We start from the raw sequence: 56,553 nt of genomic DNA, 5'->3' as shown, positions 1-56,553 counted from the left end.
ATCATGTCCGAAGGGGCGACCACGTCGGCGCCGGCCTCGGCGTGGGAGAGCGCCTGTTTGAGCAGCGTCTCCACGGTGCGGTCGTTGAGCACGTAGCCGCTGTCGTCGATGATGCCGTCCTGGCCATGACTGGTATACGGGTCCAGTGCCACGTCGGTGATCACGCCGAGTTCCGGAATGGCGTCCTTCAGAGCGCGCACGCTGCGTTGCACGAGGCCGCCGGCATGGTAGGCCTCCTCGGCCAGCTCGCTCTTGAGTGCCGGATCCACTACTGGGAACAGGGCCAGAGCGGGAATGCCGAGCTGATAGGCCTCGCGCGCTTCCTCGATCAACAGGTCCAGCGACAGCCGCTCGACGCCGGGCATGGAGGGGACCGCCTCGCGGCGGTTCTCGCCTTCCAGCACGAACACCGGCCAGATCAGGTCGGCGGCAGTCAGGGTGGATTCGCGCATCAGACGACGGGAAAAATCATCGCGACGCATGCGCCGCATGCGCGTGGCGGGAAACTGGCGCGGTATCTGGAAACTCAAGGTGCTTCTCCGGCTGGTGTCTCGAAACGCCACCCGGGCAGTCTAGACGTGCCGGATGACGTTTCGATGACAAGTGGGTCGTGACAACGAGTATATCAGTGTCGCAGGGTGCCGGAAGTCGCGCCTTGTCGCACCCGGCGCGACTCACTACAGTGTTGGCTTTCAGGCTACGGTTGCGGGCTTCCCTCGGGCGGGCCGCTCAGAGGAGGATAAGAGCATGAGCAAACAGGTGGCGGTCATCCTGTCGGGCTGCGGCGTTCAGGACGGTTCGGAGATCTACGAAACGACGCTGACGCTGCTGCGGCTGGACCAGCTGGGCATCGGCTATCGCTGTTTCGCCCCGAATATTTCGCAGCAGGACGTCGTCGACCATTGCCGTGGCGAGGCAGTCGACGGGGAAGAGCGCAACGTGCTGGTCGAGGCGGCGCGACTGGCGCGTGGCGACATCGCACCTCTCGAGGCGCTCGATGCCGACGACTTTGACGCGGTCATCCTGCCCGGTGGGTTCGGTGCCGCCAAGAACCTGTCGAACTTCGCCGCCGCCGGCAGCGATATGGAAGTGCTCGAGGCGCTCACGGCGGTGATGGAGGACTTTCATGCCGAACGCAAGCCCATCGGGCTGATGTGCATCGCACCAGTGTTGTCACCCAAGCTGCTGGGACCCGGCGTGGCCGTCACCGTGGGCCATGACCCCGGCGTAGCCGGCGCGATAAGCACCATGGGCGGATTGCACCGTAGCTGCGGCGTGGAAGACATCGTGGTGGATTTCGAGAACCGCGTAGTGTCGACGCCAGCCTACATGCTCGCCACTCGCATCAGCGAGGCAGCCACCGGCATCTTCAAGCTGGTCGACCGCATCGACGAAATGATGGATCTGTGACCCGGCTGCGCCGGGAGCTGTAAGCTATAAGCCGTCAGTTAAACCTCCAGAGCATCGAGCCTTGGGGGTTTTCTTATGGCTTACAGCTTAAAGCTTATCGCTCAAAAGTCGTCTTCCGCTTCGCGTTTCTTGCGGCGTGCGAAGCGGCCGAACAGCAGACCGATCTCGTAGAGCAGGTACATGGGAATGGCCAGCAGACTCTGCGAGATCACGTCCGGCGGGGTGAGCAGCATGCCCACCACGAAACAGCCCAGCACGATGTAGGGCCTCTTCTTGGAGAGGCTTTCCACCGTGGTGGCGCCGGAGACGATCAACAGAAAAGTAGCGATGGGAATCTCGAAGGCCACGCCGAAGGCGAAGAACAGCTTGAGGACGAAGTTCAGGTACTGGTTGATGTCGGTCATCACCGCCACGTTCTCCGGCCCGGTCTGGGTGAAGAACTCGAACAGCAGCGGAAAGACCGCAAAATAGGCGAAGGCGGCGCCGGCATAGAAGAGCGCTATGCTGGAGGCCAGTATCGGCAGGGCCAGCGCCTTCTCGTTGTCGTAGAGGCCGGGCGCCACGAAAGACCATGCCTGGTGGAGGACGTAGGGGATGGCGGCGAACACCGCCACCACCAGGGTCAGCTTGAAGGGGGCCAGGAAGGGCGAGGCCACCTCAGTGGCGATCATCTGCGAGCCCTCGGGAAGCAGCGCCATGAGCGGCTGCGCCACGAAGGTGTAGATGTCGTTGGCGAAAGAGTAGAGCGCCAGGAAGATCACCAGGATCGCCACCACCGCTCGGAGCAGACGCGAACGGAGTTCCACCAGATGCTCGATCAGCGGAGCCTGGGCCAGGTCCGGTTTTTCGTTGGGGTCGCTCATCGGGGCGAGACATCCCTCTTGTCATCAGCGGAGGTGGTGTCGTCCTTGACATCGGTCAGGGCGTCGTCGAGACGTTCGGCGGCCGGTTTGGTCGTCTTTTCGTCGGACGCCGGAACTCCGCGCCGCTGGGGAGGAGGCTCCTCGGCGAGGCTTTCCACGTCGCGCTTGGCCTTGCCGAGACTTTCGTCGAGTTTGCTCTGCTGTTCCTTGAGCTTCTGACGCAACTCCTCGGCTTCGAGTTGGGCATTGATTTCCTTCTGCATGCCCGACACGGTGCGCTTGACCTTGCCGACCCACAGACCGAGGGTGCGCGCTGCCTTGGGCAGCCGCTCGGGGCCCAGCACCAGCAGCCCGACGATGCCGAGCAGCAACAGTTCGAGAAAGCCGATATCGAACATGGCGGCTTACTTGCGCTCTTCCCGGTCCTCGACCTTGTCCTCGGTCTTCTCTTCGGCCCGCACGTCATAGGTGTTGGGCGTCTCCTCATGAGTGACCTTGGCCTGGGATTTGTCCTTGTCTTCCTTGTCCTCTTCGTTGACGGCCTGCTTGAAGCCCTTGACGGCGCCGCCCAGGTCGCTGCCCACGTTGCGCAGCTTCTTGGTGCCGAAGATCAGGATGATGATGCCGAGTACGATCAGCAGCTGCCAGATACTGATACCACCTAACATGAAGGTTACCCCTCTGGTTCGCGTGTCCGGTCATACCGGACGTCGAGTTCACTTTGACCTTGCGGCCTTCTCTTCGTGCCCGGAAATGCCGAAGCGCTGGCCCAGCTCGTCGAGTACGTCGCGGTGATCGAGCCCTAGATGCGACAGCATCACCAGACTATGAAACCACAGGTCGGCCGTTTCGGCGATCAACGCTTGACGTTCGGCATTGCCGCCACCCTCGGCATCCTTGGCTGCCAACAGGGTTTCCGTGGCTTCCTCGCCCACTTTCTCGAGTATCTTGTTCAACCCGCGGTGATGCAAGCTGGCCACGTAGGAGTCGGCAGGATCGGCGCTGCGGCGGCTTGCCAGCACGTCGAAGAGTTCGTCGAGAATATCACGCATGACAGGTGCTCCGATTGCGGTGGATCAAGGTCACTGCCAGAGCAGCAGGCCCAGCCCGATGATGCCGGCGCCCAGCACCGTCAGGGGCTGGTCGGCGGTCCACTCCAGCAACGGCTGCCAGGCCAGTGCGAAGGCGATCAGCAGCAGCCCCAGGCGCAGGCGGCGCCGGCTGCGACGCCCCTGGCGGAGTTCGGCGCCGATGCGTGTGACGGCCGTGGCCTGGCGATGGCGCTGGCGCCGCTCGTGTTCGACCTGGGTGAGCGCCTGGTGGGCGAGCACCGGGAGCTCAGGCAGCTGGCGCGACAGTTCCGGAGCCTGGCGCTTGAGCGAATCCCACAGGCCTCCGACACCGGCGCGCTCCTTCATCCAGCGCTCCAGGTAGGGTTTGGCGGTGGTCCACAGGTCGAGATCAGGATAGAGCTGGCGTCCCAGCCCCTCGATGTTGAGCAGGGTCTTCTGCAGCAGCACCAGCTGTGGCTGCACCTCCATGTTGAAGCGGCGCGCGGTCTGGAAGAGTCCCAGCAGCACTTGACCGAAGGAAATGTCCTTGAGCGGCTTCTCGAGGATCGGTTCGCACACCGTGCGGATGGCGGCGGCGAACTCGTTGGCGCGGGTATCCTCGCTCACCCAGCCGGACTCGATGTGCAAGGCCGCTACTTCGTAGTAGTCCTGATGGAAGAACGCCAGCAGGTTGCGGGCCAGGTAGTCCTGGTCCTCGCGAGTGAGGCTGCCGACGATGCCGCAGTCGATGGCGATGTACTGGGGGTCTGCGGGGTGCTCGCGGGAGACGAAGATGTTGCCGGGGTGCATGTCGGCATGGAAGAAGTTGTCGCGGAACACCTGGGTGAAGAAGATTTCCACACCGCGTTCGGCGAGTTTCCTGAGGTCGGTGCCCTGGGCCTTCAGCGCGGCCGTGTCGGCCACCGGGATGCCGTAGATGCGTTCCTGAACCATCACCCGCCGGCGCGTGTGGGGCCAGTGGATGCCAGGCACGAACAGCAGCGGCGAATTCTTGAAGTTGCGTTTGAGCTGGGAGGTATTCGCGGCTTCCTTGTAGAGATCCAGCTCGTCGAACAGGGTGGCCTCGTAGTCGCGCACCACCTCCACCGGTCGCAGACGGCGCGCCTCGGGAATGCGTGCCAGCACGGCGGCGAAGCGATACATCAACGCCATGTCCTGGCGCATCACCCGCTCGATGCCGGGGCGGATGATCTTGACGACCACCTCTTCGCCGCTGTGCAACCGGGCGGCGTGCACCTGGGCAATGGACGCCGAGGCCAGGGGGTCGGGTTCGAAGTGGGCGAAGGCGAGATTCAGCGGCAGCTCCAGTTCTTCCTCGACCAGCGCTCGGGCCTCGGCGCCGGGGAAGGGAGGGACCTGGTCCTGCAGGCGCCTGAGTTCGTCGGCGATGTCTTCCGGCAGTAGGTCGCGGCGCGTGGAGAGCAGCTGTCCGAACTTGACGAAGATGGGGCCCAGCGATTCGAGGGCCAGGCGCAGGCGCTCGCCGCGGGAGTGGTGGCCGAGCGGTATCAGCCGCAGCGGGGAGAGGGCGAACAGCAGACGTAGCGGCCAGGGCAGGCGTTCCAGCGGCAACAGCGTATCGAGGCGATAGCGCGTGATCACCCAGAAGATGCGGAAGAGTCGCAGGGCCATCATGAGCCATCCCCTTCGTCGAGACGGCGGCGGAGTCGGTCGAGGCGCGCCGCCACGCGGTCGGTGGCCACTTCCAGCTCGGTGAGGTGATCGCGCAGGTTGTCGAGCTGATGGCGGCCGGGCAGCAGGCGGGCCTCTTCGAAGACGTATTCGGCGATGTCGGCGGAGAGCTCGCGCCGGGTGCGCGCTCCCCAGTGGGCCAGCCCGCGCAGGCCTTCGGCCAGGCCGTGAGCCGGCATGTCGCCGAGCCAGTGAGCGAGTTCGGCTTCCCAGTCCAGGTCGAGATCGAGCACCAGCTCGCGAACGGCCTCGAGCTGGTGAACCTGGCCGCGCACGGCGAGTCGGCCCTGGAACATCAGACGCTCCATGGAGGCACCGCCCAGCAACTCGCCGAGGGTCTCGGCATCGAGCTCCACCACGGCGTCGGCGGTCGTGTCGTCGCCACCTTCCAGACGTATCAGGTCCACGCCCTGGGCATGGAAGGCCATCAGCAGCTCGAATCGGGGCTGCTCGAAGCGCAGCACGATGCGATTGCCGGCCAGGCGAGCCAGGCGTGCAGGAGCCGCGGGGTCGCGGGCGAGCAGGGCGTTGAGCGTGCGCTCGATGCCGGCCAGCAGCAACATCACAGCTTGATGCCGCGGTGCAGGGCGACGATGCCGCCGGTGAGGTTGGTGTATTCCACCCGTTCCAGACCGGCGGCCTCCATCATGCCCTTGAGGGTCTCCTGGTCGGGATGCACGCGGATCGACTCGGCCAGATAGCGGTAGCTGTCGGCGTCGCCCGCCACCAGCTGGCCCATGCGCGGCAGCAGGCGGAAGGAGTACTCGTCGTAGGCCTTGGAGAGCAACGGATTGACCGGCTGGGAGAACTCCAGCACCAGCAGGCGTCCTCCGGGCTTTAGCACGCGGGTCATGGAGCGCAGCGCGGCGTCCTTGTCGGTGACGTTGCGCAGCCCGAAGGCGATGGTGATGCAATCGAAGGTGTTGTCGGGAAACGGCAGGGCCTCGGCGTTGGCCTGGACGTACTCGACGTTGCCGCCCACGCCGTTGTCGAGCAGTTTGTCGCGCCCCACGCGCAGCATCGACTCGTTGATGTCGGCCAGCACCACGCGCCCGCGCGGGCCCACCAGACGAGAGAACTTGAGCGTCAGATCGCCGGTTCCGCCGGCGATGTCGAGTACGCTGTGGCCGGGGCGCACGCCGGCGCGTTCGATGGTGAGGCGCTTCCACAGGCGATGGATGCCCAGCGACATCAGGTCGTTCATGACGTCGTAGCGGGCCGCCACGGAGTGGAAGACATGGGCCACTCGCGAGGCCTTTTCCTCGACCGGGACTTCCTGGTAGCCGAAGTGGGTGGTGCGCTTGTCGCTGGGGCTCATGCCGTGGGGCTCCCGAATCGCTGCGGTGATCGACAGGCCTGCCGGCCTCGAATGCGCGATATTGTAGCCTTCCCCGGCGGCGATTGTCTTGACGGGAGTGGGGCATCACCACACGGGCCTGTGCCGGCGATAGCTCTGCGGGGAGGCGCTGCGAACCCCTCCATGGGCGCTACATTCGCCCTGCTGCGCTCTCGCATCCCTGCTTCGCTTGCAGGACCTGGGTTGGCCATCCATGGCCAACCCGTTCGGAGCTGCGCTCCTCACCCCTGTCGAATGTAGCGCCCCTTCGAGCTATCCCCGGCGTCCCGCGTAGTGCTCTACAGCTGCTTGATCTCGATGCCCAGCGGCTCGCGGCTGGCGCCGGCTTCCTCCAGGCGCTGCAGGTAGTCGGCCCAGTTGGCCTCGCGATTCTCGATCAGCCACCACAGGTAATCCCAGCTGTAGAGGCCGCTGTCGTGGCCGTCGTCGAAGTGCAGCTTGAGCGCATAGCGCCCGGTGGGCGTGACGTTCTTGAGCCCCACGAACTTCTTGCCGACCTGCAGCGTCTCCTGGCCGCGGCCGTGGCCGCGTACCTCGGCGGAGGGCGAGAAGACGCGCAGGTACTCCACCGACAGCCGGTAGTGCTCGCCATTCGGATAGCTCAGCTCCAGTTCGCGGGCCTGCTTGTGGTAGTGAACGTTGCTGGGAATGGGGGCGGACATGGCTGACTCCTGGCTTCGAGCTTCGAGCTTCGAGCTTCGAGCGGCTCGTGGCCCGAAGCCCGTGGCTTACAGAATATACCGCGACAGATCTTCGTCCATGGCCAGTTCGCCGAGCTGCGAGTCCACGTAGGCGGCGTCGATGGTCAGGGGGCTGCCGATGCCCGAGCCCTGGAACGAGGCCTCCTCGAGCAGGCGTTCCATGACCGTGTGCAGCCGCCGTGCGCCGATGTTCTCGGTACCTTCGTTGACCTTCCAGGCGATCTCGGCGATGCGTTCGATGCCGTCGCCGGTGAATTCGACCTCGAGCCCTTCAGTGGCGAGCAGCGCCTGGTATTGCTTGGTCAGCGAGGCGGATGGCTCGGTGAGGATGCGCTTGAAGTCGTCGGGGGAGAGCGCATCGAGTTCGACGCGGATCGGCAGCCGACCCTGCAGCTCGGGGATCAGGTCCGAGGGACGCGACAGATGGAAGGCGCCCGAGGCGATGAACAGGATGTGGTCGGTACGCACCATGCCGTGCTTAGTGGAAACCGTGGAGCCCTCGATCAGCGGCAGCAGGTCGCGCTGCACGCCTTCGCGGGAGACCTCGCCGCCGCTCGACTGGCCGCTGCCCTTGGCGACCTTGTCGATCTCGTCGAGGAAGACGATGCCGTGCTGCTCCACCGCCTCGATGGCACGGTGCTTGATCTCCTCCTCGTTGACCAGCTTGGCGGCCTCCTCGTCGCGCAGCAGAGCGAAGGCGTCCTTCACCGCTACGCGGCGGGTCTCGGTCTTCTGCTTGCCCATGCCGGCGAACAGGTTCTGCAGCTGGCTGGTCATCTCCTCCATGCCCGGCGGCGTCATGATGTCGATGCCCGGGCCCTGGGGAGTGATCTCGATGTCGATCTCCTTGTCGTCGAGCTGCCCCTCGCGAAGCTTCTTGCGGAAGGTCTGGCGGGTGCCGCTGTCCTGGCGCGGCTGGTCCTCCTGGCCGCGGGGCGGCGGCAGCAGGGCATCGAGGATGCGATCCTCCGCGGCGTCCTCGGCGCGGTGACGCACCTCTTCCTTGGCTTGTTCGCGCACCAGCTTGAAGGCCGCTTCGGTGAGGTCGCGCACGATCGACTCGACGTCGCGGCCCACATAGCCCACCTCGGTGAACTTGGTCGCCTCGACCTTGATGAAGGGCGCCCGGGCCAGCTTGGCCAGGCGGCGGGCGATCTCGGTCTTGCCCACCCCGGTGGGGCCGATCATCAGGATGTTCTTGGGCGTCACCTCGGTGCGCAGGTCGTCATCGAGCTGCATGCGCCGCCAGCGGTTGCGCAGGGCGATGGCCACGGCACGCTTGGCCTCCTGCTGCCCGATGATGTACTGGTCCAGGGCGTGGACGATCTCGCGAGGGGTCATCTGGGTCATGATCAGAGCTCTTCGAGGGTGACGTGGTGATTGGTGAACACGCAGATGTCGCCGGCGATATCGAGCGACTTCTCGGTGATCTCGCGGGCCGTGAGGTCGGTGTTCTCGAGCAGGGCGCGGGCGGCTGCCAGGGCGTAGTTGCCGCCCGAGCCGATGGCGATGATGCCACGTTCGGGCTCCACCACGTCACCGTTGCCGGTGATGATCAGCGAGGCGTCCTTGTTGGCCACGGCGAGCAGTGCCTCGAGGCGACGCAGCGCGCGGTCGGTACGCCAGTCCTTGGCCAGCTCCACGGCGGCCTTGACCAGGTTGCCCTGGTGTTTCTCGAGCTGCGCTTCGAAACGTTCGAACAGAGTGAAGGCGTCGGCGGTGCCGCCGGCGAAGCCGGCCAGCACCTCGCCGCGATAGAGCCGTCGCACCTTGCTGGCGTTGCCCTTCATCACGGTGTTGCCCAGCGATACCTGGCCGTCGCCCGCCAGGGCGACCTGATCGCCGCGACGCACGGAAACGATGGTGGTCATTCAGAGAACTCCGAAACGGGGAGCTCGATCCCAGCTCCCGATGACTTTCGGCGCCTGCGGGCGCCGCGGGTGAACTTCACAGGAGGTGCGGGCGCCACGGCCCGAATTCAAGGATGGAGTCGGCAGCGATAATCCAGGAGTTTGTCCTCAGTTCTGCAGGCGGATCAGCAGGGGCTCGATCCCTTGCGTCACCATCAGGTCCTGGGCGCGATTGAGCTCGCGGGTGTCGTCGTAGGGTCCCACCTGGACGCGATGCCAGGTTTCGCCGCCGCTGGTCTGAACCTGGCTGACCTGGGCCACCAGGCTGAGGTCGCGCAGGCGGTCGCTCAACTGCTCGGCGTCGCCGGACTCGCGGAAGGAGGCAGCTTGCAGCATGTAGCGAGTGCCCGCAGTGTCAGTGCCGGCATCGCCTTCGGGGGCGTCATCGCCGTCCTCGGCGTCTTCGGGAATCTGGTTGGCAGCGATGATCTGGGCGATGGGGTCGCCCTCTCCCGCGGGTTCGCTGGTGGACTCCCGGTCGGGCGAAGCCGGGGGCGCCGGGGCGCCGACCTCGCCGCGCGGAGCGATCACCTCCGATTCCGGCAGGAGGGTATAGAACTCGAAGGTGGGCATGCGTGGCTCGCTGGCTTCCTGAGCGGGCGCTGCAGGCTCGGACGTCTCCGGCTCCGGCGGTGCCGATCGCGGCAACAGGGTGGCCAGCGGCGAGTCGTGGCCTTCCTGCCAAGGCGCCGTGCCGTGCTGGTGCTGGGCGAGCAGGAAGCCCGCCACCAATCCGCCGAGGCCCCACGCCCAGCCGGGCAGGCGCCAGCCCTCGCGGCGCCGTGAGGTGCGCCGGCGGGTGCTGGCGCCGCGTTTCTTGGGGGCAGGACGGCGAGCCATGGGTTACATCTCCTCGGGTGCGCTGACGCCCATCAGGTCGAGGCCGTTGCGCAGCACCTGTCGGGTCGCGAGCCCCAGGGCCAGACGGGCGTTGCGCAGTTCGTCATCCTCGACCATCACCTTGACCGCGTTGTAGCAGGTGTGGAAATCGGCGGCCAGGTCCAGCAGGTACTGGGCGACCTGCTGCGGTTCCCGTGCGGTGGCGGCATGGGTCACCACCTCGGGGAAACGTGCCAGGCGATTCATCAGCGCCTTCTCCTGATCGGCGTCGAGACGGGCCAGGCTGACCATCGCCAGGTCATGGTCGAAGGGTGTGCCATCGCTCTCGGCCTTGCGCAGCATGCTGCACACCCGCGCATGGGCGTACTGCACGTAGTAGACGGGATTGTCGTTGGACTGCGAGCGCGCCAGGTCGATGTCGAAGGTGAGCTGCGAGTCGGCCCGGCGGGCGGCCAGGAAGAAGCGCGTGGCGTCGCGGCCCACCTCGTCGATCAGGTCGCGCAGCGTGACGTAGCTACCGGCACGCTTGGAGAGCTTCACCTCCACACCGGAGCGGGTGACCATCACCATCTGGTGCAGCACGTAGTCGGGCCAGCCCTGCGGGATGCCGACTTCGAGCGCTTGCAGACCGGCGCGTACCCGGGTCACGGTGGAGTGGTGATCGGCGCCCTGCTCGTTGATCACGGTGGTGAAACCGCGCTGCCACTTGTCCAGGTGGTAGGCCACGTCGGGAAGGAAGTAGGTGTAGCTGCCATCGGACTTGCGCATGACGCGATCCTTGTCGTCACCGAAGTCGGTGGTGCGCAGCCACAGTGCGCCGTCCTGCTCGTAGGTGTGCCCCCCCGCGATCAGGCGCTCCACCGCAGCCTCGACCTTGCCTTCTTCGTAGAGCGAGGATTCCAGGAAGTAGACGTCGAATTCGACGCCGAAGGCCTTGAGGTCGAGATCCTGCTCGCGGCGCAGCCAGGCCACGGCGAACTCTCGGATGGCATCGAGGTCGTCCGGGTCGCCCTTGGCGGTCACGTGACGGTCGTCGGCGTGCACGGTCTGGCCGGCCAGGTAGTCCTTGGCCACCTCGACGATGTAGTCGCCACGGTAGCCGTCGGCGGGCCAGGCGGGACTATCGGGTTGGACGTCCTTGGCACGCGCCTGCACCGAGAGTGCCAGGTTGGCGATCTGGGCGCCTGCGTCGTTGTAGTAGAACTCGCGCGTGACCTCGAAGCCGGTCGCCTCGAGCAGGCGGGCGAGGCAGTCGCCGATGGCGGCGCCGCGACCGTGGCCCACGTGCAGCGGGCCGGTGGGGTTGGCGGAGACGAACTCCACCTGGACCTTCTGGCCCTGGCCGACGAGGCTGCGACCGAAGGCATCGCCGGCGTCGAGCACTTGGCGCACTACCTGGGCGGCGGCATCGGTGGCGGCGAAGAAGTTGACGAAGCCGGGCCCGGCGATCTCGATCTTGGCCACGGCATCGCTGGCGGGAACCGCGGCAACCAGCGCCTCGGCCAGTTCGCGGGGCTTCCGGCCGGCGGGTTTGGCCAGCATCAGTGCCAGGTTGGTGGCATAGTCGCCGTGGGACTTGTCCTTGGTCGGATCGACCTTGATCGTCGGGTCGATGTCGACGGGCAGCGTGTCTTGCTGCTTGAGCGTCTCGAGGGCCTCCTCGAGCAGTGCGACGATGGTCTCTTTCATGAAGCGTCGGTTGTCCTGTGGCGCCGGCCTGCGAATGGCCGATGAACCGGCGGTGACGAGGCACTCGCGGCGGGGCGCGGGCATGATGGAAACGGAGCCTTGAGCGGGCACGGCCGCCCATTATCGGCAATTGTGGTGCGGCTTTAAACCCTGCCAGCCTAGCTTCGGGCTTCGGGCTTCGGGCTTCGGGCAGCAGCCTAGCTCGTGGCTCGTGGCTCGTGGCTCGTGGCTAGGCAAGCGTCTGCGGGTCGATATCCAGCGACCAGCGCACCCGGCGAGCCGCGGGGTTGGACTCGAGCCAGCCAACGAGCCAGGCGCCTGCCTCGTGGAGCCGGCTGCGCTTGTCGGCGCCGAGCATCAGTTGAAGGTGATAGCGTCCCTGGCGCCATTCCATGGGGGCAGGCACCGGCCCCAGACAATCGACGTTCAGCTCGCGGTCGGTGAGCCAGGCGCGCAGCGCCTCTCCGGCGTGCCGGCCGAGGTCGGTGACGGCCGCCTCCTGTGGGCTCTCCAGGCGCAGCAGAGCGAGGAAGCGAAACGGTGGCAGCCGGGCGGCGCGGCGCTCTTCGAGCAGCTGATCGGCCAGGGCGTCGTAGCCGTATTCGGCCAGCATGCGCAGGTGGGGGTCGTCGCCGTGGAGGGTCTGTACCAGCACCCGGCCCGGGTGGCTGGCGCGACCGGCGCGGCCGGCCACCTGCTCGAGCAACTGAGTGCTGTGCTCCAGGGCGCGAAAGTCGCTGGCGTAGAGGCCGGCGTCGGCGTTGACCACCACCACCAGCGCCACATGGGGCAGGTGATGGCCCTTGGCGAGCATCTGGGTGCCCACCAGCAGGCAGGGTTCGCCGCGGCGCACTTCGGCCAGCATCCGCTCCAGGGCATCGCGGCGCCGCGTGCTGTCGCGATCGATACGGTGCACCGGCACCTCCGGAAAGTGAGCGGCGAGGGTTTCCTCGGTACGCTCGGTGCCGCTGCCCAGCGGGCGCAGATCGGCGCTGCCGCAGGCGGGGCAGGCGTCGGGCAGCGCTCGGCGGCTGTCGCAGTGGTGGCAGGCCAGCAGGGGCGGCTGGCGGTGCAGCGTCAGTCGTGCATCGCAATGGTCGCATTCGGCGAGCCAGCCGCAGGCGTGGCAGGCCAGCGTCGGAGCGAAGCCGCGGCGGTTGATGAACACCAGCACCTGATGACCGGCGGCCAGCGTCTCGCCAATCGCCGTGAGTACGGGGGGGACGAGCCCGCCCTGGCGTGGGCGGCCGCGCATGTCGACGAGCTCCAGGCGTGCCGGGGCGTGGCGGGTGGCGCGGCGCGTCAGGCGCAGGTGCCGGTAGTCGCCGCGGCTGGCGTGATGGAGACTCTCCAGCGAAGGAGTGGCACTGCCCAGCAGCAACGGAACGGCATGCCGCTGGGCACGTGCCACGGCCAGGTCGCGGGCGTGGTAGCGCAGCCCTTCCTGCTGCTTGAAGGAGCCGTCGTGCTCCTCGTCGACGATGATCGCTCCAGGGCGGGCCAGGGGCGTGAAGATCGCCGAGCGGGTGCCGATGACGATGGGGGCGCGGCCGCTGGCGGCGGCCTCCCAGGCGTCGAGCCGCTCATGGTCGGTGAGCCCGGAGTGCAGGGCGACGATGGGTACCTGGAACCGATGTCGGAAGCGCGCCAGGGTCTGTGGAGTGAGGCCGATCTCCGGTACCAGCACCAGTGCCTGCCTGCCGCGTGCCACCACCGCTTCGATCAGCTGCAGGTACACCTCGGTCTTGCCGCTGCCGGTGACGCCGTGCAACAGGCAGGGATGGAAGGTCTCCAGACCGGCGTGGAGTGTCGATAGCGCTGCGGCCTGCTCGCCGTTGAGCGGCAGGGCCGGCTCGCCCAGCAGGTGAGCGGCGGCAGGGTCGGCGGCCGCCGTGCGCGGGGTTTCGCGCCGCGTCACCAGCCCCTTGGCGTCGAGTGCCTTGAGCTGTTCTCGGGTGAACCCCTGGGCCAGCACCGCCTGGGTGGCGAGTCCGTGGGGGTGCTGGGCGAGCATCGCCAGCAGTTCGGCCTGACGGGGGGCGCGCTTGAGCCGCTGGGTGTCGGCGGCACGGCCGCTGTCGGTGAGCAGCCATTGTTCGCGCACGCGACCGGCCAGCGGCCGCCCCTGGCGCAGCAGCACCGGCAATGCCTGGTGCAGGGTGTCGCCGAGCGGATGCTGGTAGTAGCGAGCGGTGAAGTGGCACAGCCACAGCCAGTCCGCCGGGAGTGGCGTTTCGTCGAGGCATTCCGCCACCGGCTTCAGCTCGCCGAAGGGGCGCTCTCCCTGCTCGCGGCACGCCACCACCACGCCGACGACCTGGCGGCGGCCGAAGGGCACGCGCACGCGCAGGCCCGGCTGCCAGCCTGCCGCCGGGGGCGCGGTGGCGCGGTAGTCGAACAGCCGGCGCAGTGGCGTGGGAACGGCCACGCGCAGCACGCGGATGGCGCCTGGGGTAGGGGAGTCGTGCAATTGGCCTCCGGCCCGGGGTCTGCTAGAATGCTCCGCCGCCGTGGCGCTGGGGCGTTGCGGCGGCTATCGGTTAGCTAGTGACGGTTACCACGACTGATTAACCCGTATGCGGTGCCTGGCAACGATCAGGTGGCGGCATACCGCTCAAGAGGCTCAAGATGAAACAAGGTATCCACCCGGATTACAAGACGGTCACCGCAACCTGTTCGTGCGGTGCGACCTTCGAGGTCGGCTCCACGGCCGGCCACGACCTGGCGCTGGACGTCTGCTCCCAGTGTCACCCCTTCTACACCGGCAAGCAGAAGCAGGCGACCACCGGCGGTCGTGTCGAGCGCTTCAACAAGCGCTTCGGTGCCGCCCTCAAGCGCGGCTGATCCGACGTCTCGGCCGGGAGATCCGGTGCGCATCGCAGAAACCCGCCGCCTGGCGGGTTTTTGCGTATCGGGAGAGGCAATCGCAAAACGGCGCTGATCGGTTCGCAACGGCGCCGAAACGGCGCTCGAGCGGCACGCGTTGAGGAGTGGAAAGTTTTTCTATACTCTAGTTTTCCCCCTCGTTCCACGCTTTACATGGATACCGGACCACAGCATGACAGACGCCAAGAAGCAGGCTGCGCTGGACTATCACGCCAAGCCCATTCCCGGAAAGCTCTCGGTGGAGCTGACCAAGCCCACGGCCACTGCGCGCGACCTTTCCCTGGCCTACAGCCCGGGCGTGGCGGAACCGGTGCGCGAGATCGCCCGCGATCCGGAGAATGCCTATCGGTATACCGGCAAGGGCAATCTGGTGGCGGTGATCTCCGATGGCAGCGCCATCCTGGGACTGGGTAACTTGGGGCCGCTGGCCAGCAAGCCGGTCATGGAGGGCAAGGGCGTGCTGTTCAAGCGCTTCGCCGGCATCAATTCGGTGGACGTGGAGGTCAATGCCGAGAGCCCCCAGGCATTCATCGATACCGTAGCGCGCATCGCCGACAGCTGGGGCGGCATCAATCTCGAGGACATCAAGGCCCCGGAGTGCTTCGAGATCGAGCAGACGCTCATCGAGCAGTGCAGCATCCCGGTCTTCCATGACGACCAGCACGGTACTGCCATCGTCACCGCGGCGGGCATGCTCAACGCTCTGGCGATTGCCGGAAAGCGCCTGGAAGAAGCGAAGATCGTGTGCCTCGGCGCCGGGGCCGCGGCCATCGCCTGCATGAAGCTGCTGGTTTCCTGCGGGGCGCGGGCAGAGAATCTGGTGATGCTCGATCGGCGCGGGGTGATCCACGCCGGGCGCGAGGGGCTCAATCCCTACAAGGCGATGTTCGCCATCGATACCGACAAGCGTACGCTGGACGACGCCATCGAGGGAGCCGACGTCTTCATCGGACTTTCCGGGCCCAATCTGATGAGCGCCGAGCACCTGCGCAAGATGGCCGATGACCCGGTGGTCTTCGCCTGCACCAACCCCGATCCCGAGATCGACCCCGAGGTTGCCCGCGATGCGCGTCCGGACGTGATCATGGCGACCGGCCGTTCCGATTACCCCAATCAGGTCAATAACGTGCTGGGCTTTCCGTTCATCTTCCGCGGGGCGCTCGACGTGCGCGCCACGCGCATCAACGAGGAGATGAAGGTGGCTGCCGTGCATGCGCTCAAGGACCTGGCCCGCGAGCCGGTGCCTCGGGCGGTGCTGGACGCCTACGAGAAGGAGAGCATGGCCTTCGGCCGCGACTACATCATCCCCACCCCGGTGGACGTGCGGCTGCTCGACCGGGTTACCTCGGCGGTGGCCCAGGCAGCGGTGGATTCCGGCGTGGCGCGGCGTCCCTACCCTGCCCACTATCCGCTGACATCGGTGGATGACGTCTACGGCAGCTGACGGCCTCGGTCGCATTGCCCCCTCCCGAGACACGCCGCCGGCCCCACCAGGGCCGGCGGCGTGCTGGATGAGTCTCTCTTCACCAACTGTAGAGCAACGAGGCGCTGGTGGTGTGATCGGTTCGGGCGTCGGCGCTGGCCGGTGGCTGCGAGTTGTGCTTGATCTCGTGGGAGAGCTTCAGTGCCAGCCGCGAGTTGAGCCGCGCCGTAATGGCACTGAGCGAGCGCGACGTGGTGTTGTCGTCGGTCGCCTCGACGGACAGTTCCTGGTCGAGACTGGCCGTGTCGGAGAACGCCCAGCGATAGTCCAGGGCGGTGTAGGCGACCGCCAGGGTCTCGTCTCCCGCACCGCGGATGCGGTCGTCGCGAAAGCCGGGGCCGGCCTCCAGGGAGAGCCGATGGCGTTCGCCGTCGAGAACGTGACGGCCGTAGCCGGCGATGGCGGTGAACTGTTGGTCGTAGCCGCTGAAGCGATCCTTCTCCCAGCGGCCGAAGCCGAACAGGTAGTGGGGGCCCTGGAAGTCGTAACGTTCGCGCATGGAAACCAGATACTGCTCGGCGCTGGTTTCGCCGTCGCGCGCGACGTTGCGCACTTCGCCACGCAGCGTGTGCATCCAGTTGCCGGTCAGCCAGGTCAGGCGTCCCTTGCCGATCAGCGTCTGGCTGTCGGTGTTGCCGGAGAGATGAGTGTAGCCGAGCTCGGCCTCGCCGCTGAAGGCGTCGGCGTCCTCATCGGGGGCTGGCGGCGCATAGAAGGGGCTGGCGGCCGTGCCGCCGGCGATCGTCAGCAGGCCCGTTAGCGAGAGCGCCAACCACTGGTGCCGTAGGCGGCGCGTCGTGGAGTCGCACATGTCGGTCTCTTCGTCGGCTGTGGTCTTCGCCGCCGACGAACGGCGGCGATGGGGCGGTATGGCCCGGGCGCCATCGCGGTCGCCCGGGCATTTTGGTGGCTAGAAGATGGCTTCATAACTGCCGGTGCCTTCGGAGCCGCTGCGCTGCTCGACTTCCTGCTCGATGCGCCGCGGTTCCCGATCCGGCAGGTGGTCGGGGTGGAATATCTCGCTGATGCCGCCGGGCTGATCGTCAGCCAGCAGACGCCCCGTATCGGGGTCGACACGAGCGCGCACCAGTTCCTCGGGCGGCTCGGGCATGGCCTCGGGACGATCCGCCAAGGCATCGTCCATGAAATCGATCCATATCGGCAGGGCGGCATTGGCGCCGTATTCGGCAATGCTGTCGTTGTCGTCCTTGCCCACCCAAACGGTGGCCACCAGGTCGCTGTTGAAGCCGGCGAACCAGGCGTCGCGCTGGTCGTTGGTGGTACCGGTCTTGCCGACGATGTCCTGGCGGTCGAGGGACAGGGCGGCGCGTCCGGTGCCGTTCTCGATGACGTCACGCATCATGTCGCGCAGGATGTAGACCGCCGTCGGATCGGCCACGCGCGGTGCTATCGGGTAGCGCTTGCCGTCTCGCTCGGTTTCTTCCTGGCCCTCTTCGCAGTCGTGGCAGGCGACCTGGGGCCGCGCTTCCTCGATCACTTCGTCGTCGCTGCCACGGGTGATGCGCTGGATGAACCAGGGCGACACCTGGAAGCCGCCGTTGGCCAGCACTGCGTAGGCGTTGGTCATTTCCAGCGGGGTGAGGCTGGCGCTGCCGAGTGCCAGTGACAGGCCGTTCGGCAGCCGGCTCGGCGCAAACCCGAAACCTTGCAGGTAGTCGATGGTGGTGTCCAGGCCCAGCGTCTGCAGAATGCGGATGGTGACCAGGTTGCGCGAACGGGCCAGCGCCTCGCGCAGCCGGGTGGGGCCGAGGAAGTCGCCGCTGGAATTGACCGGACGCCACAGTTCGTTGCTGCCGTCTTCGACCACCACCGGAGCGTCGTTGACCACGCTCGAGGCGGTCATCAGGCCGCTGTCCAGGGCCGCCAGATAGACGAAGGGCTTGAAGATCGAGCCGGACTGCCGCTCGGCCTGTACCGCACGGTTGAACTTGCTGGCCGAGAAACTGAAGCCGCCCTGCAGGGCGAGGATGGCACCGGTATCCGGTTCCATCACCACCAGGGAGCCTTCGGCACCAGGGCGCTGCGAGAGGCGCCAGTTGCCCTCTTCGTCTTCGAGGATGCGCACCAGGTCGCCGCGCTCGGCGATCTCGGCGGCCGAGCTGGGCTCGGCGCCGCGGGAGCGCGGACTACGGTAGGCTCGCGCCCAGCTCAGGCCTTCCCAGTCGAGGGTGCGCAGCTTGCCGCCGCGGGTCATGACGCGCATTTCGCGGCCTTCGCTGGCCACCACGATGGCCGGCTGGAGCGGGCCGTAGCCGGGGGTGCGCTCCAGTACGCCGAGCCAGTTGCTGACGTCGCCGTCGATCCCTTCGACCTCGGTCTGGCTGCGCTCGGCGGCCTGTTGGGCGGTGGCCATGATCTCCGGCGACTCGTCGAGCTCTTCCTCCAGGCCCTGTCGTTCGGTTCGTGCCTGAGCCTCGGCCAGGCCGGAGGGAATGTCGCGCTCTTCGGGGCCGCGCCAGCCGTGGCGGGTATCGTAGTCGATCAGACCGCGCGCCAGGGCCCGGCGCGCCTGGGGCTGCAGTTCGCTGTCGATCGTGGTGTGGATGCGGTAGCCGCCGGTGTAGGCGGTGTCGCCGAAACGCTCCAGGGCATATTGGCGGGCCATTTCCGCCACGTAGTCGGCGTCCACCTCGGCACGCACGCGGTGACGGCGTGCGGTGATCGGTTCCTGGACGGCCTCCTCGTAGGTGGGAGCATCGATGTAGCCGAGTTCGCGCATGCGGTAGAGGATCCAGTTGCGGCGGATCAGCGCACGCTCGGGGTTGGCCAGCGGATTGAACGACGAGGGTGCCTTGGGCAGGCCGGCGATCATCGCCTTCTGGGCCAGGGTCAGCTCGGCCAGCGGCTTGTCGTAGTAGACCTCGGCGGCGGCGGCGATGCCGTAGGCGCGGTGGCCCAGGAATATCTTGTTGACGTAGAGCTCGAGGATCTCCTCCTTGGAGAGGATCTGCTCCATCTGCAGAGCCAGCAGTATCTCGCGGATCTTGCGGGTGAAGGTGCGATCCAGGCTGAGCAGGTAGTTGCGTGCCACCTGCATGGTGATGGTGGAGCCGCCCGACTGGATGTCGCCGCTGACGGCCAACTCCAGGGCGGCACGCGCCAGCCCCTTGGGATCGACGCCGCGATGATCGAAGTAGGCGTCGTCCTCGGCGGCCAGCAGGGCCTGGATGAAGTCCTCCGGGATGCCGTCGAACTCCACCGGCATGCGGCGTTCGTCGCCGTATTCGCCGATCAGCTTGCCGTCACGGGTGAAGATGCGCAGCGGGGTATGCAGTTCGAAGTCCTGCAACTGGCGCACGTCGGGCAGCCCCGGAGAGAAGTAGAGGGCCGCGCCGGCCACGCCCAGCAGAGAGGCGGTGAACAGCGATACCAGCAGCCAAATGACGGAAAAGGTCAGGGTTTTGATCCACTTCATGAAAATGCGATATCCGTGGTGAAATCCGTAGGGTAAGGCGGGTGCGATGGCGTGCCGTCACTGGCGCCAGCCATTATAGGAAGCCGAGCCGCTCGTCACCAGCGTTGACGGGACATTGCGACGACGTTGCCCCTTCGGGGGCAATATCATGTAACCTCCTTGTCGCAGGGCAAGGTATGGCTTTCCTGGTCCGTTATGCTGAGCTGGCCGAACCACAACACGCGGATGACCGCATCATGATTGGGCAGGGGCATGGGTAGATGCGATTCAGGGCCTCCGGCAAGGGGTTGATCGGTGTCGACATCACGTCGGCTACCGTCAAGTTGATCGAGTTGCGCCGTGTCGGCGGCACCTTTCAGATCGATAGTTACGCGGTGCGCCCCCTGCGCGAAGGTGCCGTGGTCGAGCGGCGCATCCGCGACATGGGCGAGGTGGCCGATGCCCTGCGTCGCGCGGTGGAAAGCGCTCGCCCGGCCTCTCGCAATGCGTCGGTGGCGGTGCCGGCCAGCGCGGCGATCACCAAGACCCTGACCCTGCCGGCCTCGCTGAACGACGACGAGATCACCGCGCGCATCCAGTTGGAGTCCGACAAGCACATCCCCTTTCCGTTCAGCGAAGTCGCCTTCGATTTTCAGCGGCTCGGTCTCAATGCACGCTACGGCGATCAGCAGGACGTGCTGCTGGTCGCCTGCCGCGAACAGGACGTGCGTCAACTGACCGATGCGCTTCTCCAAGCGGGGCTGGCCCCGGCTGCGGTCGATGTCGAGACCTTCGCCATGGAGCGCGCCTTCGAGGAGGTGCGGGCGCAGTTGCCTTCCCCGGCCGGCAGCGAAGAGTGCGTGGCGCTGGTCGACATCGGTGCCACCATGAACGCCTTCCACGTGGTGCGCAATGGGCGCATCACCTACAGCCGCGATACGGTGTTCGGAGGGCGCCAGCTCACCGATGAAATCCGCAACCGTTACGGACTCAGCCTCGAGGAGGCAGGATTGGCCAAGAAGCGTGGCGGGCTGCCGGAGGATTACCAGCTCAGCGTGCTCGAGCCCTTCCTGGATACCCTGGTGCAGCAAGTGGGGCGTTCCCTGCAGCTCTACTACACCGCAGGACGCAAGCACGAGGTTCAGCGCATGGTGCTCGCCGGCGGCTCCAGCGTGATTCCCGGTCTCGCCGAGCGTCTCGCCCAGGACAGCGGCATGGACGTCTCCATCGCCAATCCGTTTCTGCGCATGCGCATCAATCCGCGCATCGATGTCCAGACGCTGGCCGGCGATGCCCCGGCGATGCTCACGGCTTGCGGTCTGGCGATGAGGTCTCGTCCATGAGCATCGAGATCAACCTGCTCCCGTGGCGCGAGAAGCAGCGTGCGCGGCGGAGCCGCCGCTTCTATCTGGCCCTGGTTCTGATGGCGGGGCTGGGGGTCGGCGGCGGTCTGGGCGTCACGCAGTTCTATCAAGCGGAGCTCAGTGCGCAGCAGCAGCGCAACGCTCACGTGCGGGAATCGATAGCCGCACTCGATCAGGACATCCGCTCGATCACCGAATACGAGGCGGTCCGGGAGCGCATGGCCGGCCAGCTCGATGTCTTCGCCGAGCTTCAGCAGGGGCGTTCGCAGACGGTGGCCGTGTTCCGTGACCTGACCCGCAGCCTGGTGGAGGGCGTTCACTACACCTCCATGACGCGGCAGGGGGAGCGGTTGCGTCTCACCGGCCTGGCCGAGGCCGACCGTCAGGTCTCCGATCAGCTTCGCGCACTGGCTGCCGCTCCCTCGCTGGCCGAGCCCGTGCTTTCCGAAGTGGAGTCGGCGAACGGGGATCAGCGACGCTTTGCGCTCAGCGTCACTCAGCAGTCGGCCGGCGCGACGTCCGCCGAGGACGAAGCCGAAGGAGGTGAGCCATGAGCTTTCGGGGAGAGTGGCGGCGCCTGCGCCAGCTGGACTGGCGAGAACTGGACATCAAGGAGTCGGGGGGTTGGCCCTGGTCGCTGCAGCTGATCTGCTGCGTTTTGGTGCTGGGCCTGACGCTCGCCGCCGTGCACTGGTACCTGGCGCGCCCCCAGGCCGAGGCACTGGCCGAGGCACGAGCCGAGGAGCGGACGCTGCTGCGCGACTACCGTCTCAAGGCGGCCCAGGCTTCGCGTCTGCCCACCATGCTCGAAGAGATGGCCGTGCTCGAAGCGCGCATGGAAGCGTTGATGGCCATGCTGCCCACCGGTGCCGAAATTCCTTCGCTGCTCGACAGCATCAGCGAGATCGCCATCGATCATCAGCTGTCGATCGATGCCATCCGGCTGCGCAGCCCGGTGACGCGCGATTTCTACATAGAGCGTCCCTTCGATATCCAGGTCGAGGGCGACTATCATCGCCTGGCCGCCTTTCTGGCCGACATCGCCGCCCTGTCTCGGATCGTCACCCAGCACGATTTTTCTCTGGAACCGGTCGAGGAGGCCGATACGCTGACGCTCTCCATGCTGGCGCGCACCTACAGCTACCGCACGTCCGGCGAGGCCGAGGGGGAGAGCTCGCCATGAGGTGGCTGCAAGGTATCACCATGGCCGTTACGCTAGGCTTGGTCGCCGGCTGTGCCGATCCGCAGCTCGCAGCGCTGGACCGCGAGCTGGCGGCCATTCGCGAGGACCCGGGGCCGACGCCCGAGTTCGACTTGCCGGAAGTGCCCACCTACGAGGCCACGCCCTATCGTGAAGCGGACAGCCGCAGTCCGTTCCGGCCGCGCCGGCTGGAAGCCGATCCCGAAGCGTCGGGAGAAGGTCAGCTGGCGCCGGACCCGGATCGACGCAAAGAGCCGCTGGAAGCCTTTGCGTTGGAGGAACTGGAACTGGTGGGCGTGTTGACGGTAGGGGGCGAGCCTTCGGCACTGGTGCGAACACCGGATGGCCAGGTCCACCGTCTGCACCGAGGGAACCATTTGGGCGGCAATCACGGGCGCATCGTCGCGATCACCCATTCATCGGTGCAGTTGGTGGAACTGGTGCCGACCGGAGGCGGTGGTTGGGTGGAGCGCACCACGCGACTCACGCTGGACGACGAGACATGACGGCAGCGCCGTGGCGATCTACGCCGTCGAGCGGTGTCAGGCAGAGGGGTGAAGTAATGTTGGCAATGATGCGTGCACTGGCGGGGCTCTGCCTGCTGATGGTGGCCGGCAGCGCGGCGGCCACGACACTGACCGAGTTGGATTTTCGCCAGGGCGAAGGGGGCGAGCTGCAGATCGACCTCCACTTCGACGAGGGCGTGCCGGAAGTGCGCGGCTATCGTCTCGACGAGCCGCCGCGCCTGACCATCGATCTCATGGCCACCGGTAGCCGTCTCGAGCGGCGGCGTTTCGACCTGGGGGTCGGTGGCGTCGCGCAGGTCACCGCCCTGGAGGCGGGAAGTCGCACGCGACTGGTGTTCGATCTGGATGGCGCTTTGCCGTACCGCACCGAGGCGCTGGGCGATCGCCTGCGCCTGTTCATCGGCAGCGATGCTGCGCCCCGGGAGCCGGAGCGTATCGCTGCGTCGGAGAATGTCGAAGAGGGGGTGGCCGACGCTGAGCGCACCGGCGACCAAGCCTCACAAGACGGTAGGCCGTCCATCGAGTCCATCGACTTTCGCCGTGGCGACGAAGGAGCCGGGCGCCTCGTCGTGGTCTTCGATCGGGCTGGGGTCGACGCGCGGGTGCGTGAACAGAACCGGCAGCGCATCACCGCCGAGCTGCGCGGCGTCGAACTGCCGGAGGCGCACAACCAGGTGCTCGACGTCAGCGATTTCGATACGCCATTGACTCGCATCACGCCACGCCGCAGCAGCGAAGGCGTGATTCTCGACATCCAGGGTGACGGCGATTATGCGATGGTCTCCACGCAAAGCGGTCGGCAACTGACCATCGAAGCGCAGCCGGTCACTCCGCAGGAGCGAGAAGAGCGCATACGCGAGCAGTTTCCCTATACCGGAGAGCGCATCACGCTCAACTTCCAGGACATCGAGGTGCGCTCGGTGCTGGCGATCATCGCCGATTTCACCGGTCTCAACCTGGTGGCCAGCGACAGCGTGCAGGGGCGCGTCACGCTCAACCTCGAGGACGTGCCATGGGACCAGGCGCTCGATCTGGTGCTCAAGAGTCACGGTCTGGCCAGCCGTCAGGAAGGCAACGTCATCGTGGTGGCGCCAGCCTCGGATCTCGCCGAGATCGAACGTCAGGAGCTCGAGGCGCGCACCGAAATGGAGACCCTGGCGCCGCTGACCACGGAGTACGTCCAGGTGCGTTACGCCCGCGCCGAGGAGCTGGCCCGCCTGCTGCGCGGCGAGGAGGGGTTCGGCCTGCTCAGCGAGCGTGGTCGGGTGGCCGTTGATCAGCGCACCAATACGCTGTTGATCCAGGATACCGCCGATCAGGTGCAGGAGATCCTCGCCACCCTCGATGAGCTGGACATCGCCGTGCGCCAGGTGCAGATCGAGGCGCGCATCGTCATCGCCCGGGATGGCGTCACCAGGGAGCTGGGGGTCAACTGGGGAGCGTCCGGCGAGGGTAGCCGCTTCAACCTGGGCGGGGCTTCGTCCGGTACCCCGATCAGCACCTACGGCGACGATTTCAGCGGTCAGCGCGAATCGCGCGGCGAGTTCACCGGCGGCTTCGACGACCCTGCGGGCAGTCAGTTCCAGCGCGGCGGCCTGGCCGTCGATCTGGGCGGGGCCAATCCGATGACGAGCCTCTCCTTCGGCTATCTCTCCGGCGATATCCTGCTCGATCTGGAGCTGCGCGCCCTGGAAAGCGAGAACAAGAGCCAGACCATCTCTCAGCCTCGGGTGATCACCGCCAACCAGCGCAAGGCGGTGATCAAGCAGGGCCAGGAGATCCCCTATCAGGAGTCCACCTCCAGCGGCGCGACCAACGTGGAGTTCAAGGAAGCGGTGCTGTCGCTGGAGGTGACCCCGCAGATCACGCCGGACAACCGCATCATCATGGACCTGCTGATCAACAACGATACCGTGGCTGAAGAGGCGTTCGGCGGCGTGCCGGCCATCGACACCAATCAGATCGAGACCCAGGTGCTGGTGGACAATGGTGAAACCGTGGTGCTGGGTGGTATCCTCACCACGGAAGAGCTCCGTCGACTGGCCAAGACGCCGTTCCTGGGCGACCTGCCGGTGCTGGGCAAGCTCTTTCAGTACAACGAGCAGAACAACCAGAAAGTCGAGCTGCTGGTGTTCATCACGCCCCGCATACTGGACGATAACCTGGCCATTCGCTGATGCAGGCACTACCCAACCTGATCCTCGTCGGCCCCATGGGGGCCGGCAAGAGCACCATCGGCCGCCTCCTGGCGGCCGAGCTGTCACGTGAGTTCTACGACAGCGACCACGAGATTCAGGCCCGCTGCGGTGCCGACATCCCGTGGATCTTCGACGTCGAGGGCGAGGCGGGGTTTCGCCACCGTGAAGCGCAGATGATCGAGGAGCTCACCGCCCTCGACGAGGTGGTGATCGCGACCGGCGGCGGTGCCGTGCTGCGGGAAGAGAACCGCCGCCGGCTGCGCGAGCGAGGCACTGTCATCTACCTGTTCACGACCGTCGAGCAGCAGCTCAGGCGCGTCGCCAAGGATCGCAATCGCCCCTTGCTGCAACGCCCCGACCGTGAAGCCGCGCTGCGCGAGATGTTCACGCTGCGCGACCCCCTCTATCGGGCTACCGCCGATATCGTGGTGCGCACCGACCGGCGCAGTCCGCGCGCCGTGGTGGGGGACATCGTGCGCCGCGTGCAGCGTCTGGTCGACCCTCTCCAAGCCAAGGCCTGAAAATCATGTCCGCTTCTTCCGCTTCCGAGTCGCCGTGCCGCCTGCAGGTGGCGTTGGGCAGCCGCAGTTATCCCATTCATATCGGTCCGGGCCTGCTCGGCGATCCTCAGTGGCTCACCCCGCATCTCGCTGGACGACAGGTGATGATCGTCACCAACGAGACGGTGGCACCGCTCTACCTCGAGCGCTGCCGCGCCGCGCTGTCCGAGGATCTGGAGGTGCGCGAGCTGGTGCTGCCGGACGGCGAGGCCACCAAGAGCCTCGAACAGGTCTCGCGCATCTGGGACGCCCTGTTGGAAGCCGGCTTCAATCGGCGCTGCACTCTGGTCGCCCTGGGGGGTGGGGTGATCGGCGACATGGTGGGCTTTGCCGCGGCGTGCTACCAGCGCGGCGTGGCCTTCGTTCAGGTGCCGACCACGCTGCTGGCCCAGGTGGACTCCTCGGTGGGTGGCAAGACCGGCGTCAATCACCCGCTAGGCAAGAACATGATCGGCGCTTTCTGGCAGCCGCGGGCGGTGCTGGTGGATACCGACACGCTCGCCACGCTGCCCGAGCGGGAGCTCTCTGCAGGGCTCGCCGAGGTGATCAAATATGGCCTGATTCGCGATGCCGGCTTTCTCGCCTGGCTGGAAACCGCCATACCGTCGCTGCGCGCCCTCGACGCCACGAGCCTGACGCAGGCCATCGAGCGCAGCTGTGCCATCAAGGCCGATATCGTTGCCGCCGACGAGACCGAGCAGGGCGTGCGGGCGCTGCTCAACCTGGGGCATACCTTCGGCCACGCGATCGAGGCGCATCAGGGCTATGGAGCCTGGCTGCATGGCGAAGCGGTGGGCGCCGGCATGGCGATGGCCGCCGAATTCTCGGCCCGCCTCGGCTGGCTGTCCATGGCCGACGTGGAGCGCGTACGCGAGATCATTGCTGCAGCGGGCCTGCCGCTCGCCGCGCCGGCCGGCATGACGGTCGATGACTTCCTGGCCCGCATGCGGCTCGACAAGAAGAACGTCGACAGTCGGCTGCGCCTGGTTCTGCTGCATGCGTTGGGCGATGCCTGCATTCACGATGACGCGCCGCCGGAAAGCCTTGCTGCCTTTCTCGAGGATTATCCCCGCCAGGCCTGATCGTTCGACCAGCCGATACGCCGACGCCCGCGATCCGCGGGCGTCGGCGTTTATCGCGGCCTCTTGCGTCTGAATCCGCATGCCTCATGCCGTATCGGTATGGGGAAAAGCGCCGAGATTCGACCAAAGTCTAATTTCTGGGTTGCGTTCGTTTGCTCTTCGTTGATCGGGCTTGCAAGTCCTTGACGTGGTGGTGTTTTTTGCCCGAGCTTGGATGGCAAGTGATGGATTTGGCGAGGTTTTTGGCGATGTTGAGGCGGCCGTCGATTGCGTGTTGGCCCCGGCTCTGGCTATGCTTGCCGTCCTTTGTCCATCACAGCAGAGGGCGCCTGCGCGCCAAAGGCATAAAAAAGCCAACCGATAATAATACCATAACCCTGCTGTTCAGTCAATCGTTTCTAGCGAGAGGCACGCCCCATGAACCGAGGCCTACATCATCCCGGCGAGTACCGCGATAACTGCGGGTTCGGCCTGATCGCCCACATGGAGGGGCAGGCCAGCCACGACTTGCTGCGCACCGCGATCGAGTCGTTGACCTGCATGACCCACCGTGGCGGTATCGCTGCCGATGGCAAGACCGGCGACGGCTGCGGTCTGCTGCTCAAGATGCCCGAAGCGTTCATGCGTGACGTCGCCGCCGAGGCGCTGGACGTGCCGCTCGGTGAGCGTTTTGCCGTGGGCGCGGTGTTCCTGCCCGACGACGATGCCCGCGAGGCACGGGCCCGCGGCGTTCTCGAGGGAGAGCTGCGCGCCTGCGGCCTGGTGATTCGTGGCTGGCGCGAGGTGCCCGTCGATTCCAGCTGCTGCGGTCCCATGGCCCTCGAGTGCCTGCCGCGCATCCGTCATCTGTTCGTCGAGCCGGGCAAGGGCAGCGACCCGGAGCGCTTCGACGTCGACCTGTTCATGGCACGGCGGCGTGCCGAGCAAATGCTGCGTGACGAGCAGGACTTCTACGTCTGTTCGCTCTCCTCTCAGGTGCTCTCCTACAAGGGTCTGATGATGCCGGCCGATCTGCCGACCTTCTATCGCGACCTGGGCGATGAGCGCCTCGAGACGTCGATCTGCGTCTTTCATCAGCGTTTCTCCACCAACACGGCACCGCGCTGGCCGCTGGCCCAGCCGTTCCGCCTGTTGGCCCACAACGGCGAGATCAACACCATTCAGGCCAACCGTGGCTGGGCCAACTCGCGCAAGGAGAACTTCGTCACCGAGCGGCTGCCCGACATTACCGAGCTCGACGAGATCGTCAATACCGTAGGCTCCGACTCATCGAGCATGGACAACATGCTCGAGGTGCTGCTGATGGGCGGCATGGAGCTGCATCGTGCGGTGCGCATGATGGTGCCGCCGGCGTGGCAGAACGTCGAGACCATGGATGCCGAGCTGCGCGCCTTCTACGAATACAACTCCATGCACATGGAGCCCTGGGACGGCCCGGCCGGCGTGGTGATGACCGACGGCCGCCAGGCGGTGTGCATGCTCGACCGCAATGGCCTGCGCCCGGCGCGCTGGGTGATCACCAAGAACGGCTACATCACCCTGGCCTCGGAGATCGGCACCTACGACTACAGTCCCGAGGACGTGGTGGCCAAGGGGCGCGTGGGCCCGGGCCAGATCCTCGCCGTGGACACCCAGACCGGTGAGGTGCTGCACACCGAGGACATCGACAGTCGTCTCAAGTCCGCCTATCCCTACAAGCGCTGGCTCAAGCAGGAGGCGCATTATCTGGAATCGGCGCTCACCGAGCTGGCCAGTTTCCAGAACATGGACAGCGACGCGGTGAAGACCTGGCAGAAGATGTTCCAGGTGAGCTTCGAGGAGCGCGACCAGGTGCTGCGCCCGCTGGGCGAGAGCGGTCAGGAGGCGGTGGGCTCCATGGGCGACGACACGCCGGTGGCGGTGCTCTCCGGCAAGCCGCGCCTGCTCTCCGACTACTTCCGCCAGAAGTTCGCCCAGGTCACCAATCCGGCCATCGACCCGCTGCGCGAGGCGATCGTGATGTCGCTGGAGACCTGCATCGGCGCCGAGCGCAACGTCTTCAAGGCGACCCCGGAGCACGCCCACCGCATCATCCTGACCACGCCGATCCTCTCGCCGCGCAAGTATGCGGCCCTGCTGGATCAGGACGATCCCGCCTTTGCCAGTCACACCCTCTCGCTGGGCTACGACCCCGAGCGGATGGGCCTCAAGGCGGCGGTGCTCGAGCTCTGCCGCCAGGCCGAGGCGGCGGTGCACGCGGGCAAGGTGATTCTGGTACTCTCCGACGCCAAGCTGGCCAAGGGGGAGCTGCCCATTCAGGCGGCCCTGGCGGTGGGTGCCGTGCACCAGCACCTGGGCAAGCTGGCGCTGCGTCCGCGGGCCAACATCGTGGTGGAGACCGCGTACGCTCGCGACGCGCACCAGATGGCGGTACTGTTCGGCGTGGGCGCCACGGCGATCTTCCCGTGGCTCGCCTACCAGGTGATGGCCGACATGCACCGCACCGGCGAGCTCACCGGCAACCCTGCCGACACCCGCGAGAATTACCGCAAGGGGCTGCAGAAAGGGTTGTTCAAGATCCTCTCCAAGATGGGCATCTCCACGCTCGCCTCCTACCGCGGCTCGCAGCTCTTCGAGGCGGTGGGGCTCGACAGCGAAGTGATGGAGATATGCTTCACCGGCATGGCGTCGCGCATTCAGGGGACCGGCTTCAGTGAGTTGCAGCTGCAGCAGGAACTGCTGGCCCGCGATGCCTGGATTCCCCGCAAGCCCATCGCCCAGGGCGGCTTGTTCAAGTACGTCCACGAGCACGAGTACCACGCCTACAATCCCGATGTGGTCAAGGCGCTGCAGGAGGCGGTACAGGAAGGCGACTACGCCAAGTGGAAGACCTTCGCCCGGCTCGTCAACGAGCGCCCGGTGGCCACCCTGCGCGACCTGCTCCGTCTCAAGGCCGCCGAGACGCCGCTGCCGATGGAAGAGGTGGAGTCGGTCGAGGAGCTCATTCCGCGCTTCGACAGCGCCGGCATGTCGCTCGGCGCGTTGTCGCCGGAGGCCCACGAAGCACTGGCTCAGGCCATGAACGAAGCCGGGGGGCGCTCCAACTCCGGCGAGGGCGGCGAGGACCCGGCGCGCTACGGCACCATTCGCTCCTCCAAGATCAAGCAGATCGCCTCCGGACGCTTTGGCGTCACACCGGCCTACCTGGTCAATGCCGAGGTGCTGCAGATCAAGGTGGCCCAGGGCGCCAAGCCCGGCGAGGGCGGCCAGCTGCCCGGCGGCAAGGTCAACGAGCTGATCGCCCGGCTGCGCTACTCGGTGCCCGGGGTGACGCTGATCTCGCCGCCGCCGCACCACGACATCTACTCCATCGAGGACCTGGCCCAGCTGATCTTCGATCTCAAGCAGGTCAATCCCGACGCCCAGGTTTCGGTCAAGCTGGTCTCGGAGCCGGGCATCGGCACCATCGCCACCGGGGTGGCCAAGGCCTACGCCGACCTGATCACCGTCTCCGGCTACGACGGCGGCACCGCGGCGAGCCCGCTCACCTCGATCAAGCATGCCGGCAGCCCCTGGGAGCTCGGCCTGCCCGAGGTGCACCAGGCGCTGCGCATCAACGGCCTGCGCGACAAGATCCGCCTGCAGACCGACGGCGGGCTGAAGACCGGCCTCGACGTGGTCAAGGCGGCGATCCTCGGCGCCGAGAGCTTCGGCTTCGGCACCGCGCCGATGGTGGCGCTGGGCTGCAAGTACCTGCGCATCTGCCACCTCAACAACTGTGCCACCGGCGTGGCCACCCAGCACCAGTACCTGCGCGACGAGCACTTCCGCGGCACCGTCGACATGGTCAAGCACTACTTCCGCTTCATCGCCGAGGAGGTCCGCGAACTGATGGCGCTGCTCGGGGTGCGCAAGCTCACCGACCTGATCGGCCGCACCGACCTGCTCGAGGTGCTGGAAGGCGAGACCGCCTCGCAGCGCAAGCTCGACCTGACCGACCTGCTGGTCAACGACTACGCCCCGGCGGACGCACCGCAGTTCTGCCAGGTGAACCGCAACGTGCCGCATGATCCGGGTGCCAAGAACCGGGAAGTCCTGGAGGCGCTCGCGGATGCCATCGAGTCGAAGTCCGGCGGCGAATTCTCGTTCGCCATCACCAACTGCGACCGCAGCGTGGGGGCGCTCGCCTCCGGGGCCATCGCCAAGCGCTACGGCGAGGCGGGTCTCGAGGAGGCGCCGATCGTCGCGCGTTTCACCGGCGTGGCCGGTCAGAGTTTCGGCGTATTCAACGCCCGTGGCCTGCACCTCTACCTGGAGGGCGATGCCAACGACTACGTGGGCAAGGGCATGAACGGCGGCAAGGTGGTCATCGTGCCGCCCGCGGGCAGCCGCTTCGAGACCCACCGGACGGCGATCGTCGGCAACACCTGCCTGTACGGCGCCACCGGCGGCAAGCTGTTCGCCGCCGGCACCGCCGGCGAGCGCTTCGGGGTGCGCAACTCCGGTGCTCACGCGGTCATCGAGGGGGCCGGCGACCACTGCTGCGAGTACATGACCGGCGGCCTGATCGCCGTGCTCGGCGAGACCGGCGTCAACTTCGGCGCCGGCATGACCGGCGGTTTCGCCTACGTGCTCGACGAGGACCGCTCCTTCGTCGATCGCTACAACCACGAGCTGGTGGAGATCCACCGTATCAATACCGAGGCCATGGAAGCCTACCGGCGCCACCTGAGGGAGGTCATCGAGGAGTTCGTCGCCGAGACCGACTCGCCGCGTGGCAAGGCCATTCTCGAGGACTTCAGCGACTTCGTCCGCCACTTCTGGCTGGTGAAACCCAAGGCCGCGAGCCTCAACAGCTTGCTCGCTGAATCCCGCCGGCGTCCCGAGTAAGCCGGACTTCCAGGAGAGACGATCATGGCCAACCGTTTGAACAACGATTTCCAGTTCATCGACGTGGGTCGCCACGACCCGCAGAAGAAGGATGCGCGCACCCGCTCGCGGGAATTCGCCGAGATCTACGAGCCGTTCAAGCCCCAGGAGGCGGCGTCTCAGTCGCACCGCTGCCTGCACTGCGGCAACCCCTACTGCGAGTGGAAGTGCCCGGTGCACAACTACATCCCCAACTGGCTGCAGCTGGTCAGCGAGGGCAACATCCTGGAGGCGGTGGAGATGTGCCACCGCACCAACTCGCTGCCCGAGGTGTGTGGCCGGGTGTGTCCGCAGGACCGTCTCTGCGAGGGTGCCTGCACGCTCAACGACGGCTTCGGCGCGGTGACCATCGGTTCGGTGGAGAAATACATCACCGATACCGCTTTCGCCATGGGTTGGCGCCCTGACATGTCCCAGGTCGCCTGGACCGACAGGAAAGTGGCGATCATCGGAGCCGGCCCGGCAGGGCTCGGCTGCGCCGACATCCTGGTGCGCAACGGCGTCCGGCCGGTGGTGTTCGACAAGTACCCCGAGATCGGCGGCCTGCTCACCTTCGGCATTCCCGAGTTCAAGCTCGACAAGACGGTGATGGAACGTCGCCGCGCGGTGTTCGAGGAAATGGGCATGGAATTCCGCCTCGAGACCGAGGTGGGCAAGGACGTCAGCTTCGACGCGCTGCTCGAGGAGTTCGATGCCGTCTTCCTGGGCATGGGCACTTACAAATACATGGAGGGCGGTTTTCCCGGCGAGGACCTGCCCGGCGTGCACAAGGCGCTCGACTACCTGATCGCCAACGTCAACCACTGCCTGGGCTTCGAGAAGAACCCGGCCGACTACGTCTCGCTGGAGGGCCAGCAGGTGGTGGTGCTGGGCGGCGGCGATACCGCCATGGACTGCAACCGCACCGCCATTCGCCAGGGAGCGGCCGCCGTGACCTGCGCCTATCGCCGCGACGAGGAGAACATGCCGGGCTCCAAGCGCGAGGTGGCCAACGCCCGTGAGGAGGGCGTCGAGTTCCTGTTCAATCGCCAGCCCGTAGCGGTGATCGGCGAGGAGAAGGTCGAGGGGGTCAAGGTGGTGCGCACGCGCCTCGGCGAACCCGACGAGAACGGTCGCCAGCGTCCCGAGGTCGTGCCGGGCTCCGAGGAGGTCATCCCCGCCGATGCCGTGGTCGTGGCCTTCGGCTTCCAGCCGAGTCCTTCGCCGTGGTTCGAGACGGTGGGCATCGAGATGGACGATCGCGGTCGCGTGCTGGCGCCGGAGAAGGGGGCCTATCCCTTCCAGACCACTCACGAGAAGATCTTCGCTGGCGGCGACATGGTGCGCGGCTCCGACCTGGTGGTCACCGCCATCTACGAGGGGCGTCAGGCCGGCGAGGGCATCCTCGACTATCTGGGCGTCTAACGACGTCCGCTGCGGGCCACGGGCAGGGCGGGGAGTCATCATCCTGCCCGCAGCCCGCAGCCCGCAGCCCGCAGCCCGCAGCCCGCAGCCCGCAGCCCGCAGCCCGCAGCCCGCAGCCCGAAGGGGCCGAAATTGAGCCAAAGGTCGCAGTCTGCTACTCTGTCGACCCATCCGGGCGCGGCTCCCTGCCGGGCCCACCGATCACGTTTCGACAGGTTCTCCATGACACGATATATCTTCGTGACCGGCGGCGTTGTGTCCTCTCTCGGCAAGGGCATCGCGTCGGCTTCGCTGGCGGCGATTCTCGAGGCGCGTGGCCTCAAGGTCACCATGCTCAAGCTCGACCCCTACATCAACGTGGATCCGGGCACCATGAGCCCCTTCCAGCACGGCGAGGTGTTCGTCACCGAGGATGGCGCCGAGACCGACCTGGATCTGGGCCACTACGAGCGCTTCATCCGCACCAAGATGACCCAGGCCAACAACTTCACCACCGGCCGCGTCTACGAGCACGTGCTGCGTCGCGAGCGCCGTGGCGACTACCTGGGCGGCACCGTGCAGGTCATTCCGCACATCACCGACGAGATCAAGCGCCGGGTCTTCGCCGGCGGCGAGGGCTTCGACGTGGCGCTGGTGGAGATCGGCGGCACCGTGGGCGACATCGAGTCGCTGCCGTTCCTCGAGTCGATCCGTCAGATACGCAGCGAACTGGGGGCGAGCCGCGCCATCTTCATGCACCTGACCCTGGTGCCCTACATCAAGACCGCCGGCGAGACCAAGACCAAGCCGACCCAGCACAGCGTCAAGGAACTGCGCTCCATCGGCATCCAGCCCGACATCCTGATCTGCCGCAGCGAAGTGGAGCTCGAGGAGAGCGAACGGCGCAAGATCGCGCTATTCACCAACGTCGAAGAGCGCGCCGTCATCCCGCTGCAGGATGCCGACACCATCTACCGAATCCCGCTGATGCTCTGCGAGCACGGCCTGGACGAGATCGTCTGCGACAAGCTGCGCCTCGAAGCGCCGGAAGCCGATCTCTCCGAGTGGGTCCACGTGCTCGATGCCAAGCTCAACCCGCTCAAGTCGGTCAACATCGCCATGGTCGGCAAGTACATGGAGCTGCTCGATGCCTACAAGTCGCTCAACGAGGCGCTGATTCACGCCGGCATCCAGACCCGCATCAAGGTCAACGTCGACTACATCGACTCAGAAGACATCGAACGTCACGGCATCGAACGTTTGGCCGGCAAGGATGCCATCCTGGTGCCGGGCGGTTTCGGCGAGCGTGGCGTGGAAGGCAAGATCGCCACCGCCCGCTTCGCCCGCGAGAGCGGTATCCCGTATCTCGGCATCTGCCTCGGCATGCAGGTGGCGGTCATCGAGTTCGCTCGCAACGTGGCCGGTTGGGGCGATGCCAATTCCACCGAGTTCACCCGCGACACCCAGCACCCCGTCGTGGGCCTGATCACCGAATGGCTCTCCCCCGAGGGCAAGGTCGAACTACGTGACGAGGCCTCCGACCTGGGTGGCACCATGCGTCTGGGTGGCCAGGTCTGCCAGCTCAAGTCGGGCTCGAAGGCACGCCAGGCCTATGCGACCGACGAGATCGTCGAGCGCCATCGCCACCGCTTCGAGGTCAACAATCAGTTCATCGAGGAACTCGAGCAGGCCGGCCTGGTGGTTTCCGGCAAGAGCGTCGACAACTCCCTGGTGGAAATGGTCGAACTGCCCGATCATCCTTGGTACGTGGCCTGTCAGTTCCATCCCGAGTTCACCTCCACGCCGCGCGACGGTCATCCGCTGTTCACCGGCTTCGTCAATGCGGCGCTGGAGCACAAGGCGGCAAGGTCTCGCGCCCAGGCCGCCCCGCAGGAGTGACCCCCGTGTCCGATGCGCTTACCCCTGCCAGCGAACGATGCATCGCCTTTGCCGGCCTCGAGGCCGGCAACGATCTGCCGCTGATGCTGCTCGGCGGCATGAACGTGCTGGAATCCCGTGAGCTGGCCCTCGAAGTGGCCGCGGCTTACGTCGAAGCGACCGGCAAGCTCGGCATGCCCTACGTCTTCAAGGCGAGCTTCGACAAGGCCAACCGCAGCTCCATCCACTCCTTCCGTGGCCCGGGCCTCGAGAAGGGGCTGGCGATGCTGGCCGAGATCAAGGCGCGCTTCGGGGTGCCCATCATCACCGACGTTCACGAGCCCTGGCAGGCCAAGCCGGCCGCCGAAGTGGCCGACATCATCCAGCTGCCCGCTTTCCTGGCGCGCCAGACCGATCTCGTGGTGGCCATGGCGGAGACCGGGGCAGTGATCAACATCAAGAAGCCACAGTTTCTGGCGCCCCACGAGATGCGTCATGTCATCCGCAAGTGCGAGGAAGCCGGCAACGACCGTCTGCTGCTATGCGAGCGGGGCTCGAGCTTCGGCTACAACAACCTGGTGGTCGACATGCTGGGCTTCGGCGAGATGAAGCAGACCGGGTATCCGGTTTTCTTCGATGTCACGCACGCCCTGCAGCGCCCCGGTGGGCGCGCCGACAGTGCCGACGGTCGGCGCGCTCAGGTGGCCGAGCTGGCCCGGGCCGGGGTGGCCGTCGGCCTGGCGGGGCTCTTCCTCGAAGCGCATCCCGACCCCGACAACGCCCGATGCGATGGCCCCTGCGCGCTGCCCCTCGACCGGCTCGAGCCTTTCCTGGCCCAGATCAAGGCCCTCGACGACCTGGTCAAGGGTTTCGCGCCGCTAGGGGTTCAATGACACTCCACTCGCTGACACCCATAAGGAAACTGCCATGACCCAGATCGTCGACATTCACGCCCTCGAGGTACTCGACTCCCGCGGCAACCCCACCGTGCAGGCCGAGGTGCGTCTGGCCAGCGGTGCCGTGGGCGTGGCTTGTGCACCGAGCGGCGCTTCGACCGGTTCGCGCGAGGCCCTGGAGCTGCGTGACGGCGACAAGGCCCGCTACCTCGGCAAGGGCGTGCTCAAGGCCGTTGCGGCGGTCAACGGCGCGATTCGCGAGTGCGTAGTCGGTATGGATGCCCGCGACCAGCGCGGCCTCGATGCCGCCATGATCGAGCTCGACGGTACCGACAACAAGGCGAGTCTGGGCGCCAATGCCATCCTGGCGGTGTCGTTGGCCGCCGCCAAGGCCGCCGCCAACGCCAAGGGCGTGCCGCTCTATGCGCACATCGCCGAGCTCTACGGCCAGCCGGGCCGCTACCAGATGCCGGTACCGATGATGAACATCCTCAACGGCGGCGAGCATGCCGACAACAACGTCGACATTCAGGAGTTCATGATCCAGCCGGTGGGCGCGCCGAGTTTCGGTGAGGGCCTGCGCATGGGCGCCGAGATCTTCCATGCCCTGAAGAAGGTGCTCTCCGCCCGCGGTCTGGCCACCGCCGTCGGCGACGAGGGCGGCTTTGCGCCGAACCTCGCGTCCAACGCCGAGGCGCTGGCGGTGATCCAGCAGGCCGTGGAGGATGCCGGCTACACGCTCGATCGCGACGTGACCCTGGCGCTCGACTGCGCATCCTCCGAGTTCTATGCCGATGGCCAGTACAAGCTCTCGGGTGAAGGCAAGAGCTATGACGCTGCCGGCTTCGTCGACTACCTGGCCGAGCTGTGCGATCAGTATCCCATCGTCTCCATCGAGGACGGCATGGACGAGTCCGACTGGGCCGGCTGGAAGGCGCTCACCGACAAGCTGGGGGATCGCGTGCAGCTGGTCGGCGACGATCTCTTCGTTACCAACACCAAGATCCTCGAGCGCGGCATCGACGAACGGATCGGCAACTCCATCCTGATCAAGTTCAACCAGATCGGCTCGCTCTCCGAGACCCTGGACGCCATCCGCATGGCCCAGGATGCCGGTTTCACCGCGGTGATCTCGCACCGCAGCGGCGAGACCGAAGACACCACCATCGCCGACTTGGCGGTAGGCACCAGCGCCGGCCAGATCAAGACCGGCTCGCTGTGCCGCAGCGATCGCGTGGCCAAGTACAATCGGCTGTTGGTCATCGAAGCGCAGTTGGGTGAATCGGTGACCTATCCCGGTCGTGCCGCCATCAAAGGGCAGTGAGCGGCTTTGTCAGGCGAAGACTCTAGTGATGTATCTTGTAAGAGATCGCCTACATAGATGCGGCGAATCATGCTGAAAACGTCTGAATCCGGCCGACGCTTTATGCGTCGGCCTTTTTTTTGTTCAATAATATCAAGGGGTTGCTTGTTCTTTTTCGCAATGGCGCAAGTGCTTCTGGTGGCCGCAAGCCAGTTGAGCTGACGTGCAAGGCTGCCACAATGGGCCCGGGACAAGAGGAGAGCGCTGGCGTTCTCCGGCAGGATGCAATGGGATGCTTGCGTGGTGTGCCCGGTGTGACAGGAGGTCGCCTCCGGGCAGGGAGATCACCACTGGAGTCGGGACGGAGGGAACCGTCCTCAAGGAATGGCTAGGAGCGGGCGGCCTCAGGGCCGCCTTTTTTCGTTCGCAGGCAGTGCGGTGGCGGCTGACGGCGAACAGGACACGACCGCGCCGAGCGTCAAGCGACGCTCGGCGCGGTCGTTTCAGGACGGCAGTAAAGGCGTGGCCTTGCCGTTCAGCGCTCCAGATACTGCAGCTTGCTCGGCTTGCCGTCCCACTCTTCGGCGTCGTCCGGCGGGTCCTTCTTCTCGTTGATGTTGGGCCAGACCTCGGACAGTTCGGCGTTGATCTCGATGAACTGTTCCTGCCCATCCGGCAGCTCGTCTTCCGAAAAGATCGCTTCGGCGGGGCATTCGGGTTCGCAAAGGGCGCAGTCGATGCATTCGTCCGGATGAATCACCAGGAAGTTGGGGCCTTCATAGAAGCAATCCACCGGGCAGACCTCGACACAGTCGGTGTACTTGCACTTGATGCAGTTTTCGGTAACGACGAATGTCATGCCAGTCTCCCTCCTCGGGCGGGGCCGTTGGCGCCCGGTTACGATGATGAAAAGGTGGTTGATGCGACCCGGCAGTTATAAAAAACCCCGACTCTTATAATAATGTTTTTGTGAGCGCATCATTCTAGTCACGCGCCCAGAGCAGGGCAAGCCGCCCGCTCCGTGGCATCTTCACGATAGCCTCGTCCGCCATTCATAGAGCAGCTCGAGTGCTTGGCGTGGTGTCAGCCCGTCAGGGTCGAGGTCGGCCAGGGCCTCGACCAGTGGGTGCGGCGCCGTGGCGAAGAGATCGTTCTGCACCGGTGCCGGCTCACTCTGATCGACGGCCGGATTGCGCTGCCCCTGATCGATCTCCTGTTGCTCGAGCTGCGACAATTTATCGCGTGCACGAGCGATCACCGCTTGCGGTACGCCGGCCAACTGGGCGACCTGAAGACCGTAGCTCTGGCTTGCCGGCCCCTCCTCGACGCGATGCATGAAGACGATACCGTCGCGGTGCTCCGCTGCCGTGAGGTGGACGTTGGCCACGCCTGCGGCCTGTTCGGCCAGTGCCGTCATCTCGAAGTAGTGAGTGGCGAACAGCGTGAAAGCACGTGCCCTGGTGAGGTGTTCCGCGCTGGCCCAGGCCAGCGACAGCCCGTCGAACGTGCTGGTGCCGCGGCCGATCTCGTCCATCAGCACCAGACTGTGCTCGGTGGCATTGTGCAGGATGCTGGCCGTCTCGGTCATCTCCACCATGAAAGTCGAGCGGCCTCCGGCGAGGTCGTCGGAAGAACCGATGCGCGTGAAGATACGGTCCACCGGGCCGATCTCGGCGGCATCGGCCGGTACGAAGCTGCCGGTGTGGGCCAGCAGCACGATCAACGCCGCCTGGCGCATGTAAGTGGATTTGCCGCCCATGTTGGGTCCGGTGATGACCAGCATGCGACGGGTGTCGTCCAGGTTCAGGTCGTTGGGTACGAAAGGCGTCTCGCTGACGTGCTCGACCACCGGATGGCGCCCGCCGCGGATGGTGATGCCCGACGTTTCCGACAGCTGCGGCCGGGTGAAATCCAGAGCCTGGGCGCGCTCGGCGAAGGCGGTCAGCACGTCCAGCGTGGCCAGTGCTCGACCGCTGGACTGCAGGGCGGTCAGCTCGGCGTTGAGGGCGTCGAGCAGGCCGTCGTAGAGCAGCTTTTCGCGGGCCAGGGCGCGTGACCTGGCGGAGAGCGCCTTGTCCTCGAATGCCTTGAGTTCGGGAATGATGAAACGCTCGGCGTTCTTCAGGGTCTGGCGACGGATGTAGTCGGCGGGGGCATCCCGGGCCTGGGCACGGGGGATCTCGATGTAGTAGCCGTGCACGCGATTGTAGCCCACCTTGAGGCCGGGCAGGCCGGTGCGTTCCCGCTCGCGGGTTTCGAGCTCCACCAGATAGTCCCCGGCGTGCTCGGCCAGGCCGCGGTGTTCGTCGAGCTCGGCATCGAAGCCCTCGGCGATCACGCCGCCGTCGCGGATCACCACGGGAGGGTTGTCCACCAGGGCGCGGGACAAGGTGTCGGCGAGCTCCGGATAGGGCCGGATGTGCGGCTTGAGCGTTTCCAGCGCGGTGTCTTCGCCATAGGAAGCGAGCTCGGCTTCGAGCGCCGGCAGACTGGCCAGTGCATCGCGCAGTCGCGCCAGATCGCGCGGCCGGGCGCTGTAGAGAGCCACCCGAGCGAGGATGCGTTCCACGTCGCCGATCGCCTTGAGCGTCTCGCGCAGCGTAGCGTAGCGCGCCTCGTCGAGCAGCACCGCGACGGCAGCCTGGCGGGCCAGCACCTGGCCATGGTCGCGCAGCGGGCGGTTGAGCCAGCGCTTCAGCAGCCGCGAGCCCATGGCCGTCGCGGTGGTGTCGAGCACGCTGGCCAGGGTGTTGTCGACTCCGCCACCGAGGTTGACGTCGATCTCCAGGTTGCGGCGGCTGGCAGCGTCGATCACCACGGCATCGTCGCGGTTTTCCACACCGATGGCGGTGACGTGGGGCAGGCGCGAACGCTGAGTATCGCGGGCGTACTCCACCAGCACGCCCGCGGCGGTGATGGCTGCCTCGAGATGGGCGCAGCCGAAGCCGCGCAGGTCGGCAACGCCGAACTGATCGCACAGCAGCCGGGTGGCGCTCTCCACGTCGAACAGCCAGTCGCTCTGCCGGCTAAGTCCTCGCCGGCCTTCGAGGGCCGGCGGCAGGACGAGGCTTTCCGCGGCCAGCAGTTCGGCCGGATCGAGGCGGGCCAGCTCGGCAATGAGCTCGGCGTCGTCCGCCACCTCCAGCACGCTGAAGCGACCGCTGGAGAGCTCCAGCCAGGCGATTCCCCAGCGTTCGGCGGCGGCATGAATGGCCACCAGCAGGTTGTCGCGGCGGGCATCCAGCAGCGCCTCGTCGTAGAGGGTGCCGGGGGTGACGATGCGCACCACGCGGCGTTCCACCGGGCCCTTGGCGGCGGCCGGGTCGCCGATCTGTTCGCAGATCGCCACCGACTCGCCGGCGGCCACCAGTCGGGCCAGATACCCTTCGGCGCTGTGGTAGGGCACCCCGGCCATGGGGATCGGTGCCCCGGCCGACTGGCCGCGCTGGGTCAGGGTGATGTCGAGCAGTGAGGCGGCGCGCTTGGCGTCATCGAAGAAGAGCTCGTAGAAATCGCCCATGCGATAGAAGAGCAGCACGTCCGGGTGCTCGCGCTTGATCTTCAAGTACTGGGCCATCATCGGTGTATGCTGGGCGCTGGCCTGGGACATGATGGTCTCTGGGCTCCTGGTCTCGCTAAGCGGTCGAATGGGGCAGTCGCCCCGGAAGCGTGGCCTGCATCCAGACGACAAAGACAGTATTCTACGCAGATGCCCTCGTCACGTCAGGGCATCCAACATTCTGCAAGAGCTATCCCGGTCGATGAAGCGATGGTCGCTGGGGCGGATGAGGGCTCGGCGCCTGCCCTCGGATCGGCCCAGAGCGTCCCGGCCCGCTGCGATGGCCCTGTCGTTCAGGAGTTTTCACCATGCCCCATTCCGCTGCCAGCCTCGCCAACCTCGATTTGGTCACCCTCGCCGAACGGCTGGGGCGGGTCTGCCGCGAACGCGGCGTGACGGTCACGGTGGCCGAGTCCTGCACCGGTGGCGGAGTGGCCAGCGCCATCACCGCCGTGGCTGGCAGTTCCGACTACTTCGGGACCGGTTACGTGACCTATGCCAACGACGCCAAGACGCGCCTGCTCGGTGTGCCGGAACGCCTGCTCGCCGAACATGGCGCGGTGAGCCGCGAAGTGGTCGAAGCCATGGTGGCGGGTGCCTGCCGCGACAGCGGTGCCGATATCGGTGTGGCCATCAGCGGGGTGGCCGGACCGGGCGGCGGCAGTGCCGACAAGCCGGTGGGCAGCGTATGGCTGGCCTGGGGCGATGCCGAACGCCAGCAGGCCGAGTGCCACCGTTACCCCGGGGATCGCCGCGCCGTACGCGAACGGGCGGTGCGCGATGCGTTGATCGGCCTGTTGATGCGAATCCCCTCGCACGGGGAGTAGGCGAGCGATGAATTTTGCGCCATACTACTGGCCAACCATACAGTAAAAGGGTGGCGTCACAGCCGGACCCACCGATCCCAGCTTCTGCGAGGAGAGCTCCATGGCACAGGACGACAACCGTTCCAAGGCACTGAATGCCGCCCTTTCCCAGATCGAGCGCCAGTTCGGCAAGGGCACCGTGATGCGCCTGGGCGACACCCCGCGGGTGGCGATGCCGGCGGTTTCCACCGGCTCATTGGGCCTGGACATCGCCCTGGGTATCGGCGGTCTGCCGCTGGGTCGCGTCGTCGAGATCTTCGGACCGGAGTCCTCGGGCAAGACGACCCTGACCCTGTCGGTGATCGCCCAGGCACAGAAACAGGGCAAGACCTGTGCCTTCATCGATGCCGAGCACGCCCTCGACCCGAGCTACGCCGAGAAGCTCGGCGTCAATCTCGACGACCTGCTGGTCTCCCAGCCGGATACCGGCGAGCAGGCGCTGGAGATCTGCGACATGCTGGTGCGTTCCGGCGGCGTCGACGTGATCATCATCGACTCGGTGGCGGCATTGACGCCGCGTGCCGAGATCGAGGGCGAGATGGGCGACTCCCACGTCGGTCTACAGGCGCGCCTGATGTCCCAGGCGCTGCGCAAGATCACCGGCAACATCAAGAACGCCAACTGCATGGTGGTGTTCATCAACCAGATCCGCATGAAGATCGGCGTGATGTTCGGCAGCCCCGAAACCACCACCGGCGGCAATGCGCTGAAATTCTACTCCAGCGTGCGCCTCGACATTCGCCGCACCGGCTCGGTCAAGCAGGGCGACGAGGTCACCGGCAACGAGACTCGCGTCAAGGTGGTCAAGAACAAGGTCTCGCCACCGTTCCGTCAGGCCGAGTTCCAGATACTCTACGGCAAGGGCATCTACCATGCCGGCGAGGTGGTCGACCTGGGCGTGCAGTGCAAGCTGGTCGACAAGGCGGGGGCCTGGTACAGCTATCAGGGCAACAAGATCGGCCAGGGCAAGGCCAATGCGGCGCAGTTCCTCGAGGACAACCCGGCGGTGATGGAGGAGATCGAAAGCCAGATCCGCGCTCAGCTGCTCAACGTGCCGGGGTCGAAGAAGGAAGAGGCCGCCGAGGAAGAGGTCGTGGCCGATTCCGCCGGTCGCGAGGATGACCTCCTGTAAGGCATGCCAAGAGATACCGTCGACACCTCACCCCGCGACGATGCCATCCGACTGCTGGCGCGGCGCGAGTATGCCCGCGCCGAGCTGGCGTCGCGATTGACGGCGAAAGGTCATGCCGCCCAGGCGGTGGCAGAGTGCCTCGAGGCCCTTGCCGAGGAGGGTCTGCAGTCCGACGACCGCTTCGCCGAGAGTTTCGTGCGTTCGCGGGTGCTGCGCGGCCAGGGGCCGTTGAAGATTCGTGCCGAGCTGGAACGGCGCGGCATCGATCGGGAGCGTCTGCGTGCGATGCTGGGGGCGTTCGAGGAGAGCGGCGAACTCGACGGCTTCGCCCTGGCTCGTGCGGCGCTGGCCAAGCGTTTTGCCGGACCCGGCGACACTCCCCGCGAGCGCGCCCGGCGCGAGCGCTTCCTGGCCGGCCGCGGTTTCGATGCCGAGCAGGTGCGCCATGCTTTGGAGCACGCCTGGGACGACGCCTGACGCCTGCGTTGGGCAGGCACTCTTCAGTCACTTGACGACTGCGCTATAATGGCTCCCTTTGCGGAGGAAACACTGTCTAAACGCCTGCGCGGCTCGATCACTGCGTTACGCGGTGCTGATGCGCCAGCCCTGTCGCAATCCCAGCCTATACCCCATAGGCTCCGGTTGCTGCGTTCCGGGCGCGTCGTGCTTGAGTTCGCCCGCCGATTCATACAGTGCTTCCTAGTGCCTCGGGTGGTTTCGCTGCAAGCGCCCACCCCGCCCATCGCCACGGATACCCCATGAAAAGCGCAGAGATCAGACAGGCCTTTCTGAGTTATTTCGAGGAGCGCGGCCATACCGTCGTGCCGTCGAGTTCGCTGGTGCCGGGCAACGACCCGACGCTGCTGTTCACCAACGCCGGCATGGTGCCGTTCAAGGACGTCTTCCTGGGCCGCGATCCGCGCCCCTACGTGCGAGCGGTATCTTCGCAGCGCTGCGTGCGCGCCGGCGGCAAGCACAACGATCTGGACAACGTCGGCTACACCGCGCGCCATCACACTTTCTTCGAGATGCTCGGCAACTTCAGCTTCGGCGACTACTTCAAGCGCGATGCGATCCGCTTCGCCTGGGAGTTTCTCACCGAGACCCTGGGGCTGCCCAAGGAGAAGCTGTGGGTCACGGTGCACGTCAGCGACGACGAGGCCGAGGCGATCTGGAAGAACGAAATCGGCGTCGACCCGGCGCGCTTCTCCAAGCTCGACGAAGACAACTTCTGGCAGATGGGCGACACCGGCCCTTGCGGGCCGAGTTCGGAAATCTTCTTCGATCACGGTCCGGAGGTGTGGGGCGGACCGCCCGGCAGCCCCGAGGAGGATGGCGACCGCTACATCGAGATCTGGAACCTCGTCTTCATGCAGTTCGATCGCGATGCCGAGGGCACCATGCACCCGTTGCCCAAACCCTCCATCGATACCGGCATGGGCCTGGAGCGCATCGCCGCGGTGATGCAGGGCGTGCACTCCAACTACGAGATCGACCTGTTCCAGAACCTGCTCGAGTCGGCGGCGCGTCATACCGGCCATGCCGACACCGGCTCGCCTTCGCTGCGAGTGATCGCCGACCACATCCGATCCTGTGCCTTCTTGATCGCCGACGGCGTGCTGCCGTCGAACGAAGGTCGTGGCTACGTGCTGCGCCGCATCATCCGGCGCGCCATCCGCCACGGCCACAAGCTGGGCGCCAAGGGCAGCTTCTTCCACCGGCTGGTCGGTGCTCTGGACGTGGAGATGGGTGACGCCTTCCCTGAATTGCGCGAGGCGCGCCATCAGATCGAGCGCGTACTGCTCAAGGAAGAGGAGCAGTTCGCCCGTACTCTGGAACACGGCATGGGCCTTCTCGAAGAGGCGCTGGCGGGTCTCGATGGCGAAGTCCTGCCTGGCGAGACGGTGTTCAAGCTCTACGATACCTACGGCTTCCCCTTCGATCTCACCGCCGACGTCTGCCGCGAGCGCGGGGTGACCCTCGATGCAGCCGGCTTCGAGCGCGAGCTCGAAGCGCAGCGCGAGCGGGCCCGCGCCGCCAGCCAGTTCGGCGCCGACTATGGCGCGACCCTGGAGCTCGAGGGCGAAACCGACTTCACCGGCTACGAGCGCCTGACGGATCGCGCCACCGTGACCGCACTGCTGGACGGTGCCGGCAACGAATTGGCTACGCTCGGCGCCGAACGGAAGGGCGTCGCGGTGCTCGACCGCACGCCCTTCTATGCGGAATCCGGGGGCCAGGTGGGCGATACCGGCTACCTGCACCTGGAGGGTGGCGGTCGCTTCCTCGTGGAGGACACGCAGAAACAAGGCGGTCACCACCTGCACCGTGGCGTGCTGCTCGAGGGCGAGCTCGCAGTGGGCGACGAAGTGCGTCCCGAAGTCGACGCCAGCCTGCGTGCCGCCACGGTGCGCAACCACTCGGCCACCCACCTGATGCACAAGGCGCTGCGCCTGGTGCTGGGCGACCACGTCCAGCAGAAGGGCTCGCTGGTCACTCCCGAGCGTCTGCGCTTCGACTTCAGTCACTTCGAGGCGATGACGCCGGAGCAGCTCGCCGAGGTGGAGCGCCTGGTCAACGAGCAGGTCCTGGCCAACGCGCCGACCCGAATCGAGCAGATGACCCTCGACGAGGCCAAGGCCAAAGGGGCCGCGGCACTCTTCGAGGCCAAGTACGCCGACAGCGTTCGCGTGCTGACCATCGGTGCCGACGACTTCTCCATCGAACTGTGCGGCGGTACCCACGTGGCGCGCAGCGGCGACATCGGCTGCTTCCACATCGTCAGCGAAACCGGCATCGCCGCCGGGGTGCGCCGTATCGAGGCGATCACCGGCGACGGGGCGCTGGCCTACTTCCGCGAGCAGGAGGCGCGCCTGATGCGTATCGGCGAGCGCCTCAAGGCCAAGCCCGAGCAGGTCGAGGAGCGCGTTGAATCGCTCGTCGAGCGCAACCGCAGCCTGGAGAAAGAGCTCGAACGTCTCAAGGCCAAGCTGGCCAGCGCCGCCGGCAGCGACATGCTCGCCGAAGCGCGCGAGGTGAACGGCGTCAAGGTGCTGGCCACCCGCCTCGAGGGCGTTTCCGGCAAGGAGCTGCGCGGCGTCCTCGATCAGCTCAAGAACAAGCTCGGCTCGGGCATCGTGGTGCTCGGCGTGGGCGATGAGTCTGCCGGCAAGGTGAGCCTGATCGCCGGCGTCACCGGCGATCTCACCGACAAGGTCAAAGCGGGCGAACTGGTCAACCACGTGGCCGCTCAGGTGGGCGGCAAGGGGGGCGGTCGCCCCGACATGGCTCAGGCCGGGGGCAGCGACGTGGCGGCCCTGCCCGCCGCCCTCGCCAGCGTGTCCGCCTGGGTCGAGTCTCGGCTTTCCTGATGTTTCGCAGGGCCGGCGGCAGCGAAGCCCCGACCCTGCCTGCACGGTTTCACCTTTCACTCATCCGAGCGCCTCTGGCACTCGACATACGAGGGAAAACGTCACATGGCACTATACGTTCAGAAATTCGGCGGCACCTCGGTGGGCTCGGTGGAGCGCATCAAGGCCGTGGCCGAGAAGGTCAAGGGCTTCCGCGACCAGGGCCACCAAGTGGTCGTCGTGGTCTCCGCCATGAGCGGCGAGACCAATCGTCTGATTGGCATGGCCAACGAGATCAACGACGAACCCACGCCGCGCGAGATGGACATGCTGGTTTCCACCGGCGAGCAGGTCACCATTTCGCTGCTGGCCCTGGCGCTGCACAAGCTGGGCGTGGCGGCCACCTCGTATACCGGCTCACAGGTGGGCATTCTCACCGACAGCGCGCACACCAAGGCGCGCATCCAGCGCATCGAGACCGAAGACATGCGCGAGGACCTGAATGACGGCCAGGTGGTCGTCGTGGCCGGGTTTCAGGGCGTCGACGAAGAGGGCAACATCACCACCCTCGGCCGCGGTGGCTCCGACACCACCGGGGTGGCACTGGCCGCGGCGCTGGGTGCCGACGAGTGCCAGATTTACACCGACGTCGACGGCGTCTACACCACCGATCCGCGAGTTTGCTCTCGAGCGCAGCGCCTGGACACCATCACCGTCGAGGAGATGCTGGAGCTGGCGAGCTTGGGCTCCAAGGTGCTGCAAATTCGCGCCGTCGAATTCGCCGGCAAATACAACGTGCCGCTGCGCGTGCTGTCCAGCTTTGAGGACGGCCCCGGCACCCTGATCGTCGCTGACTCCGACAAAGACGAGGATTCCATGGAAGAACCGCTGATCTCCGGTATCGCCTTCACCGCCAACGAGGCCAAGTTCACTCTGCTCAACACCCCGGACGTGCCGGGCGTGGCTTCGCGCATTCTGGGGCCGATCGCCGATGCCAACATCGAAGTCGACATGATCGTGCAGAACGTGGCGCCGGCCGGTGACTACACCGACTTCACCTTCACCGTGGCCAAGGGCGACTACAAGAAGACCCTCAAGATCCTCCAGGAGCAGGTGCTGCCCGACCTGGGCGAGGGCGAGGTCAAGGGCGACGACAACATCGCCAAGGTCTCCCTGGTCGGCGTCGGCATGCGCTCCCATGCCGGCGTGGCCTCCAAGATGTTCCGCGTGCTGGCCGAGGAGAACATCAACATCCGCATGGTTTCCACTTCCGAAATCAAGATCTCGGTGGTGATCGACGAGAAGCACATGGAGCTCGCGGTCAAAGCGCTGCACAAGGCGTTCGGTCTCGACAAGAGCGACATCGAGCGCGAATGAGGGCGACCGGGAGCGCCGCAACCTTCTACGCTAGTGGGGAAGCCCTGATGGTGACGTCGGCTGGCTTCCCTTCAACGCCTTCATGCGTTGTGATGGGGTGCGTCGTTGGAGCCCGGCGGCGACCTGTCACATACTAGACACAGCGTCGTACGATGCGGCGCGCATCCCGTTGCCAGTCGTCTGAGAAGGAGATCAGTCATGCTCATCCTGACCCGCCGCGTCGGTGAAACCTTGATGATCGGTGATGACATCACCGTGACCGTGCTGGGAGTCAAGGGCAATCAGGTTCGTATCGGCGTCAATGCCCCCAAGGATGTCGCCGTGCATCGCGAGGAGATCTATCAGCGCATTCAGCGGGAGAAGACCGATGAGGAGGGCGGCGCGGATTCCTGAAGCCATGGCTGGGCCCGCAGGGGCGGGCCGCGCCGATCAAATTCCTGAATGCGCTGGACAAAGTCGCGCAAGCTCGATAGGATATGCGCCGTGTCGATGAGGGAGAGGTGGCCGAGTGGCTGAAGGCGCTCCCCTGCTAAGGGAGTATGGGGTTTATAGCCCCATCGAGGGTTCGAATCCCTCCCTCTCCGCCACATCGATGCCGCGTGACGTGTGCGCCCGTAGCTCAGCTGGATAGAGTACCTGACTACGAATCAGGTGGTCGGAGGTTCGAATCCTCCCGGGCGTGCCATCTCGCTTTCCTTGCTTTCTGAGATGGCGGTCCACGACGCGTGCATCAAGCGGCTTTGCCGCACTCTGCGCCCGTAGCTCAGCTGGATAGAGTACCTGACTACGAATCAGGTGGTCGGAGGTTCGAATCCTCCCGGGCGTGCCAGATTGCGACCCGCCCTCGAACGAGGGCGGGTCTTCTGTTTCGTGCTGGCCGAACCGGCGCTCGCTCGCGTGCCGGTTCTGCGATCGTTTGAGGCGCCGTCGCCATGCGACGTGCGCCTCTTTTTTTGCCCGTTCTACCCGGCATCGCGGCGGTCGGGTGCCGTCGCGTCGAAGCGGTTTCAGGCAGGGGCCGGTCGCCGCCGGTCGGCGATGCGGCGGCTCGCCGGCTCTGCATCGACTGGATCGAGCAGCGCTGCGAGAAGGGCGTCGAGGTCGGTATGGCGCTTGGCGGTTGCGAAGCGCTGCGCGGCCTCGGCGTCTCGCTGACGCATGTGGTTTAGCCACTGCTTGATCAACGAGGCCACGGTGCGTGCGGGAAGCGTGCTACGCTGCTCTGCAGCAAAGGCGGCGAGAATCTCGGCGCGCGCCGACCAGGGGGTCGCGGGAAGCCGTTCGCCGGTGAGCTGCCAGTGGCGGATGCGTGGCGCCAGCCAGGGGTCGGCCAGGGCGCCACGGCCGAGCATCACGTCGCGACAACCCGACAGCGTGCGCGCCCGCCAGTAGTCCTCCAGCGTCCAGATGTCGCCGTTGGCGACCACAGGGATGCGCAGTCGCTGGCGAATGCGCCCGATCCACTCCCAGTGAGCGGGTGGCCGATAGCCCTCCTGGCGGGTACGGGCATGCACGACGAGTTGGCTGGCACCGCCACGTTCGGCGGCTCGGGCACAGGCCAGGGCCAGGCGCCGGTCGTCGAAACCCAGGCGGATCTTGGCGGTGACGGGAATGCGGCCCTCGACGGCTGCAGTGACGGCTGCCACGGCACGTTCGACTCGGCGGGGGTCGCGCAGCAGAGACGCACCGCCATCGTGACGGTTGACGGTTTTGGCCGGGCAGCCGAAATTGAGATCGAGGCTGGTGACGCCGAGGCACAGTGCCTGGCGTGCATTGAGTGCCAGTGCCCGCGGGTCGGAGCCCAGCAACTGGAGGTGTACCGGTACGCCGCTGGGCGTGGCGACCCTCTCGCTCTTCAGCTCCGGGCAGTGGCGGTGGAAGACACGCGCTGGTAGTCGGGCGTCGACGATGCGCACGAACTCGGTGACGGCCCAGTCGAAACCAGAAGAGCGGGTCAGCAGGCTGCGGGTCACGGCATCGATGACGCCCTCCATGGGAGCCAGGCCGAGCCTTCCGCTTTTTTGTAGTAAACCAACAACGCTGTCTTCCACCATGGCGCGCTTGCAATCTCTCGTCAGTGTGGCAGTTTAGATGGCCGAATTTTTGGCACTGTCCGCCTGATGGCTACCGTTGGCCTCCAGATCGGGCAGTTTAGTGGAGAAACCGCATGCAGGATATGCAGCTGTTGCAGGATGGCTTGGCCCTGATGGGGGTCGGCATGGGGTTCGTGTTTGTTTTTCTTACGGTATTGGTGGTGCTCACGACCCTGATGTCGCTGATCCTGCGCCGTTTCGGTCCCAAGCCCTCTGCCGCCGAAGTCGCCGCTGGCCCGGTCGCCGCCGCTCCTTCCCATGCCAACGATGCCGAGCTGATGGCCGTGATCAGCGCGGCCGTGCATCGTCATCGCCGTCATCGTCGCTGAGACGCCACGCCATCACAATACGTCACTGCAAGGGGTCACCATCATGAGTGAGACCAAACGCCCGCTCGGCATCACCGACGTGGTGCTGCGCGACGCCCACCAGTCGCTGTTCGCCACCCGCCTGCGTCTCGAGGACATGCTGCCCATCGCCGAGAAGCTCGATCGGGTGGGATTCTGGTCGCTGGAGTCCTGGGGCGGGGCGACTTTCGACGCTTGTATCCGCTATCTCGGCGAGGATCCGTGGGAGCGGATACGGGCGTTGAAGGAAGCCATGCCCAACACTCCACAGCAGATGCTGCTGCGCGGTCAGAACCTGCTGGGCTATCGCCACTACGCCGACGACGTGGTCGACCGCTTCGTCGAGCGCGCCAGAGTCAACGGCGTTGACGTGTTTCGCGTCTTCGATGCCATGAACGACCCGCGCAACCTGGAGCGGGCGATCCAGGCGGTGCGCAACGTCGAGGGGCACGCCCAGGGGACGCTTTCCTACACGGTGAGTCCGGTGCACACCCTCGACGGCTGGGTCGATCTGGGCAAGACCATCGCCGACATGGGCGCCGACTCGCTGGCCATCAAGGACATGGCCGGCCTGCTCACCCCTTATGATGCCTTCGAGCTGATCGGTCGCCTCAAGAAGGCGCTGGACATCCCCATCCACATGCAGTGCCACGCCACCACCGGGCTGTCCACCGCGACCTACCTCAAGGCCGTGGAGGCCGGCATCGACAACGTCGACACCGCCATCTCGTCGATGTCCATGACCTACGGCCACAGCCCCACCGAGTCGCTGGTGGCCATCCTCAAGGGCACCGAACGCGATACCGGCCTCGACCTCGAGCTGCTCGAAGAGATCGCCGCCTACTTCCGCGAGGTGCGCAAGAAGTATGCCGCCTTCGAGGGTTCGCTCAAGGGCATCGATTCGCGCATCCTGGTGGCTCAGGTGCCGGGAGGCATGCTCACCAACATGGAAGGCCAGCTCAAGGAGCAGGGCGCCGGTGACAAGCTCGACGACGTGCTGGCCGAGATCCCGCGGGTACGCGAAGACCTGGGCTACATTCCGCTGGTCACTCCCACCTCGCAGATCGTCGGCACCCAGGCGGTGATGAACGTGATGATGGGCGAACGCTATGGTTCCATCTCCAAGGAGGTGCAGGCGCTGCTCAAGGGCGAGTACGGCGCGGCGCCGGCGCCTTTCAATAGGGAACTCCAGCAGCGGGTCCTGGAGGGGGGCGAGCCGATCACCGGTCGCCCGGCGGACCGCCTCGAGCCCGAGATGGCGCGCCTGACGACCGAATTGCAGGAGAAGGCCAAGGCCGAAGGCATTCGCCTCGCCGAAGGTGAGCGCGAGATCGACGACGTGTTGACTTATGCGCTGTTCCCGCAGATCGGTCTCAAGTTCCTCAAGAACCGCGACGACCCCGAGGCCTTCGAGCCGGCCCCTCAGGCGCCCGATGCCGATGCCAACGTGCCGGCTTCCGCGCAGAAGGGCGAGGCCGGCGCTCAGTTGCCGGCCACCCAGGGTCGGTCGACCCGCGGTCCCGAGACCTACACCGTCACGGTCAACGGTAAGGCTTACGTGGTGGAGGTCGCCGAGGGCGGCGAGATCGACCAGGTGCAGACTCAGTCGGCAGCCGAGGCGCCGGCAGCAAGCACCACCCCGGCACCCACCGGCGAGACCATCACCGCGCCGCTGGCCGGCAACATCTTCAAGGTCAACGTGCGCGAGGGCGACACGGTCAAGGAGGGGGACATCGTGATCATCCTCGAGGCCATGAAGATGGAAACCGAGGTGCGCGCCGCCAGCGCCGGCACCGTGTCTGCCGTCAAGGTCAGCGAAGGCGACAGCGTCGCCGTCGGTGACGTGTTGATCGCACTCTAAGGGCCCGTCATGGAAAAGCTCTTGACCCTATGGACCGGCTCGGGCCTCTACAACCTGACCCTGGGCCAGGCGGTGATGATCGGGGTGGGGCTGGTGTTGCTCTACCTGGCCATCGCCAGGAAATTCGAACCGTTGCTGCTGGTGCCCATCGGGTTCGGCGGCATCCTGGCCAACATTCCCGAGGCGGGGCTTGCCATCTCGGCGCTGGATCAGGCCATCGAGGTGGCGCGGCCCGCTGTGCTCAGCCAGCTCGCCTCGGCGCTGGGGGTCACGCTCGACCCGTTGTCCTCTGCCGAGGCGTGGCGCGAGACGCTCAAGCTCGTGGCCCATGACGGTGCCTCGCCGGATGAACTGCGCGCCGCCCGCGACGTGGCAGTCAACGTCGGCTACGGCAACGGCCTGCTCTACAGCTTCTATTCCGTGGCCATCGCCTCGGGCATCGCCCCGCTGCTGATCTTCATGGGCGTGGGGGCGATGACCGACTTCGGCCCGCTGCTCGCCAACCCGCGCACCCTGTTTCTGGGCGCTGCGGCGCAGTTCGGCATCTTCGCCACCCTGTTCGGGGCGGTGGGGATGACGACGATGGGCTGGATGGACTTCTCGCTCAACCAGGCCGCGGCCATCGGCATCATCGGCGGTGCCGACGGTCCCACCTCGATCTACGTGTCGAGCGTGCTGGCTCCGGAGCTGCTGGGCGCCATCGCCGTGGCTTCCTACTCCTACATGGCCCTGGTGCCGCTGATCCAGCCGCCGATCATGCGCGCGCTGACCTCGAAGCGCGAGCGCGAGATCGTCATGACCCAGCTGCGTCCGGTCTCCAAGCTGGAGAAGGTCATCTTCCCGCTGCTGGTACTGATGCTGGTGGCGCTGTTCCTGCCCGATGCCGCACCGCTTCTGGGGATGTTCTGCTTCGGCAACCTGATGCGCGAGTGCGGCGTGGTCGAGCGTCTCTCCGACACCGCTCAGAATGCGCTGATCAACATCGTCACCATCGTGCTGGGGCTGGCGGTGGGCTCCAAGCTGATGGCCGACAGCTTCCTGGCCATCGAAACGCTGGGCATCCTGGGGCTGGGCATCGTCGCCTTCGGCATCGGTACCGCCGCCGGGGTGCTGATGGCCAAGCTGATGAATGCCTTGAGCAAGATGCCCATCAATCCGCTGATTGGGGCCGCTGGAGTGTCGGCGGTGCCCATGGCGGCGCGGGTGGCCAACAAGGTGGGGCTGGAGTCCAATCCCCACAACTTCCTGCTGATGCACGCCATGGGGCCCAACGTGGCCGGCGTGGTGGGCTCGGCGGTGGCCGCGGGGGTGATGATCAAGTATCTGGGGTGAAGGCGAGTCTGCCGCGCAATCGGGTGGCCAGTGGAGTCAGGTCTACCTCGACATCGCTGGGCCAGCCGACGATGAGCCGCACGCCCTCGGCGCTGTAGTCGGCCGCTTCGACCGGTACCGCATGCCGATCGAGCCAGGCGCGTGCTTCGGCTTCACCGGCGAAATCGACCTGCAATTCGAGCGTGGTGCGTTCGACCCACTCGCGGCAGGGCAGCGTCTCCAGAGCCTGGCCGACGGCCTGCGCATAGGCACGCGCCAGGCCGCCGGTACCCAGCTTGGTGCCACCGAAATAACGGGTCACTACGCAGCCCGTCTGCCCCATGCCGGCGCCTTCCAGCACCTGAAACATGGGGCGGCCCGCCGTTCCGCCGGGCTCTCCGTCGTCGGAGAAACCGATGGCCGCCTGCTCGCCGGGCGGTCCGGCGATGTAGGCGCTGCAGTGGTGGCTGGCGCCGGGATGGGTGCGCCGTGCCTCGGCCAGCAGAGCTTCGAAGGCTGCGGCGTCGGGCGCGTGGCAGATCCAGGCGAGAAAGCGGCTCTTTTCGACCTCCAACTCGCTGGCGTGCCACTCCCCGGCCGGCAGGTCGGGAATCGGGTAGCGCATCAGTGCGTCGTCGCCGTGCGGCGCACCACGCCCATCACCATGCCCAGCACCTGGATGTCGCTGTTCTTCAGGAAGATGGGCGGCATGGCATCGTTGGCAGGCTGCAGACGCACGCCCGAGCGCTCGATGTAGAGCGTCTTGAGGGTGACCTCCTGCTGGTTGATGAGCACGACGGCGGTTTCTCCGTTCTCGGCGCTTTCGCTGCGCTCAATGATGATGACGTCGCCGTCGAAGATGTTGCAGTCGATCATGGAGTCGCCACGCACGCGCAGCGCATAGGTGTTGCGCCGTACCATGCTGGCCGGTGCCTGAACGCTGTCCTGGGTGGCGCAGGCCTCGATGGGCAGGCCCGCCGCGACGTCGCCCAGCAGCGGAATGTCGACCAGGTCGCCGGGGGCGACCTCGAGTTCGTCCCAAGCCTGGGCCAGTGGAAGGTTGGGTCGGCGATGCAGATAGCAGGTAGTGACCTCGGTCATGTGACGCTCCCCCTATTGGTCCTGTTGAAATGTACAGGTAATTGGCACTATATCAGTCGCGCTCCCGCTGGCAAGTTCCCCGCCATTCAACGCACCTTGACCTGTGGCAAGGGAGCGCCCGGGAAGCGCCCGGGCGACTAGTCGAGAAAGGCCTTTCGGTGTAGAGTTGCCAGCGAATTTTGCCAATCCTGGAGAGTGCCTTGAGCCTGCGTCTTCAAGCGCGCAACTTGGCCTGCGAACGGGACGACCGCTGGCTGTTTCGTGGCCTCGATCTCGATATCCGAGCCGGAGAGATCGTTCGCGTGGAGGGGCCCAACGGCAGTGGCAAGACGACCCTGCTGAAGATCCTCTCCGGGCAGCTCGCCGACTACGAGGGCGACCTGTTCTGGGGCGAGCGCCCCATGCGCCAGGCACGCGAGGCCTTCCTCTCCAACCTGCTCTATCTGGGACATGCTCCCGGCGTCAAGGCAGCGCTGACGCCGCTCGAGAACCTCGCCTGGTATCAGGCATTGGCCGGTCAGCCCCGCGACGAATCGTCGCGCCTGGCAGCTCTGGAGTCGATCGGACTCGTCGGTTTCGAGGACGTACCGACCGGACAGCTTTCCGCCGGTCAACAGCGCCGGGTGGCGCTGGCGCGACTGCTGCTCACCCCGCGCCCGCTGTGGGTGCTCGACGAGCCGTTCACGGCCATCGACCGCGACGGTGTCCGGGATCTGGAACAGCGCCTGGTGGAGCATGCCCGTCGCGGCGGCTGCGTGCTGGTGACCACCCACCACGAACTCACGCCCTGCGCTGAGCTGCGCCGTGTACGTCTGGGTGCGGGAGGCAGCGATGGCGGTCACTGAGCGCATGACGACCGAGGCAGCGGACGTCGACACGCCGAGCGTGGAACCTCAAGGCGGCCTGGGAGTCGCATTCGGGGCTACCGTGAAACGCGATCTCGTGCTGCTGTTGCGCCGGCGCAGCGAGGTGATGAATCCGCTGGTCTTCTTCGCCATCGTCATCACCCTGTTTCCGATCGGTATCTCGCCCGATCCCGAGCTGCTGGCGACCATCGCGCCAGGGCTGCTGTGGGTGGCGGCGCTGCTGGCGGCGCTGCTGTCGCTGGACAGCCTGTTTCGCGCCGACTACGACGACGGCTCCCTGGAGCAGTTGCTGCTCACGCCCCAGCCGCTGGCTCTGCTGAGCCTGGCCAAGGTGGCCGTGCACTGGCTGCTCACCGGCCTGCCGCTGGCGCTCATGGCTCCCGTGCTGGGCATCATGCTGGCGCTGCCGGCGGGTAGCTATGCGGTGCTGGCCCTGTCGCTGGCGCTGGGTTCGGCGAGCTTGAGCTTGATCGGCGCCATCGGTGCCGCGCTGACCGTGGGCCTGTCGCGTGGTGGCGTGCTGCTCTCGCTGCTGGTGCTGCCACTCTACATTCCGGTGCTGATCTTCGGCGCCGGCGCCGTTCAGGCTGCCATCTTGGGAGATGGGGTCACGGCGCATCTGGCGATCCTCGGTGCCTTGCTGGCAGTGGCACTGATTTTCGCGCCATGGGCGATCGCTGCATCGCTGCGCATCAGTATCAACGGTTGAGGGGTGAACGAGGCATGTGGGCCTTCATTCATAAGCTAGGGTCTCCCAAGTGGTTCTACGGCATCAGTCAGCGGCTGCAGCCCTGGTTCTGGGTGGTGGCACTGGTGCTGATCGCAGTCGGTACCGTCTGGGGGCTGGCCTTCGCCCCGGCGGATTACCAGCAGGGCAATAGCTTCCGCATCATCTACGTGCACGTGCCCTCGGCGTTCCTGGCGCAGTCGATTTTCGTCACCATGGCCGTGGCGGGGGTGATCTTCATGGTATGGAAAATCAAGATCGCCGATATGGCTGCTGCCGTCATGGCGCCCCTGGGGGCCGCCATGACCTTCATATCGCTGTTCTCCGGGGCGGTGTGGGGCGTGCCGACCTGGGGTACCTGGTGGATGTGGGATGCCCGGCTGACCTCGATGCTGATTCTGCTGTTTCTCTACCTGGGCGTCATCGCCCTGCGTGGCGCCTTCGCCAGCCGCGACAGCGCCTCCCGAGCCGCTTCGGTGCTGGCCATGGTGGGCGTGATCAACATCCCCATCATCAAGTACTCGGTGGACTGGTGGTATACCCTGCACCAGCCTGCCTCCTTCACCCTCACCGAGCGGCCGGCCATGCCCACCGAGATGTGGCTGCCACTGCTGATCATGGTGGTGGGCTTCTACTGCTTTTTCATCGCCGTGACGCTGCTGCGTACGCGCACCGAAATCCTGCGGCGCGAGGCCAACAAGCGCTGGGTTCGCGAACTGGCCGGGGAGGCGAACTGATGGCATTCGATAGTTTTCAGGCGTTTCTCGCCATGGGGGGGCATGCGCCCTACGTCTGGGCGGCGTGGGCGGTGACGCTGGCCCTGCTGGTGGGCAGTGGGCTGCATGCCCGCGTCGAGCACCGTCGCACGCTACGCGATCTGGCGCGCCGGGTGCGCCGCGAACGTCGTCGGGAGAGCACAGCAGCCGGTGGCGCGGCAACGATTCAACATGACGGGGGTGGGTACACCAATGACTCCGAAACGCAAGCGTAAACTGACCATCATCCTGGGGCTGGTGTCCCTGGCCGCCGTCGCCGTGGGGCTGACCCTGTATGCCCTGCGTGCCAACATCAACCTGTTCTTCAGTCCCATTCAAATCGCTGCGGGCGATGCGCCTTTCGAGCGCCAGATCCGTGCTGGCGGCATGGTCAAGGAAGGCACCGTGAGCCGCAACCCCGATAGCCTGGACGTGGAGTTCGTGGTGACGGACTACGTCGAAGACCTGGAAGTCCGCTACAGTGGCATCCTGCCGGACCTGTTCCGCGAGGGGCAGGGCGTGGTGGTGGTCGGCGAGCTGCAGCCCAGCGGCGAATTTCGCGCCGACCAGGTGCTGGCGCGCCATGACG

The 56,553-nt window shown here is 66.2% G+C and carries 50 protein-coding genes and 3 tRNA genes (2 of these 53 running past the window's edge); 32 read left to right on the top strand and 21 right to left on the bottom strand.

The window, feature by feature from the left end:
* A protein-coding gene (gene hemB, locus BLP96_RS05275) for a porphobilinogen synthase (RefSeq protein WP_089683850.1) crosses the window boundary here: on the bottom strand, nt 1–530 show its 5' portion. 478 nt of this gene lie to the left of the window's left edge; the window shows 530 of its 1,008 coding nt (coding positions 1–530); it begins with the start codon at nt 528–530; its stop codon lies off the left edge, out of view.
* A gap of 217 nt (nt 531–747) precedes the next feature.
* Here hemB and elbB point away from each other — a divergent pair, with 217 nt between their 5' ends.
* A complete protein-coding gene (gene elbB / locus BLP96_RS05270) occupies nt 748–1,410 on the top strand; it encodes an isoprenoid biosynthesis glyoxalase ElbB (protein WP_089683848.1) in 663 nt (220 codons plus the stop codon).
* Nucleotides 1,411–1,511: 101 nt separating this feature from the next.
* Here the strand turns inward: elbB and tatC are convergent, their stop codons facing one another.
* From tatC to BLP96_RS05205, 13 genes are all read right to left on the bottom strand, one after another.
* A complete protein-coding gene (gene tatC / locus BLP96_RS05265) occupies nt 1,512–2,273 on the bottom strand; it encodes a twin-arginine translocase subunit TatC (protein ID WP_089683846.1) in 762 nt (253 codons plus the stop codon).
* The gene (tatB, locus tag BLP96_RS05260; RefSeq protein ID WP_089683844.1) at nt 2,270–2,671 is read right to left on the bottom strand and encodes a Sec-independent protein translocase protein TatB; all 402 of its coding nucleotides are present in this window, start codon (nt 2,669–2,671) and stop codon (nt 2,270–2,272) included. The genes tatC and tatB overlap by 4 nt, the downstream gene beginning before the upstream one ends.
* A 6-nt stretch (nt 2,672–2,677) precedes the next feature.
* Nucleotides 2,678–2,941 (bottom strand): Sec-independent protein translocase subunit TatA, encoded by a 264-nt coding sequence (tatA, locus tag BLP96_RS05255; RefSeq protein WP_089683843.1) that lies wholly within the window; start codon nt 2,939–2,941, stop codon nt 2,678–2,680.
* 48 nt (nt 2,942–2,989) lie between these two features.
* Entirely contained in the window at nt 2,990–3,325 is a 336-nt protein-coding gene (locus BLP96_RS05250; RefSeq protein ID WP_089683841.1) for a phosphoribosyl-ATP diphosphatase, read from the bottom strand.
* A gap of 30 nt (nt 3,326–3,355) precedes the next feature.
* Nucleotides 3,356–4,978: a ubiquinone biosynthesis regulatory protein kinase UbiB gene (gene ubiB, locus BLP96_RS05245; RefSeq protein WP_089684085.1), complete on the bottom strand. Its 1,623-nt coding sequence runs from the start codon at nt 4,976–4,978 to the stop codon at nt 3,356–3,358.
* Complete coding sequence (locus tag BLP96_RS05240; protein ID WP_089683839.1) at nt 4,978–5,601, bottom strand: ubiquinone biosynthesis accessory factor UbiJ; 624 nt, start codon at nt 5,599–5,601, stop codon at nt 4,978–4,980. The genes ubiB and BLP96_RS05240 overlap by 1 nt, the downstream gene beginning before the upstream one ends.
* Complete coding sequence (gene ubiE / locus BLP96_RS05235; protein WP_089683836.1) at nt 5,601–6,356, bottom strand: bifunctional demethylmenaquinone methyltransferase/2-methoxy-6-polyprenyl-1,4-benzoquinol methylase UbiE; 756 nt, start codon at nt 6,354–6,356, stop codon at nt 5,601–5,603. The genes BLP96_RS05240 and ubiE overlap by 1 nt, the downstream gene beginning before the upstream one ends.
* A gap of 317 nt (nt 6,357–6,673) precedes the next feature.
* Nucleotides 6,674–7,057, bottom strand: a complete 384-nt coding sequence (locus BLP96_RS05230) for a gamma-butyrobetaine hydroxylase family protein (RefSeq protein WP_089683834.1) — start codon at nt 7,055–7,057, stop codon at nt 6,674–6,676.
* A gap of 66 nt (nt 7,058–7,123) precedes the next feature.
* A complete protein-coding gene (gene hslU, locus BLP96_RS05225) occupies nt 7,124–8,446 on the bottom strand; it encodes an ATP-dependent protease ATPase subunit HslU (protein ID WP_089683832.1) in 1,323 nt (440 codons plus the stop codon).
* Nucleotides 8,447–8,448: 2 nt separating this feature from the next.
* Nucleotides 8,449–8,967, bottom strand: coding sequence for an ATP-dependent protease subunit HslV (gene hslV / locus BLP96_RS05220; RefSeq protein WP_089683830.1), 519 nt, complete (start codon nt 8,965–8,967; stop codon nt 8,449–8,451).
* Nucleotides 8,968–9,114: 147 nt separating this feature from the next.
* Nucleotides 9,115–9,846 (bottom strand): SPOR domain-containing protein, encoded by a 732-nt coding sequence (locus tag BLP96_RS05215; protein WP_089683828.1) that lies wholly within the window; start codon nt 9,844–9,846, stop codon nt 9,115–9,117.
* A 3-nt stretch (nt 9,847–9,849) separates the two neighbouring features.
* Nucleotides 9,850–11,535, bottom strand: a complete 1,686-nt coding sequence (gene argS, locus BLP96_RS05210) for an arginine--tRNA ligase (protein ID WP_089683826.1) — start codon at nt 11,533–11,535, stop codon at nt 9,850–9,852.
* A gap of 229 nt (nt 11,536–11,764) precedes the next feature.
* Nucleotides 11,765–14,005: a primosomal protein N' gene (locus tag BLP96_RS05205; protein ID WP_089683824.1), complete on the bottom strand. Its 2,241-nt coding sequence runs from the start codon at nt 14,003–14,005 to the stop codon at nt 11,765–11,767.
* A 158-nt stretch (nt 14,006–14,163) separates the two neighbouring features.
* Between BLP96_RS05205 and rpmE the strand changes: the two genes are divergently transcribed.
* Nucleotides 14,164–14,379 carry a 50S ribosomal protein L31 gene (gene rpmE, locus BLP96_RS05200; RefSeq protein WP_089683822.1) on the top strand — a complete coding sequence of 72 codons (216 nt, stop codon included), beginning with the start codon at nt 14,164–14,166 and terminating at the stop codon, nt 14,377–14,379.
* A gap of 214 nt (nt 14,380–14,593) precedes the next feature.
* Nucleotides 14,594–15,865, top strand: a complete 1,272-nt coding sequence (locus BLP96_RS05195) for a malic enzyme-like NAD(P)-binding protein (RefSeq protein ID WP_089683819.1) — start codon at nt 14,594–14,596, stop codon at nt 15,863–15,865.
* A gap of 79 nt (nt 15,866–15,944) precedes the next feature.
* Here BLP96_RS05195 and BLP96_RS05190 read toward each other — a convergent pair whose 3' ends face one another.
* Nucleotides 15,945–16,715, bottom strand: coding sequence for a DUF481 domain-containing protein (locus BLP96_RS05190; RefSeq protein ID WP_089683817.1), 771 nt, complete (start codon nt 16,713–16,715; stop codon nt 15,945–15,947).
* Nucleotides 16,716–16,814: 99 nt separating this feature from the next.
* A complete protein-coding gene (locus tag BLP96_RS05185; RefSeq protein WP_089683815.1) occupies nt 16,815–19,340 on the bottom strand; it encodes a penicillin-binding protein 1A in 2,526 nt (841 codons plus the stop codon).
* 260 nt (nt 19,341–19,600) lie between these two features.
* Here BLP96_RS05185 and pilM point away from each other — a divergent pair, with 260 nt between their 5' ends.
* The 12 genes from pilM (at nt 19,601) to eno (ending at nt 36,640) form a co-directional block, all read left to right on the top strand.
* Nucleotides 19,601–20,662, top strand: a complete 1,062-nt coding sequence (gene pilM, locus BLP96_RS05180) for a type IV pilus assembly protein PilM (protein WP_089683813.1) — start codon at nt 19,601–19,603, stop codon at nt 20,660–20,662.
* Nucleotides 20,659–21,237, top strand: coding sequence for a PilN domain-containing protein (locus tag BLP96_RS05175; protein ID WP_089683811.1), 579 nt, complete (start codon nt 20,659–20,661; stop codon nt 21,235–21,237). Before pilM ends, BLP96_RS05175 begins: the two co-directional genes overlap by 4 nt.
* Nucleotides 21,234–21,866: a type IV pilus inner membrane component PilO gene (locus BLP96_RS05170; RefSeq protein WP_089683809.1), complete on the top strand. Its 633-nt coding sequence runs from the start codon at nt 21,234–21,236 to the stop codon at nt 21,864–21,866. Before BLP96_RS05175 ends, BLP96_RS05170 begins: the two co-directional genes overlap by 4 nt.
* On the top strand, nt 21,863–22,390 hold the full coding sequence (locus tag BLP96_RS05165) for a pilus assembly protein PilP (protein ID WP_245682167.1): 528 nt from the start codon (nt 21,863–21,865) through the stop codon (nt 22,388–22,390). The genes BLP96_RS05170 and BLP96_RS05165 overlap by 4 nt, the downstream gene beginning before the upstream one ends.
* Before the next feature lie 56 nt (nt 22,391–22,446).
* Entirely contained in the window at nt 22,447–24,588 is a 2,142-nt protein-coding gene (locus BLP96_RS05160; RefSeq protein WP_422666801.1) for a type IV pilus secretin PilQ, read from the top strand.
* A complete protein-coding gene (aroK, locus tag BLP96_RS05155) occupies nt 24,588–25,130 on the top strand; it encodes a shikimate kinase AroK (protein ID WP_089683807.1) in 543 nt (180 codons plus the stop codon). Before BLP96_RS05160 ends, aroK begins: the two co-directional genes overlap by 1 nt.
* Nucleotides 25,131–25,135: 5 nt before the next feature.
* The gene (gene aroB / locus BLP96_RS05150; protein ID WP_089683805.1) at nt 25,136–26,251 is read left to right on the top strand and encodes a 3-dehydroquinate synthase; all 1,116 of its coding nucleotides are present in this window, start codon (nt 25,136–25,138) and stop codon (nt 26,249–26,251) included.
* Nucleotides 26,252–26,668: 417 nt separating this feature from the next.
* Nucleotides 26,669–31,120, top strand: a complete 4,452-nt coding sequence (gene gltB, locus BLP96_RS05145) for a glutamate synthase large subunit (protein ID WP_089683803.1) — start codon at nt 26,669–26,671, stop codon at nt 31,118–31,120.
* Nucleotides 31,121–31,144: 24 nt separating this feature from the next.
* Nucleotides 31,145–32,563, top strand: coding sequence for an FAD-dependent oxidoreductase (locus BLP96_RS05140; protein WP_089683801.1), 1,419 nt, complete (start codon nt 31,145–31,147; stop codon nt 32,561–32,563).
* Nucleotides 32,564–32,785: 222 nt separating this feature from the next.
* The gene (locus tag BLP96_RS05135) at nt 32,786–34,441 is read left to right on the top strand and encodes a CTP synthase (RefSeq protein ID WP_089683798.1); all 1,656 of its coding nucleotides are present in this window, start codon (nt 32,786–32,788) and stop codon (nt 34,439–34,441) included.
* A 5-nt stretch (nt 34,442–34,446) separates the two neighbouring features.
* Entirely contained in the window at nt 34,447–35,313 is an 867-nt protein-coding gene (gene kdsA / locus BLP96_RS05130; RefSeq protein WP_089683796.1) for a 3-deoxy-8-phosphooctulonate synthase, read from the top strand.
* 34 nt (nt 35,314–35,347) lie between these two features.
* On the top strand, nt 35,348–36,640 hold the full coding sequence (gene eno, locus BLP96_RS05125) for a phosphopyruvate hydratase (protein WP_089683794.1): 1,293 nt from the start codon (nt 35,348–35,350) through the stop codon (nt 36,638–36,640).
* A gap of 514 nt (nt 36,641–37,154) precedes the next feature.
* Here the strand turns inward: eno and fdxA are convergent.
* A complete protein-coding gene (gene fdxA / locus BLP96_RS05120) occupies nt 37,155–37,478 on the bottom strand; it encodes a ferredoxin FdxA (protein WP_089683790.1) in 324 nt (107 codons plus the stop codon).
* 171 nt (nt 37,479–37,649) lie between these two features.
* Entirely contained in the window at nt 37,650–40,229 is a 2,580-nt protein-coding gene (mutS, locus tag BLP96_RS05115; protein WP_089683788.1) for a DNA mismatch repair protein MutS, read from the bottom strand.
* A gap of 257 nt (nt 40,230–40,486) precedes the next feature.
* Here mutS and BLP96_RS05110 point away from each other — a divergent pair, with 257 nt between their 5' ends.
* The 9 genes from BLP96_RS05110 (at nt 40,487) to BLP96_RS05070 (ending at nt 47,732) form a co-directional block, all read left to right on the top strand.
* Nucleotides 40,487–41,005, top strand: coding sequence for a CinA family protein (locus tag BLP96_RS05110; protein WP_089683786.1), 519 nt, complete (start codon nt 40,487–40,489; stop codon nt 41,003–41,005).
* A gap of 100 nt (nt 41,006–41,105) precedes the next feature.
* A complete protein-coding gene (gene recA / locus BLP96_RS05105) occupies nt 41,106–42,176 on the top strand; it encodes a recombinase RecA (RefSeq protein ID WP_089683784.1) in 1,071 nt (356 codons plus the stop codon).
* A gap of 3 nt (nt 42,177–42,179) precedes the next feature.
* Entirely contained in the window at nt 42,180–42,653 is a 474-nt protein-coding gene (locus tag BLP96_RS05100; RefSeq protein ID WP_089683782.1) for a regulatory protein RecX, read from the top strand.
* Between the two features lie 281 nt (nt 42,654–42,934).
* Entirely contained in the window at nt 42,935–45,547 is a 2,613-nt protein-coding gene (gene alaS / locus BLP96_RS05095) for an alanine--tRNA ligase (RefSeq protein WP_089683780.1), read from the top strand.
* 105 nt (nt 45,548–45,652) lie between these two features.
* Complete coding sequence (locus BLP96_RS05090; protein WP_089683778.1) at nt 45,653–46,903, top strand: aspartate kinase; 1,251 nt, start codon at nt 45,653–45,655, stop codon at nt 46,901–46,903.
* Nucleotides 46,904–47,101: 198 nt separating this feature from the next.
* Nucleotides 47,102–47,296, top strand: coding sequence for a carbon storage regulator CsrA (gene csrA / locus BLP96_RS05085; RefSeq protein WP_089683776.1), 195 nt, complete (start codon nt 47,102–47,104; stop codon nt 47,294–47,296).
* 101 nt (nt 47,297–47,397) lie between these two features.
* Nucleotides 47,398–47,490: transfer RNA gene (locus tag BLP96_RS05080), tRNA-Ser, on the top strand.
* Between the two features lie 21 nt (nt 47,491–47,511).
* Nucleotides 47,512–47,588, top strand: a tRNA-Arg gene (locus BLP96_RS05075).
* Nucleotides 47,589–47,655: 67 nt separating this feature from the next.
* Nucleotides 47,656–47,732 (top strand) — tRNA-Arg (locus BLP96_RS05070).
* Between the two features lie 178 nt (nt 47,733–47,910).
* Here BLP96_RS05070 and BLP96_RS05065 read toward each other — a convergent pair.
* On the bottom strand, nt 47,911–48,897 hold the full coding sequence (locus tag BLP96_RS05065; RefSeq protein WP_089683775.1) for a tRNA dihydrouridine synthase: 987 nt from the start codon (nt 48,895–48,897) through the stop codon (nt 47,911–47,913).
* A 173-nt stretch (nt 48,898–49,070) separates the two neighbouring features.
* Between BLP96_RS05065 and BLP96_RS05060 the strand changes: the two genes are divergently transcribed.
* From BLP96_RS05060 to BLP96_RS05050, 3 genes are read left to right on the top strand one after another with little or no spacing between them, the layout of a single operon-like run.
* Nucleotides 49,071–49,325 (top strand): OadG family transporter subunit, encoded by a 255-nt coding sequence (locus BLP96_RS05060; RefSeq protein ID WP_089683772.1) that lies wholly within the window; start codon nt 49,071–49,073, stop codon nt 49,323–49,325.
* A gap of 43 nt (nt 49,326–49,368) precedes the next feature.
* Complete coding sequence (gene oadA, locus BLP96_RS05055) at nt 49,369–51,204, top strand: sodium-extruding oxaloacetate decarboxylase subunit alpha (protein WP_089683771.1); 1,836 nt, start codon at nt 49,369–49,371, stop codon at nt 51,202–51,204.
* Between the two features lie 9 nt (nt 51,205–51,213).
* Nucleotides 51,214–52,536, top strand: a complete 1,323-nt coding sequence (locus BLP96_RS05050; protein ID WP_089683769.1) for a sodium ion-translocating decarboxylase subunit beta — start codon at nt 51,214–51,216, stop codon at nt 52,534–52,536.
* On the opposite strand, the gene BLP96_RS05045 is transcribed toward BLP96_RS05050, so the two are convergent.
* On the bottom strand, nt 52,520–53,140 hold the full coding sequence (locus BLP96_RS05045) for an IMPACT family protein (RefSeq protein WP_089683767.1): 621 nt from the start codon (nt 53,138–53,140) through the stop codon (nt 52,520–52,522). The genes BLP96_RS05050 and BLP96_RS05045 overlap by 17 nt on opposite strands.
* Entirely contained in the window at nt 53,140–53,616 is a 477-nt protein-coding gene (locus BLP96_RS05040) for a LexA family protein (protein WP_089683765.1), read from the bottom strand. Before BLP96_RS05040 ends, BLP96_RS05045 begins: the two co-directional genes overlap by 1 nt.
* 200 nt (nt 53,617–53,816) lie before the next feature.
* Between BLP96_RS05040 and ccmA the strand changes: the two genes are divergently transcribed.
* The 5 genes in view from ccmA to ccmE are tightly spaced (at most 14 nt apart) and all read left to right on the top strand, a layout consistent with a single transcriptional unit that may run on beyond the window.
* Nucleotides 53,817–54,461 carry a cytochrome c biogenesis heme-transporting ATPase CcmA gene (gene ccmA, locus BLP96_RS05035; protein WP_089683764.1) on the top strand — a complete coding sequence of 215 codons (645 nt, stop codon included), beginning with the start codon at nt 53,817–53,819 and terminating at the stop codon, nt 54,459–54,461.
* The gene (gene ccmB, locus BLP96_RS05030) at nt 54,448–55,191 is read left to right on the top strand and encodes a heme exporter protein CcmB (protein ID WP_422666800.1); all 744 of its coding nucleotides are present in this window, start codon (nt 54,448–54,450) and stop codon (nt 55,189–55,191) included. The genes ccmA and ccmB overlap by 14 nt, the downstream gene beginning before the upstream one ends.
* A 14-nt stretch (nt 55,192–55,205) precedes the next feature.
* A complete protein-coding gene (locus BLP96_RS05025) occupies nt 55,206–55,946 on the top strand; it encodes a heme ABC transporter permease (protein ID WP_089683762.1) in 741 nt (246 codons plus the stop codon).
* On the top strand, nt 55,946–56,200 hold the full coding sequence (ccmD, locus tag BLP96_RS05020) for a heme exporter protein CcmD (protein WP_089683760.1): 255 nt from the start codon (nt 55,946–55,948) through the stop codon (nt 56,198–56,200). The genes BLP96_RS05025 and ccmD overlap by 1 nt, the downstream gene beginning before the upstream one ends.
* Nucleotides 56,178–56,553, top strand: partial view of a cytochrome c maturation protein CcmE gene (gene ccmE, locus BLP96_RS05015; protein WP_089683758.1) — the 5' portion only. It continues 113 nt past the right edge of the window; 376 of the gene's 489 nt are visible here — the first part of the coding sequence; the start codon lies at nt 56,178–56,180; the stop codon falls past the right edge of the window. The genes ccmD and ccmE overlap by 23 nt, the downstream gene beginning before the upstream one ends.

Origin of the sequence: Billgrantia gudaonensis (assembly GCF_900100195.1) — a bacterium.
Classification (GTDB): Bacteria; Pseudomonadota; Gammaproteobacteria; order Pseudomonadales; family Halomonadaceae; genus Halomonas; species Halomonas gudaonensis.
Note: the sequence above shows the minus strand (reverse complement) of the source record. Positions and strands in the feature narration are given on the sequence as shown.

Bases quoted from the DNA above. Each gene is read 5' to 3' on its own strand.
- elbB (WP_089683848.1), top strand. From the start codon at position 748: ATGAGCAAACAGGTGGCGGTCATCCTGTCGGGCTGCGGCGTTCAGGAC.
- tatC (WP_089683846.1), bottom strand. From the start codon at position 2,273: ATGAGCGACCCCAACGAAAAACCGGACCTGGCCCAGGCTCCGCTGATC.
- tatB (WP_089683844.1), bottom strand. From the start codon at position 2,671: ATGTTCGATATCGGCTTTCTCGAACTGTTGCTGCTCGGCATCGTCGGG.
- tatA (WP_089683843.1), bottom strand. From the start codon at position 2,941: ATGTTAGGTGGTATCAGTATCTGGCAGCTGCTGATCGTACTCGGCATC.
- BLP96_RS05250 (WP_089683841.1), bottom strand. From the start codon at position 3,325: ATGCGTGATATTCTCGACGAACTCTTCGACGTGCTGGCAAGCCGCCGC.
- ubiB (WP_089684085.1), bottom strand. From the start codon at position 4,978: ATGGCCCTGCGACTCTTCCGCATCTTCTGGGTGATCACGCGCTATCGC.
- BLP96_RS05240 (WP_089683839.1), bottom strand. From the start codon at position 5,601: ATGTTGCTGCTGGCCGGCATCGAGCGCACGCTCAACGCCCTGCTCGCC.
- ubiE (WP_089683836.1), bottom strand. From the start codon at position 6,356: ATGAGCCCCAGCGACAAGCGCACCACCCACTTCGGCTACCAGGAAGTC.
- BLP96_RS05230 (WP_089683834.1), bottom strand. From the start codon at position 7,057: ATGTCCGCCCCCATTCCCAGCAACGTTCACTACCACAAGCAGGCCCGC.
- hslU (WP_089683832.1), bottom strand. From the start codon at position 8,446: ATGACCCAGATGACCCCTCGCGAGATCGTCCACGCCCTGGACCAGTAC.
- hslV (WP_089683830.1), bottom strand. From the start codon at position 8,967: ATGACCACCATCGTTTCCGTGCGTCGCGGCGATCAGGTCGCCCTGGCG.
- BLP96_RS05215 (WP_089683828.1), bottom strand. From the start codon at position 9,846: ATGGCTCGCCGTCCTGCCCCCAAGAAACGCGGCGCCAGCACCCGCCGG.
- argS (WP_089683826.1), bottom strand. From the start codon at position 11,535: ATGAAAGAGACCATCGTCGCACTGCTCGAGGAGGCCCTCGAGACGCTC.
- rpmE (WP_089683822.1), top strand. From the start codon at position 14,164: ATGAAACAAGGTATCCACCCGGATTACAAGACGGTCACCGCAACCTGT.
- BLP96_RS05195 (WP_089683819.1), top strand. From the start codon at position 14,594: ATGACAGACGCCAAGAAGCAGGCTGCGCTGGACTATCACGCCAAGCCC.
- BLP96_RS05190 (WP_089683817.1), bottom strand. From the start codon at position 16,715: ATGTGCGACTCCACGACGCGCCGCCTACGGCACCAGTGGTTGGCGCTC.
- BLP96_RS05185 (WP_089683815.1), bottom strand. From the start codon at position 19,340: ATGAAGTGGATCAAAACCCTGACCTTTTCCGTCATTTGGCTGCTGGTA.
- pilM (WP_089683813.1), top strand. From the start codon at position 19,601: ATGCGATTCAGGGCCTCCGGCAAGGGGTTGATCGGTGTCGACATCACG.
- BLP96_RS05175 (WP_089683811.1), top strand. From the start codon at position 20,659: ATGAGCATCGAGATCAACCTGCTCCCGTGGCGCGAGAAGCAGCGTGCG.
- BLP96_RS05170 (WP_089683809.1), top strand. From the start codon at position 21,234: ATGAGCTTTCGGGGAGAGTGGCGGCGCCTGCGCCAGCTGGACTGGCGA.
- BLP96_RS05165 (WP_245682167.1), top strand. From the start codon at position 21,863: ATGAGGTGGCTGCAAGGTATCACCATGGCCGTTACGCTAGGCTTGGTC.
- BLP96_RS05160 (WP_422666801.1), top strand. From the start codon at position 22,447: ATGTTGGCAATGATGCGTGCACTGGCGGGGCTCTGCCTGCTGATGGTG.
- aroK (WP_089683807.1), top strand. From the start codon at position 24,588: ATGCAGGCACTACCCAACCTGATCCTCGTCGGCCCCATGGGGGCCGGC.
- aroB (WP_089683805.1), top strand. From the start codon at position 25,136: ATGTCCGCTTCTTCCGCTTCCGAGTCGCCGTGCCGCCTGCAGGTGGCG.
- gltB (WP_089683803.1), top strand. From the start codon at position 26,669: ATGAACCGAGGCCTACATCATCCCGGCGAGTACCGCGATAACTGCGGG.
- BLP96_RS05140 (WP_089683801.1), top strand. From the start codon at position 31,145: ATGGCCAACCGTTTGAACAACGATTTCCAGTTCATCGACGTGGGTCGC.
- BLP96_RS05135 (WP_089683798.1), top strand. From the start codon at position 32,786: ATGACACGATATATCTTCGTGACCGGCGGCGTTGTGTCCTCTCTCGGC.
- eno (WP_089683794.1), top strand. From the start codon at position 35,348: ATGACCCAGATCGTCGACATTCACGCCCTCGAGGTACTCGACTCCCGC.
- fdxA (WP_089683790.1), bottom strand. From the start codon at position 37,478: ATGACATTCGTCGTTACCGAAAACTGCATCAAGTGCAAGTACACCGAC.
- mutS (WP_089683788.1), bottom strand. From the start codon at position 40,229: ATGTCCCAGGCCAGCGCCCAGCATACACCGATGATGGCCCAGTACTTG.
- BLP96_RS05110 (WP_089683786.1), top strand. From the start codon at position 40,487: ATGCCCCATTCCGCTGCCAGCCTCGCCAACCTCGATTTGGTCACCCTC.
- recA (WP_089683784.1), top strand. From the start codon at position 41,106: ATGGCACAGGACGACAACCGTTCCAAGGCACTGAATGCCGCCCTTTCC.
- BLP96_RS05100 (WP_089683782.1), top strand. From the start codon at position 42,180: ATGCCAAGAGATACCGTCGACACCTCACCCCGCGACGATGCCATCCGA.
- alaS (WP_089683780.1), top strand. From the start codon at position 42,935: ATGAAAAGCGCAGAGATCAGACAGGCCTTTCTGAGTTATTTCGAGGAG.
- BLP96_RS05090 (WP_089683778.1), top strand. From the start codon at position 45,653: ATGGCACTATACGTTCAGAAATTCGGCGGCACCTCGGTGGGCTCGGTG.
- csrA (WP_089683776.1), top strand. From the start codon at position 47,102: ATGCTCATCCTGACCCGCCGCGTCGGTGAAACCTTGATGATCGGTGAT.
- BLP96_RS05065 (WP_089683775.1), bottom strand. From the start codon at position 48,897: ATGGAGGGCGTCATCGATGCCGTGACCCGCAGCCTGCTGACCCGCTCT.
- BLP96_RS05060 (WP_089683772.1), top strand. From the start codon at position 49,071: ATGCAGGATATGCAGCTGTTGCAGGATGGCTTGGCCCTGATGGGGGTC.
- oadA (WP_089683771.1), top strand. From the start codon at position 49,369: ATGAGTGAGACCAAACGCCCGCTCGGCATCACCGACGTGGTGCTGCGC.
- BLP96_RS05050 (WP_089683769.1), top strand. From the start codon at position 51,214: ATGGAAAAGCTCTTGACCCTATGGACCGGCTCGGGCCTCTACAACCTG.
- BLP96_RS05045 (WP_089683767.1), bottom strand. From the start codon at position 53,140: ATGCGCTACCCGATTCCCGACCTGCCGGCCGGGGAGTGGCACGCCAGC.
- BLP96_RS05040 (WP_089683765.1), bottom strand. From the start codon at position 53,616: ATGACCGAGGTCACTACCTGCTATCTGCATCGCCGACCCAACCTTCCA.
- ccmB (WP_422666800.1), top strand. From the start codon at position 54,448: ATGGCGGTCACTGAGCGCATGACGACCGAGGCAGCGGACGTCGACACG.
- BLP96_RS05025 (WP_089683762.1), top strand. From the start codon at position 55,206: ATGTGGGCCTTCATTCATAAGCTAGGGTCTCCCAAGTGGTTCTACGGC.
- ccmD (WP_089683760.1), top strand. From the start codon at position 55,946: ATGGCATTCGATAGTTTTCAGGCGTTTCTCGCCATGGGGGGGCATGCG.